This window comes from Vibrio sp. 10N.286.49.C3 (genome assembly GCF_041469545.1).
GTDB classification, from domain to species: Bacteria; Pseudomonadota; Gammaproteobacteria; order Enterobacterales; family Vibrionaceae; genus Vibrio; species Vibrio tasmaniensis_A.
The window spans coordinates 1-57,671 of record NZ_JBFRKT010000008.1 but is presented as its reverse complement, the minus strand read 5'-3'; the positions used below and the strand labels follow the sequence as shown (position 1 = coordinate 57,671).

Sequence of the window (57,671 nt, the reverse complement as noted above, 5' to 3'; positions counted from 1 at the left end):
GCGCTAAACGACATGTTCAATGAGCTCGGTGCTAACCCGCAGCAGCTTCCAGTATCTGAACTTTATACTGCACTTGAAACAGGCGTTGTTGACTCTCAAGACCACCCAATTTCTGTAACGCTGTCTTTCAAGTTTGATGAAGTACAAAAATACCTAAGCCTTACACAACATGCTTACTCACCATTAGTTCTAACAATGAACCTACGTAAGTTCGACAAGCTAACTGAAGATGAGCAAAAGATTATCGAAGAAGTTTCTGCTGAAGCCGTAGCAATGCAACGTGAGCTAAGCATCCAGAAAGAAGACAAGATGATTGCTCAACTAGAAGCAAACGGCATGCAAGTAAACCGTGACGTTGATGGTGCTGCTTTCCAACAAGCTATCCAACCAGTTTGGAGCGCTTACATCGAGAAAAATGGCGATGTGATGATCAACAAGATCAAACTAGCAGCTAAGTAACGTAATTGAGTGCGATTGCCTAGTCCTCTTTTTTAGCTAGGAAGTTTAGCTAGGCAATCCGCTCGTCATTCACTCAATCCAACATGGGCAAACACAATGTCTCAACAACAAAAAACATACCAAGAATTAAAAGAACGCGTGTTCGCAGCAAACTTGCAGCTTCCTAAATATGGCTTAGTGACTTTCACTTGGGGCAATGTCTCTGAGATCGACCGCGAACGTGGCGTGATTGCAATAAAACCGTCAGGTGTTGAATACGATGTAATGACGGCAGATGACATCGTTGTTCTCGATTTAGAAGGCAACCGCATTGAAGGCAAGCTGAACCCTTCAAGCGACACGGCTACGCACATTGAGCTTTACAAAGCCTTCCCAACCATTGGCGGCATCGTTCACACGCACTCTCGTAACGCAACAATTTGGGCACAAGCCGGCCGAGACATTCCAGCGCTGGGCACAACACACGCCGATTACTTCTACGGTGATGTACCTTGTACTCGCCTGCTAACAAAAGCTGAGATCGAATCTGATTACGAGAAAAACACAGGCTTGGTGATCATCGAAGAATTCAACCAACGTGATATCGACCCGCAAGCAATGCCAGGTGTCATCATCGCAGGCCACGCACCATTTACATGGGGCAAGGATGGTTCAGATGCAGTGCACAATGCAGTGGTAATGGAAGAGATTGCTGCCATGGCAACAGCCACTCGCGCTATCAGTCCAGAAGTAGCGATTCAACCTGAGCTGCTAGATAAACACTACAACCGTAAACACGGCAAGAACTCATACTACGGACAGAAGTAAGGCCTCGCACATGCATAAGTCATCACCGCATAAGTCCTATAAACATAAATTGTATAAGCACAAGCTATTGGCGTTAGATCTCGATGGGACGGTGCTCAACTCGCAGCACACGATTAGCCAAGAGTTAGTCGAAGCCATCAAGCAAGTCGCTCAACACACTCATGTGGTTATCGTTACGGGCCGCCATCATGTCGCGGCAAAACCTTATTACGATCAGCTTGGTTTATCGACTCCAATAATTTGTTGTAATGGCACTTACATCTTTGATTACCAAAACGATACGGTCATTCAAGAAAACGCAATCGACAAAGAAATTGCGGCTGAGTTTATCACCCTATCTCAAGCTCATGATCTGAAGATGGTGATGTATGTGCGTGATGCAATGCTCTACTCAAGAGATCGCCCAATTGAATACATGGAAGCGCTATTGACGTGGTCTCAAACCTTTCCAGAAAGCCAGCGACCAAACATTCAAAAAGTCGACGACTTCCAACATGAAGCACAAGTTTCAGAGTATGTGTGGAAGTTTGTCGTTGAAGGTGAAGTAAACACATTCGCAGAGATTCCTTTTGTGAAAGAGAACTTCAACGGCGAACGATCTTGGATTGATCGTGTCGATTTCGCAGCAACAGGTAATAGCAAAGGTAATGCCTTGACTCGCTACATTGAGCCGCTCGGTATCAGCCTAGAACAGTGTGTCGCGATTGGTGATAACCACAATGACATTTCGATGCTTAAAGCAGCGGGACTTGGCATCGCAATGCAAAACGCAGATGACACCGTAAAAAGCTCAGCCAACCTTATCACGCCTAAAAATAATGACGATAAGACAGGGTTAGCGACGCTTTTACAAGACCTATTTAGTGCCCATTAATTTAAAGCATCGGCTTTATTAAGCTGTTTATATTTAAAGAGAATTTTTATGTTAGTCGGAAATACTCAACCTACGCAGATCAGTAAGTCGTACCCTGTCGTTATTCAAAACGTGCTTGAGTACTTGAACAGTCTCGACCAAGAAAAACTCGCATTAGGTCGCCATGAACTCCCTGGTTTTGATTCAAAACAAGCATGGTTTGTTGTATTGGAATATGACAAAGAGCCTCTAGGAAACTTCCAACCTGAAGTCCATAAATACCATTCTGACTTGCAGATCATTCTCGAAGGTTCTGAAGTGATGGCATGGGCGATCGACACTGGCGAACACAGCAACGCACAACCTTATAACCAAGAACGTGACCTTCAGTTTTACGAATACCCAGGAATTGAACTCAGCTTCATTCATGCAAAACGCAATCAATTTTATTTATTCACACCAAATATCGTGCATATCACCAATATTGAAAATGATGACAGCCAACCCGTTAGAAAACTGGTGGTGAAAATTCACAACGATTTACTGGAAGCCAAATAATGAATTACTACATTGGAATTGATTCTGGCGGCACTTTTATGAAAGCCGCGTTGTTTAACGCAAAGGGTGAACAACAAGGCCTTGCCCGCGTATCGGCGAGCGTCATCAACGAAAAACAAGGTTGGGTAGAACGCGACCTAAACGCACTATGGGGTAACGCTGTCGATGTCATTAAGCAGCTTTTAGAGACCACAAAAGTAGAACCGACCTCTATCAAAGGCTTGAGCATTTCAGCCCAAGGCAAAGGTGTTTACCTTCTTGATAAAGAGGGACAAAACCTCGGCCACGGCATTATGTCTTCTGACTCGCGTTCACTGCCTATCGTTAAAGAGTGGCTAGAACAGGGTAAAGCAAAAGAGATCTATCCAACCACACTGCAAACACTGTGGACAGGTCACCCTGTATCGATTATTCGCTGGATCAAAGAAAACGATGCCGAACGATACAACAACATTGGCGCAGTGATGATGTCTCACGACTACCTTCGATATCGCTTAACGGGCGAAGTCGCAGCAGAACTGACCAATATTTCAGAAAGTAATTTTTTCAACTCCATCACTGGTGAGTATGACAAAGCCCTTCTGGAAACCTTTGGCATTGAAGAAGTTTGGGATGCGCTACCACCAGTAGTCAAACCTCAACAGCAAGCAGGGAAAATCACTGCGGCCGTTGCCAATGAAACCGGACTAGCAATAGGTACGCCGGTGTTCGGCGGTTTGTTTGATGTTGTGTCTACCGCGATCTGTTCTGGAATCAACTCTTCAGAAGATACCCTGAATTACGTGATGGGCACATGGGCGGTCACGTCTGGTATCTCAAAACAAGTGACTCAAGAATCACACAATTTTGTTTACGGCCATTACGCCGTCGATAACGAATACATCATTCACGAAGCGAGCCCGACTTCTGCGGGTAACTATGAATGGTTCGCCGACTACCTTGGTGAAAATGGCGAGCTTAACCACCAGCAAAATCAAGCGTTAGTCGAAGCATTAGATCCGGCATCAAGCAGTATCTACTTTGTGCCATTCCTTTACGGTTCAAACCAAGGGCTTGGCCTAAAGTCAGGCTTCTATGGTCTGCAATCGCACCATACTAAAGGGCACCTAATTCAAGCCATTTGGGAAGGCATTTTATTCTGTCACAACATTCACCTAGAACGTATGCGTCAGCGTTTTCCAAAAGCCAACATACTAAAAGTGACAGGCGGACCAGCATCTAGCCCTGTATGGATGCAAATGCTGGCTGACCTTACCGGCATGACCGTTGAAATATCAGACGTAGATGAAACCGGCTCATTAGGTGCCGCAATGATGGCAATGGTCGGCGCAGGTGAGTTCGCTTCATTAGAAGAATGTACTCAAGCCATCACTAATTCTACGTCACGTGTCGAGCCGAATCCTGAACACTACGACACTTACCAAAAGAAATATAAGCACTATCAAAGACTGGTGCAGTTGTTTAAACAATTTGAGGATGAAATAGATGCCTAAGCCCTTGTTACAAATGGCTCTTGATGCCACAGATATCGACACGGCATTAGCCTCAATAGAGCATGTTGCAGATAAGTTAGATGTGATTGAAATCGGGACGATTTTAGCCTTCGCCCACGGCGTAGATAGCGTAAGAATCCTACGAGAAAAATACCCAAATCACGTCATTGTCTGTGACATGAAAATCACCGATGCCAGCGCCATTTTAACGCGTCTAGCGATGGGTGCCGGCGCTAACTGGGTAACAGTAAGTGCAGCAGCACACATCGAAACTATTCGTTCAGCGAAGAAAGTAACGGATGAATTCGACGGCGAAGTGCAAATTGAGCTGTATGGACACTGGACAATGGAAGATGCGCAAGCTTGGGTCGACATGGGCATTAAACAAGCAATTTATCACCGTTCTCGTGATGCGGAACTTGCTGGTGTGAGCTGGACCGAAGAAGATTTGATAAAAATGCAGAAATTATCGGATATTGGAATTGAACTATCCATTACTGGTGGTATTGTTCCTGACGATCTGCATTTGTTTAAGAATCTGTCTGCGAAATCGTTTATTGCTGGCCGAGCGTTAGCTGGTAGCAATGGACGTGACATCGCAGAAAACTTCCATACTGAAATAGGTAAACACTGGTAGCACATATATGAGTGAGCAAATTAAATCGTTGTCTAAAGCACTGACCGTATTGGAATTCCTTGGGAATTATCCTAATGGCGTTTCGTTACAAAAAGTGTCTGAAGGGACTGGCTTCAACAAGTCATCAGTCCACCGTATTTTAGCAACATTTGAAGACTCTGGTTATGTTGCTCAAATGTGTTCAGGTAAAGAATATCGCTTAACAATGAAGTTGGTTCAGCTTGGACACGCTGCTATCAACTCTGATGTCACTGGCACCGTTAAGCCATACCTATCTGAGCTACTCGACGATGTGAATGAAACGGTTAACTTCCTCTCTTTTGATGCTGACAACATCATTTTTAAAGACAAGTTTGAACCCGTTAATTCTTCCTTTAGAACTCGAACCTACGTAGGGCTGCATTCTCCAATGTATTGCTCAGCGGCAGGAAAATGTTACTTAGCATTTAGCTCTGACAGCGTTCGAGAAACCTATTGGAAACGCAATGTCAGCACAATGAAGCCGTTAACTGAAAACACGATTCTCGACAAGTCTCAGTTTTTTGGTGTTCTCGATAAAATTAAGAGCCGTGGTTATGCGCTCGATGATGAAGAGAACGAAGCGGGTATTTCTTGTGTTGCTGTCCCTATTTTTGACAAGAACAATTCTCCTGTATACGCGGTTAGCGTCTCTTCGCTTACGCCAAAAATGAAAGCTCTCGGCTACGAAGAGATCGCTAGCAGAATTCAAGACATAACAACGCGTATAGAACAACAACTCTTTTAAGGAAAAAGAATGTTTGATTCTAAAAACAAATTCAGATTAGGTATTTACGAAAAAGCGATGCCAACCACCCTTACATGGGAAGAGCGTTTGATTCACGCTAAAGAAGCTGGCTTCGACTTTGTAGAAATTTCAGTGGATGAAACCGATGAGCGACGTGCTCGTTTAGATTGGTCAGACGAAGAAATTTATGAGCTTCGCCGTCTATGTGAAAAGCACCAAATGCCTTTCCAATCAATGTGCCTAAGCGCACACCGTAAGTTTCCGTTTGGCTCAATGGATGATGCTATTCGCACTGAATCGCTGATCATCATGGAAAAAGCGATTTCATTGGCTTACAAGCTTGGTATTCGCTGTATTCAAATGGCGGGCTACGATGTGTACTACGAGCCGCAATCGGCTGAAACTCACGCTCGCTTCATTGAAGGCATGCAGCAAGCCACCAAAATGGCAGAACGCGCAGGTATCATGCTAGGTGTTGAGATTATGGATACTCCGTACCTCAACTCATTGAGTAAATTTGAAGTGCTTAAGCGTGAGATCCCATCACCTTACTTCATGGCTTACCCAGATGTCGGTAATATTTCGGGTTGGAACTACGACGTGTGTACCGAACTAAAACTAAGCCGTGATCACCTAGTACAAGTGCACCTAAAAGATACACTGCGAGTTTCAGAAATCTGCAAAGGCCAGTTCCGAGATCTTGTTATAGGTGAAGGCCAAGTCGACTTCCCAGCTATTTTCAAAACACTCGCTGAAATTGATTACAGCGCGCCATTAGTGATTGAAATGTGGGCTCAAAATGACAACTGGTTCGAAGATATCAAACAAGCGAAAGCAACATTGAAATCTATCGCAAACCAATCTGGCTTTGAACTGTAAGGAAACGACCATGACAATTTTTCGCACCGCTTTTTTTGAAGCCGATTTAACTGAAGAACAAAAGCAAGACTTCTACCAATACATGGAAAACGAAGTCGCGCCTATTATCCGCACATTTCCGAATAACCAAAGGCTAACGCTGAACAAGCCTGAAGCGATTGAAGCTGAGAGCCATAAAAACCTACTGCTGATGATGCAGCACAGCTACGAGAACGAGTCAGCAATGACTGCTGCTTTAGATTCTGAACAACGAATCAAAAGTATGCATGCGACCAAAGTGATTATTGAGAAATACAACATTCATGTTCATCACATCAATTTCGTTCGTGATTAACAACTTAATAGGCAATACACCGTAAAGTCTCAATCGAAAAGCAGAAGATCATCTTCTGCTTTTTTTATCGCTATCAATAAGGAATCACTATGAGAGTATTCCCGTTAAAAGATGCCCCACTGGTCTTACTGTCTCTGATATTTTTTATCTGGGGTTTAATTACAGTTTCAAGTAACTCGCTAATTCCACATTACAAAGAAGCTTTCTCTCTCGATTATAAAATGGCGATGCTATTTCCCATGGCCTTTTTTATCACCCGAATTACGGTGTCGCTTCCAACATCATTTGTCATGGCAAAAATTGGCTATAGAACTACGCTGAAGTTCTGCTTGATATGGTGCCTTCTGGGCTGTCTAGCCATGGCATATTTAGTACGAGGAGAAGAGCTTATTCCAACACTCATTGGGATCTTATTGATGGCCTCAGGTGTGTCAGCAATTCAAGTAGTGAGTTCACCTTACGTATCACTTCTCTCGACACCCGATAAGAGTGTTATACGTCAAAGTGTGGCAACAGCATCTAACTCCGTTGGCACTGTGCTTGGTCCGCTAGTGCTTACCGCTGTCATTCTCGTGGCTACAAGTTTTAACGTCGACAACACCGCCCATCAAGTTTCGTATCTGTTCTTATTCATCGCCCTGTTCTTTTTCGGCTTACTGGTATTTTTTAGCAAAATGAAGCTTCCAGATATCAAACCAAAACAGATGACTGGCTTTTGGCGAGGGTTAAGGCTTCTAATTAAAAATCAGCAGTTTATGAAGTTAGCGTTGGTACTGTTGCTGTACATCGGTGTCGAGGTCAGTTTTGGTACTTTTACTATTGCGTATCTTGCCGACCAGCAATATGGCGACCTTGGTTTGGTCTTCGCAACACAGATCATCGCTCTTTATTGGGTATTAATGTTTGTTGGAAGAGTGTTATTCGCCAAGTTTGGAAACACTGTAAACAAGCACTATCTCTTCTCACTGTCTTGCGTTATTGCCGCTTTGATTAGTGCCGTTGCGGTCTATCAAAATTATGTTTGGATTGGCTATTTGATGCTTGTCGTAGGGCTATGTAATTCTGCGCTCTACCCTATCATTTACGCACAAGCGCTACATGCATCAGGTAAGCAAAACTCACAAGGAGCAGCAATTCTCATTATGTGTTCAATTGGAGGGGTTGTTTTACCATTCGTACAGGCGAGTTTGATTGATGAGCTTTCGCTGAGTACGAGTTATATTGCGCCCGCATTAGCGTATGTATTAATGATAGTTTTGTACTGGTCTAGTTTAAAACACCGTGTTTAAACTGTTGGTTTAGATAGGTAACTTGGTTTAGTCAATCACTTGATTCAGTAACTAAGTCGATGACTAAAAAGTCAGCCTGATTGGCCTAGAAGATAGAGAAAGTGAACTGGAGAAAGATAAGGAAATGAATTTGGTGCTTCTGACGTTAGTTTGAATCAGTGAGTGGCTAATCACCACCACTGATCACACTTAACGCGGGTTATTTTAGAAATTAAACCCAAGCAGAAGCAACAAGTAGGATAATTGCACCCATGATAACGGTAGACTTAGCAAAAAATAGAACTTCATTCATTACTGAAGGTTTTGCTAGTGATACGTTGTTTTCATTCGTGATTACTGTAGCGTTCATACTGTGTTCTCATCGTTATGTGATCTGAGGTCAATTTTGCGCCGTTATGTGACCAAAGTCAATATTAACTGTAGTTTTATTACACAAAATTCAAGCCTTAACTCAAGTGCAGACCAACGAGAGTACACGATAGAGCCCTACTTTCCTTCTATACATATTTCCATTAAATCAACGGCTATTAGATACAAAAAAGCTCGAAGCCTGATCTACAGAATACTTCGAGCCTTTATACAGCAGTCGATACTCGACTTAATTCAATTGAGCTAACTCCGCTCGCATTGAATCGATAGCTTGTTGATAATCTTCACTATCAAAAATAGCAGAGCCCGCAACGAACATATCGGCACCCGCTTCAGCAATCTCTTTTATGTTGTTAACTTTCACACCACCGTCGACTTCTAAACGAATATTTCGGCCTGATTCATTAATGCGCGATCTGATTGAACGCAGCTTAGTTTCAGAGCTCAGGTCCGCTACCCACTTCCAAACCATTCGCTGGAACAAATTTAGTTATCTGCCCGTTTTCAACCATGTAGCAATCCATGCCTGCCGATGTCGCTGCGTGCTGGCCTATAATCGTATCTTCAAACACCACACAATCGCTCGGTTCAAGCTCTAACTGGCTAGCGACTTTCAGAAAAGTATCCGGGTTAGGTTTGTGATTTTCTACGTCATCTGAAGTCACAATCGTACGTATCATTGATGGGATATCGGTCGTCTTTAAAATCGCCCTTGCATGCTTGGCTTGAGCACCAGTGCCGATGCCTATCTTTTTCAACTGATACTGTTGCTGTAAGAGTGCGTATGTCTCTGGAATAACATCCCCTTTGTGCTCAATGGCTTCAAAGTTGGCAATTTTGTCCGAAGTAATTTGTTGAGCATCAAGAGTTAGATCGTAACGCTTAAGGATCTCTTGAGTCACTTTTCGCGATGGCATCCCACCAAGTTGATCGAGCCACTCTTTGTCGTAGGGAATACCAAACTTCTGACAAGTGTGTTCCCATGCATGAGCGTGTGCCACCATAGAATTGACCAGAGTCCCATCGAGATCAAAAATAATTCCTTTATATTTATCTAACTTTGGCATCGTCAATCTCTCATATTGTTTTGAGACTCATACTACTAATCACCATACATAAAACCTATTCATGATCGTCTTAATATGATCTTATTCAACAATCCGACAATTAAACGAATTGATGCAATAAAAGCCGTTGTTTTACTATTGAAATCATATTTTGAGCACATCTCACCCATTTTTACTTAAACCAAGTAGAGTTGCATAAATTGAAGATGATATAGTCCACGAAAATCAAATACCTTGGACACGACCATGCATTCTAGCGACATCATCAAATTGGCAAATTTAGGCGTTAATATCGAAATTTCAAAAGACTCTTCATTGCATCCTTCTGATGCGTTGGAAGTGGTAAAGATTGTTGCTGAAATCGGTAGCCAAATCGTCATCAAGAAAAAATACCATACGGACTACCTGATTCAGATGGCTGAAGTGGGCCGTGATCATGTGACGATCGCTGTTTAAGAACCGCCACTATTTCGAAATTGACATAACCTCAGCTTCAACAGTTTAGAGCGACATGTTGATATAAAAATGCAGCATATTGGGGGCAATATGCTGCATTTTCTCTTTTCGTTAGGAGCATCGAGAACGCAAAGAGAAACTGGTTAATCATTCTAAGTAGAGTTAGTGGTCAAACAATCTCGGAACACCCGTTTGCACACAAACATCATTCAGTCGTTTTTGTGCCGTGAGAATATTCTCTTTCCAACGTTCATCTTGAGCCCACATCTCGATCACGAGTGGCACAACGCACTCAGTCTCTTTCAACGTTTCAAAAATAGCATTGAAGTCAACTTCGCCATCACCAATCACTAAGTCTCGAAACTGCCCTTTGTACTCGTCAGTCACTTTATAAGTGTCTTTGAGGTGGATCTGAGTGATATGAGGCTTACTCAGTTTTAGCTCAGTCACTATGTCGTAATTCCAACCAGAAATATTACCCACATCCGGATACGCCGTGAAATACGGTGAATTGACTTCGCGACTCAGCACTTCGAACTTACTCAAAGAGTTCAAGTAATCGGTGTCCATAATTTCCACAGCAAGCATTACGCCTGATCTTTCCGCCAACTGCGCCGAAAGCTTCATGCCTTCAATGAACCTCTGGTGAGTCACTTTATCGGCTGGCTCGTAGTAAACGTCATACCCAGCCAATTGGATGGTACGAATACCCAATTTGTAAGCGAGTGAGATCGCTTTTTCCATATGAATAACTGCTTGTTCACGAATCGCCGGATCTGCTGAACCAAATGGGAACCTACGATGCGCGCTTAAACACATGGATTGCAGCGGTACACCATGCTTTTCACACAGGTGACGCAAGGCATACACTTCTTCGTCATTCCAATCTAATCGACTGCGACGCTCGTCTGATTCATCGACCGATATCTCAAGAAAATCAAAGCCGAGTTCTTTGGTTTGCTTAAGTTTATCTTCCCAGCTGAGTTCGTTAGGTAGAGCCTTTTCATAAAGCCCAACACGGTGGCGTAACAAGTTTTGATACATAACGCCTCCTAGTTCCAGTAGCGATCGATCTGAGCTTTTAGCGCTTCTGCTGTCTCTTTACCTTTGTCGCCTGCAAGTGCACGGCCTGCGATAAAGGTTTTCGCCTTAATGCCTTCAAATAGGTATAGGTCTTCAGGCACGATACCGCCCGTGATAGAAAGCTCGATACCCATTTCAGACAATGCACGCATCTTCACGAGATCTTCTTCAGTCCAGCCCACACCAGCTAATTCAGCGTCACGAGAACGGTGATAGATAGCTTGAGAGATACCTAGGTCGACCCAAGATTGAGCATCGTCCATTGTCCAGTTACCATAAATTTCGATTTGGATTTCACCGTTAAATTCATCAGCGACTTTCTTACATGCACCAATGGTTGCGATGTGTGCAGCAGCAGAAACGGTAATCCAATCAGCGCCCGCTTCGAATGCCATACGAGCCAAAATAGCACCGCCATCGGTGGTTTTCATATCGCATACAAGGATATGGTCTGGGTGGTTTTTACGAAGCGTAGAAACCGCCGTCATGCCTTCTGCGAAAGCCAAAATAGTGCCCACTTCAATCACATCAACGAAGCTTTCAACGTTGTTTGCCACTTCAATTGCTGCAGGAAGATTTGTTTGGTCTAGGGCGATCTGAATCATTGGTTTAGTCATGTTGTTATCCTTTAATTTGTTCACGTATTAGACGGGCTAAGCCATCATGGTTGTTATCTGTTGAGCACACGCATTGAACGTGTGACTTGACGATGTCATCAGCATTGAGCATCGCTACGCCTAACCCGGCGTACTTGAGCATGGAAATGTCATTGTGGTTATCACCGACGGCAATGACGTCATCGGCTTGATAACCGAGTTCTGCGATGTATTCAGCAAGGCGTAGGCCCTTACTGTTACCTTTCGCAGCAAAGTCGATTCGGTTTGACCAAGAGCGCTCACCGTTGAAGTTCTCTTCTATCCATGGGTGTTGCATTAAACGGTCTACTGAGTCTTGGCTACCTTCCACCACAAACTTCCAAACGTGTTCGGCTTGCTGAGCCGTTTCAATGAATGATTCCACTTGGTAAATTTGAGGGCGATGTTGCTCTGGTGCCGTTTCCGCCCAACTTTCCAATGCCAACATGTAGGCAAATGGGTTGTAGTGTGAGTACGTCATGGCATGCGTGATGTACATGACCATTTTGAGCTGAAACTCGTCTGCCATATCGATGAAGGTCAGCGCTTTGTCTTTATCTATCGCGTTTTGAGTCAGTACCGTTTCAGTCTGATAGTCGTAAACATAAGTGCCGTTACAGCAAATGATTGGCGTATCTAACCCCAATTCGTAGTAATAAGGTCGTGCTGCTGTGTGGTGTCGACCAGTCACAATCACGACATGACAACTTTGTTTGGCTTCTTGGATCGCCTTTTTCAGTTCTGGATGAATCGTGTGATCATCCTTTAACACGGTTCCATCGAGATCTAACGCCAGCACTTTATACATAGAGTCCTCTCACTTATTCCCTGAAGTCGGGCCTAATCAATATTGAAACTACTTAGAGCCGAAGCTCGTTAAACGGCTTACTTAAACAGCCTACTTAAACGAACAACCGATTTACTGTTGGCCGTAATAAGCATTTTCACCGTGCTTACGTAAGTAGTGTTTGTCGGATAGTTCTGGCTGAATTTTGATGCCGCTATTCAAGGTGCGCGTTGCCAACGCCATTGCAGACACTTCTTCTAATACCACCGCGTTGTGAACCGCATCGTTGGCGTCTTTGCCCCAAGAGAAAGGTGCATGTCCTGCAACAATCACGCTGGGAACGGCCATTGGATCGATTCGACGCTGCTTGAACTCTTCAATGATCACCAAGCCAGTATTTTTCTCGTACTCTTCAGCAATTTCAGAGTGAGACAATCGACGTGTACATGGGATGTCACCGTAGAAATAGTCAGCATGAGTGGTGCCCAAGGCTGGAATATCGATACCGGCTTGTGCCCAAATTGTGGCACTGCGTGAATGCGTGTGAACAATGCCACTGACCTCAGGGAAAGCTTTGTAAAGCTCTAAATGAGTTGCGGTATCACTTGAAGGATTAAGTTTCCCTTCAACAATGTTGCCTTCTAGATCGACGACCACCATATCTTCAGCTGTCATATCGCAGTATTCGACACCCGATGGCTTAATCGCTATCACGCCATTAGTACGGTCAAACTCAGAGACATTGCCCCAAGTGAATGTCACCAAACCATACTTCGGAAGCTGCAAATTGGCTTCTAAGACGCGTTGTTTCAGTTGGCTATATATAGACATAGTTGTCTCCTTACGCTGCTTCCGCTTGCAGTAACGCAGCATCAATTAAACGCGCCACTTCTTCTGGGCTTTTGCATGCGCGAAGTTTTGAGAAATCTTCATCGAACTCAATCAAGTTCGCCACTTGCATGGTACCGTCGATGTGTTCTTCTGAATCTTTACCCGCTAGCGTGATCAGTACATCAACTGGCTCATCAACACCTTCAAACGTAATGGGCGTTTCAAGCACGGTTAACGCAAACCCGGTACGAATCACACCATCTTCAGGGCGGCAATGAGGCAGAGCGAACGCATCGTGAATACAGATATAAGGGCCTTCTTCACCAATCGCTTTGGTAATCGCGTCGTAGTAACGCTCTTCAGCAACACCGGCTTTAACCAATGCGTCAGTACCTAGCTTGATCGCCGCTTTCCAGTCAGTTGCTTTTGCGTTCAGTAGGATAGAGTTATTCTTGATAAGAGATTCTTTTAAGTTCATGTTATTGCTCACTTATATAATTGTTTTTATTGGCTCAGCAGTGCGATACCACTGAGCCGTTTTTAATTATTTATGAAAGTTGTTCTCGATGATGGAAACAAGCTCGTCGCCGAAAGTTTTCACCATAATCATGTTCTTAACCGCTAACTGTTGCTTACCTTCAGGCAGACCCGTGATCTTCGCTGCCAGAGCAACCGAAGTAACGATGATGTCGAATGAACCAAGGTGCGATTTGTAATCAGTGATAGCGCTGTTAAAGGTCGAACTAGGAATGCCTTTCTTGTCCAAGTACTCTTTGATTTTCTTAGAGCACATCATTGAAGAACCTTGCCCTGAACCACAGCACACTAAGACACGAACCGGTTTCTGTTCAGCTGCTGGTGAGACGCGAATTTCTGACGTTGTAGGAGCTGATAGAGATTGATCAGTTGCTGTTGATTGTTGTGGTACTGCGACTTCAACCTCAATGCCCTCAGGTGTTACTGCGGTCATTGTTTCAGCGGCAGCTTCTGCGTCTTCTTCAGCTCGTAGTTGTTTAGAAGCGAAGTACATGTAGACACCAGCTAAAGCCAAAATCCCGAAGAAGAACATGTTAGAGCTCGAAATACCTTGCATGATAGGTGGGAATACCAGAGCCCAGTCAGCCATACCCATCCAGCCATTAAACTCTGCTCCCGATTGAGCAAAGATATGAATTGCCCAAGCAGAACCAACCACTTCGATGATGCCCATCACGAAACAGATCTTCATTACCGCTTTCCAACCACCGAAGTGGTTCGCAAACACACCAATCGTCGCGTTCGAGAAGAACATTGGGATAAAGCCAGGAATGATCATAATAGGAGAATCAAAGGCTAACATTGCAAGAACGGCTGTGAATTGACCAACAGCGCCCCACATGAAACCGAACACCATTGCATTTGGAGAGTATGCGTAGATAGCCGCACAATCGATTGCTAACACAGCGTTAGGAATAAGGCGTTGAGAAATACCATTAAATGCCTCAGACAATTCCGCTACGAACATACGGACGCCGGTGACGATAACTTGAATAGCCACTGCGAATTTCAACCCAGTTTCGAAAATATAGATAAACCAGTGTGTTTTTCCTGCCATGTCTTGAAGGTTATCAAGACCAAATGAAAGAAGAATAATGCCGAAGAAAGCAGTCATGACTAGCGTTGTCGCTGCGATACTGTCGTGGAAAATGTGTAACCATTTAGGCAGTTTGATGTGGTCAACGCTGTCATTTTTGTCGCCAAGCTTAGGAGCAACCTTTGTCGCTACCCATGACGCAAACTGTTGTTGGTGACCAATAGAGAAACCCGCCCCGCCAGTAACCTCTTGGGTAGGCTTGAACATGATGTTAGACGAGATACCCCAGTACAACGCCATCAATATTGCTGAATAGATGATGGTTTCCCACATACCTGCACCAAGCACGAAGTAGAAAACAGCAATGAGGCCAGCTTGTTGGAACATGATATGTCCCGTAAGCATGATGGTTCTGATGCCCGTGATGCGGCGGAAGGCAACAAGAAGAATATTGAGACCAAGTGCCAGTAATACGGCATATCCAACCCAAGAATAATTGTCTCCCATGGTCTCCATGGTAGACATCATGGTTGTGTACGGATCTATCACTGACCCCGTCAATCCATGAATCTCACTCATTTTCAGAATCACTGGTTTGAAACCCGCTACCAATGTTCCTGCACCTACCTGCACTATCATGAAACCAACGATGGTTTTGATAGAGCCGGAGATAATAGTTGTTGCGTCACGCTTGAGTAGAATGTAACCCAGACAAGTAACAAGACCGAGTAGCAAAGGTGCTTTGGTCATTACCTGACTGTAAAAAATATAGAAAATATCGTATAAGAATTCCATATCTTTACCCCTGATTAATTTTAATTTTAATGGTATGTAGGATGTGATGATGTCTATTTTTGCTCACGAATTAGACTTTACCAATCAAAAGTAATCATTCAATGCTCACTTGTGATTACTTTGATTTATATCAATTAACCACACCCAGAATGTGCCTAATTGAGCTTCGGATCACACCAAAAAACAACAAATCAAATAAAATCAATAACTTATAAATCATTGTGATTAAGATCTAGTTTTTATAGCAATGTAGTTTGACAATCATGATGGTGATTATTAGAATCAAAACAAATCAAAAGTAATCATCAAATTGTCACAACGACATAAAGAGTGATAAATATGAATGAAGTACAAAGACATAACGGCATCGTGTCGCTATTAGAAGATATGCAGACAATAAACGTCTCACATATTATTGATAAATTTAGTGTTTCACCTGCTACTGCAAGACGTGACATCGCTAAATTAGATGAAGTTGGCCGACTTAGAAAAGTTCGAAATGGCGCTGAGCGAGTAGAGAATCAGAAGAGAAAGTGGTCACCACTCAATATCAACAGCACTGAGTTCTATGAAGAGAAAGCAGAGATTGCGCAAGCAGCAGCAGGACTTTGCGAGGCTGGAGATACAGTTGTGATCAACTGTGGTTCTACTGCGTTCCTACTTGGACAACAGTTATGTGGGGAAGATGTACAGATCGTAACGAACTACTTCCCACTCGCAAGCTACTTGATCAACGAAGATCATGACGATGTCATCATCATTGGCGGTCAATACAACAAAGCGCAGAACATCTTTTTAAATCCCGCGCCCAATTCGCTGGGAGGCTATGCCGGAAACTGGATGTTTACCTCTGGTAAAGGCTTAACCGATGCTGGCCTCTACAAGGCCGACATGTTAACTGCTGTAGCAGAGCAGCAAATGCTTGAACAGATCGATAAACTCGTTGTTGTTGTCGACAGTTCAAAGGTTGGACAACGTACCGGAATGCTCTTTTGCAGCACCAAGCAAATAGACATCGTCATCACTGGTAAAGATGCCAACCCCGAAGTCGTCAAGCGGATTGAAGCTCAAGGGACGCAAGTCATCCTAGTTTAAATCGAAGGCTAACTAGCCCACCAATAATAATAAATTTAGCTCAGTGCCTTAATCAAAATTAAGGCGCTCGGCTCCCTACATCCAAAATTAATCAAATTATTGAAATAAAAGGTATTATCATGAGCAACGTAAACGAAATCACTCGCGAGTCTTGGATCCTAAATACATTCCCTGAGTGGGGCACATGGTTAAATGAAGAGATCGAGCAAACCGTCGTGCAACCAAATACATTTTCTATGTGGTGGCTTGGCTGTACAGGTATTTGGCTAAAATCAGAAGGTGGTGCAAACCTATCAATGGACTTCTGGTGTGGTACTGGTAAAAAAACACAAGCTGTTCAAAAAATGAAAAACCAGCACCAAATGATGCGTATGGGCGGTGTTGAAGCACTTCAGCCAAACCTACGTACTGCAATCTTCCCATTGGACCCTTTCGCTATTAAAGAGATCGATGCGGTTATGGCATCTCATGATCACGGCGACCACATTGACATCAACGTTGCTGCAGCCGTTCTACAAAACTGTGGCGAGCACGTTAAATTCATTGGTCCTAAAGCGTGTGTTGATTTATGGATGAAATGGGGTGTGCCAGAAGATCGTTGTGTTATCGCGAAAGTTGGCGACGAGATTAAGATCAAAGACGTCAATATTAAGGTTCTTGATGCATTCGACCGTACTGCTCTAGTGACACTTCCTGAAGGCACTTCTTCTTTAGACACTGATATCTTAGGTGGCATGGACGATCGTGCAGTGAACTACCTAGTAGAAACGACAGGCGGTTCAGTTTACCACTCTGGTGATTCTCACTACTCAAACTACTACGCTAAGCACGGTAATGACCACAAGATCGACGTTGCACTGCTTTCTTACGGTGAAAATCCACGTGGCGTAACTGACAAAATGACGTCTTCAGACATTTTACGTGCCGCTGAATCTTTGGATTGTGAAGTCGTTGTTCCTTTCCACCACGATATCTGGGCTAACTTCCAAAATGACCCACGTGAAATTGAAATGCTGTGGAACATGAAGAAAGAACGTCTGCAATACGGCTTCGCACCTTTCTTCTGGCAAGTCGGTGGCCGATACACTTACCCTACAGATAAAGGTCGCATGCACTACCAACACTTCCGTGGTTTTGCAGATATCTTTAAAAATGACCCAGAACTGCCATACCGCGCATTCTTGTAATCATTAGTACCAACATTAATTAGGGAGCGATTCGCTCCCTTTTTTAATCATCGAATAAGGATATTGATATGGTATTACGCGAATTTAAGGAGCATTTCAAACGTGGCGATTTAGAATCAGCAATTGCCGTAAACTCTCCAAACAATGATGGCTATTACTTGATGGTTCTAAGCAGCAAATGGGGAATAAATAGTTTCTTAGAGTCCGACCGAAAGCTGAAACCAAGGGTATTCAAGACCCAACAAGCTCTACTAAATGCGGCAAAATCAATTGGCTTCAGTCATCAATCAGTCGATATGCAAAATTTCTAGAGCCTTCTGCCTCCTGCTCTATCAAATGATCCCCTTCGTCTATCTAAATAATTCTAATAAAGCAAGAACAGCCCTTCATAACCGCCAATATGAATTTCAGTCACATACTCTCCGATGTTGCCGTTTTCATCGACAGGCTTCATCGGCACGTCCAATACAATCATCAGCTTCTCTGCCTCATAAAAGCTCGAATTCTTACCGTGGAAATCCGTGCGGTACAACACACGACCATTGCTGAACTCTCTCGCTAACACCATATCTTCAGGGCCACCAGCGGCCACCAGATTTTTAGATTGATACATAAAGTACGTGAACGTCGGTAGAACATGAGTCATACCATTGGGCAGATCAGCATGCATCACTTCACTCATCGATGAATCACCAACGATGGTGTAATCAGCGAGCTGAGGTGTCGTTGTCGACAGCATCAAAGGAATTGGCTCAAATCCCTGTAGGACCTGATGACTCGGCTCTCCCAAATCAACGGCTAATAACGAACTTGGTTGATAAGCGATATTTTTAGGGACACCACTTTGCCAGAAAATGTCTGCAGTCGTGTTATCACTCCCATAGACGTAACTATTGTTCCACTGATTAAAATAGCTGTATTGAGCATGTCGATTGAGGTGGTAAATCGCTAGGGTCGAGTATTGGTCTTTCTTCCAATTCTCTTCACTATTTCCTAGATACTGGACTCGCCCGTAACGCGTTGTCGCCTGAAAAATCACTCCTTTTCCATTGTAGGCGAGCGCAGAATTATCCCAGAATTTAGAGATCCCCGAGTAACCACTAAATCCAGTAGACGGAAAAATGTAATGCTCTCTCAGATACAAAGACCCGGCTTCGCTAAGATGAGACTGCCCATTTCGACCCAGCAAGTTCGCCGTACCAATGTTCAGCCCAATAGACGCATCACTTTCTAAAGCAGATAGATTTTTGAGAAACGCTGAAAATTGTTGCGTGTAGAGAGCATCCGCTTGATTTGAACCCGCAACAGCTCCTAACTCTTGAACATGTCCGCCAGAATGGACATAGAACTGGTTCGAGCCAATGAGTTTATTTGTATCGTCGTTGTATGCACCATTCAAACCTTGGATTGCCCAACTTTGCTTGTAGTAGCGATGAATGGCCGATAAATAATCCGCGTTTGCGACGTTCGTTAACGACCAAGATGAATTCGTGCTCCACATTCGACCAAATGGCACCACTCTTGATTCCCAACGAAAACGCGCTGTCGCATTCTTATTGGTTCGATTTCGATACTCGCTTGGCGACAAGTAGTTATCGCCATTCAGGTCTGCAGACACGTCAAAGCCACGAATTTTTCGCCATTGGCTGATAGCATTGCCATCCGGAGTTGTGGTCGGAGCGTCGGTTAACTTAACGGTTGGAAAGCTGCTTTTGAGTTTTACTTCTTTTAACCGCGGCCTGTCGTCTGCGTTCTCACTTTGCCAACGAACTCTCACAACGTATAAACGGCCACCCTCTCTCAAAAAGGTTGAACCAAAATACTGGCCGCCACCATAACTCACCCCACTGCCATCATGATTTGTGGCTCTTACCCAGTTACCCGGAAGGTTCCAAATCACCGATTGGTTTCTGGTCATATTGAGCGTTTTGTCTTTCTTTACATCGAGCCTTTCCCACTGTGAAACCCTTCCGTGAGAGTCAATAGCTGTTGGGTATTCAATCCAGAATTCGCCGCTGACAGCAAACTGTGAGAACTTAAAGGTCAGACGTTCGAACTGTTCAGCATGATAGACATACAAAGCCCCGCCCAGTTCGAAATTCTCAAACACATCAGCATCCCACGGAGGCTCTTGATACAGCCAAAAGCCAGCATGGTCTTCACTGGCTGTATAGCCCAAGATCATAGGCTTTCCACTTAAGAGAGTATTTTCACCGTGGGTGTTATCAACTTCTGCGAGCACTGTATCTTCAGAAAAATGGAGAAAGAAGTCTTCAAAATTAACGCCATGTGATTCTGCGTTATTACGAAGGTCGTTCTCCAACCAACCAGAATTGAGCTCCATTTTTTGGTTATACATATACCCAATTGTCGTAGCTCGCTTATTGTCGGTTTTATCTGCATAAGAGCCAAATACGAGGTCACTGTTCGCAATTTCCCAATCAATGACAGCATTCGCAGACATTGGGGAGCCCGAAAGATCAGCGCCGGATTCATGTTGCCCTGGCAGTACAATCGCTGTACCAACAGCAAAAGAATAGCCGGTGATTAAATATGAAGGAATGAGTGTGAGCAGCCCAGAAATGTAAATTTTCATGATTCAAACTTCCTAATCGACACCATTGCCATTCAAAATACTTCCTTTAAAATCAACATATTAAACATCAACTTTTTTTTGGGGGGGCAATGTACGAAAAAAGTATCGTCTAGAAAAGTTCATAGTTCAAGCGTTAAGCCACCCGGTTCAACGAGCATTTAAGTGTGCCATCAAATACCCGAACGAAGACAATCTGAAACTACCGCCAGCTTAAGGGGGAAATGACGGCTTCAATACAAACACGACCTAATTTTGAGGTTAAATAATCGCGTTAGTAGATAGAGAAACATAACGAGATGATTGGATTAACGCATCTAATCTCAGTTTCAAGGCTCCTCTATTGAAACTCAACTTAGATAAGCTAGTCTCGGTGATCTAAACAAGAACGATGACAACAGAGAGTGGTAAATAAAGTAATGTACGTTGACTATCATAAGCGGCTGATTCCCGTTGTCCGCTATTTAGAGAAACACTTTAACGAGCCACTCAACCTAATCGAAGTCGCGGCGTTAGCCAACTTTCCACCCTACCATTTTCATCGCACTTTTAAAGCCGTTCAAGGCGAGACGCTTGCTGATTTCATCAGGCGACTGAGGCTTGAATCCGCAGCTGATGATCTTTTCAAATCCAAGCAATCTGTCCTGAATATCGCTCTGGAATATGGTTTCTCGTCCTCGCAAAGCTTGGCCAAAGCATTCAAACAGCACTTTGGAGTAACTCCTACGGCATTTCGTGATTGTGAAGATTACCAAGCGTTTTCTGAGTTGACGCGAAATAGCAAGATTGGACACACGTTGCGCAAGAATGGAAACGCAGCAACCGCAGGCAATTCATATACTGACTCCGAACCAACAACATGGAGTAGGACAATGAAAACGCAACAATTCGAACCGTCAAAACTAGCGTATGTACGAGTGACAGGCCCCTATGGACAGGGTTATGAAGAACCAAGCGGTCGTCTTTATCAGTGGGCTGAAATGAAAGGATTAGCAGGTAACAGCTGCATCTTTATCTATCATGACAATCCAGAAATCACGCCGAACGATAAATGCCGTACCGACATCTGCTTGATGGTTTCAGACGACACTGAAGTGCCAAATGGAATAGAATTAAAAGATTTTCCCGGCGGACAATATGCAGTGATGCGCCAAACCATCACCGAGCTAAGCCAATACGCTAAAGCGTGGGACGACCTGATGAGTAAGGTCATAGAGTCCGGCATAGAAACCGAAGACCGCCCTTGCTTTGAGCTTTACCACAGCTACGATCCACAAACTCAGCATTCAAACGTTAGCTTCTGCACCGCAATTAAATAACAAATAAAATTCAGTAACAAAGCCTACCTCGCGTAGGCTTTCGTTCTTTCGTTAACGAACCAATAAAGACTCTTACGAAAGCTTCTTAAAGTCTATTGAACCACTTCCCTTGATGGTCGCGGTCGCAATTTTCTTGTGTATCGTAGCTAACATGCTTATCGATATTCTTCAGTTGAATCCCAACTTGATTGAACGCTTGTTGGATAGCCCGAGAGGCACTCTGCTGACCCCCCCCCCCCTCTAAAAAGTTCGTTCTATCCTGATTGGTATCGAATACGCAGACGATTTTCAAACTTTGCGGGAATGAAGAGAAATTGACCGTATGAGTCACCCACAGAAAACCATCGAAGCCTTTTAACGTGTCTTCACAAACGTCCGTTAACACGTCTCTGATTTGATTTTCGATCTTCTTATCTGATTTACGCATGAAGTAAGCATCCTATTTAACACCTTAAAAAATAAGGTTTTTCGGTCAATGTTGTCTTAACCGACATTGGACACTGTGGCTGTTTCAAATGCAAAGTATTTATTGGGAAGAATCGACTCGAAGATATAGAGGAAACGCCTCATGCTTGATCACTGACGAGGCAATCAAACATGAGCCGAATATAGAATTTACGAAGATCTTAGCTCGCCACTTGTTCCCAATCAGTCAGTAACTTCATGATTACGCGAGAGTCTTGGTGAGTCACCATTGGTGCAGTAAGTTGTGTTTCACCTCGCTCAACCGCTTGGCGAATATTACGCACTTGATAATGGAAGCCATCGCCTTGCGCTTCGACTTTCACTTCACGTGTCGATGTTTCATAGATCTCAACCGTGAATGTATTGTCTTCGGTCGGTAGCCATGGGTTGGTGTCGAGTGTAATACAACCTTTGCTGCCTAGAATCGTGAAGCCATGCTTTAAGCCATGGTCTTCTGCAGTATGAATTTGCGCGGTGAAGCGGTCGTTGAAGCGCATCATCGCCGACGATTCACAGATATTACCATCTTGGCCTCGTCGACCGATTGCTGAGATCTGCACGTCATCAAACACACTTTCACCAAACTGTTGTTGCGCAACAGAATGAATCAGCGACATTGGGTAACAACCTAAGTTGTATAGCGCGCCTTTGCTCGCAGGATTCACGAACTGGTCAATTGCAGCAACGTAGGAACCTTGAATTGAGCGCACTTCACCAATCTCACCAATAGCTAATTCTTGATGAAGCTTGGCAATCAATGGATGGTTTAAGTACATCAAACCTTCAGCGAAGAATACGCCCGCTTCTTTTACCGCTTGCAGAGCTTGTTCGGTTTTTTCCATATCAACCGATAACGATTTTTCACACAGAATCGCTTTGCCTTTTTGAGCCGCTTTAATCACGTATTCGTGGTGAACGTGATTTGGTAGAGCAATATAGATAATGTCGACTGACTCATCTTCAATCAGGGCTTCATAGCAGTTGAAGGTTCGTGTTGGTTGATATTGGGCTGCAAACTCGTTAAGTGTTTTTTCAGTACGACCAACGACGGCATACAGCTCGCTTTGAGCATCGCCTTTGATCGCATCCGCCATTACGCCTGAGATAAAGCTGGTTCCTAGGATTCCCCATTTCATGACTTAGATCTCCTGCTCTTGTGTTTTGATAGGTCCACGTTACGTTTCAAATGCTTGTACTAATTCCGTTATATCACGCTCAATAAACGCTTGGGTATGAGGCATCACAAAGTGCTGATTGATCGCTTCACGGTTAGCGTATTGCTCAAGCAAAATCACACGATCGCTTTGGTTTTGATCATAGCTTGCTATCGCTTGTAAGCAGCCCGGCTCGCTTTGCATGTCTAAACAAAACTGTTCGATGGCTTCGACCGCAACAGCTCGCTCGATGTTAGTTTTGATCTTAAGTTCTGCAGTAACAAAGATGGTTTCATTCGTCTGAGGCATTTCACGCTCTTATTTTAGTTAATTATCGGTTTGCCATTAATATAATTAACCCCTAATAATTGATAAACTCACCTTTTGTTTATTGTTTATCAATCAAGAGTGTTTAATGGACAAGTTAACCAGTATGAAGGTCTTCGTTTACGTGGTCGAGCAAGGCAGCTTTCGTAGCGCCGCCAACCACTTCAACTTGTCCACCACCTTGAATCGAGCCTCAACTCTCAACTGATCCACCGCACCACGCGTAAGCAATCGTTAACCGATTCAGGGCAGCTTTATTATCGAGAATGTAAACGAATTCTCGAAGACATCAGCAATGCAGAGAACCTGATTCAAACCTTGGAAAACCAACCACAAGGCACGGTAAAAATTAACTGCCCAGTTACCTATGGAAACAAGGTGCTCGCCCCTATCGTGGCCAAATTTCTCGCACATCACCCAACCATCAACGTTGAGCTGATGTTGAATAATGACCTTGTCGACCCTTATTCATCCGACATTGACCTGATTGTGCGAATTGGCGACCTGTCCGATTCAAGCTTGGTCGCAAGGTATTTAGGGGATTATGAGATGTGTTATTGCGCCGCGCCCGCTTACCTAAACCAACATGCTGAAATCAGAGTACTAGAAGACTTGGCGCAGCACCCATCGCTTGGATTCAGTTACAGCAGCCAAGCCCCTCACACCACACCGAATAAAGAGCGTGTGCGCTTGATGTCGAATAATGGTGATGTGTTGCGATATGCAGCCCTTCAAGGCGTAGGCGTGTTGTTACAGCCGACTATCTTAGTCGCAGAAGAAATTGAGCGTGGAATGCTATTGGAGATCTTGCCCGGCATGGCACCTTTCCCTAAGCCGATTCACTTGCTCTACAAAACCAAGCAACTGTCGTTGAAGAACCGAACCTTTGTCGAATTCTTGTTAGCCACTCTTTCTGAGTAACTAAGCGCTGACGAATTAGCAAAGAGGCTTCTAAGTAACGAAGAGTTTTTTTAACAACAAAACCGCTAGACTGTTTGCCAATGGCTCATCAAGCACTTGCCAAGATCAGAGGGCGTGGTGTTATGGACGATCATCTCATCACATTGGTTGAACACCATGAAGTGTTTTAGTTCATCGCATAAAGCATGAACCAACGACTCATGGTTTTTGATCCTGTCTTCCACAACCAAGTTACGAATATTGAGCAAACCACTCTTTCTATCAACTTTGCAATCCATTCGTGCCACCAGCCCACCTTGCCACAAAATCGGTAAGCTAAAATAGCCAAACTGACGCTTAGCTTCAGGTACATAACACTCAAGAAGATAATCAAAGTTGAACAGTGATTGCATTCGCTTACGTTGAATCAACAGGTTATCAAACGGAGACAGTATCTTTAATTTAGTTCGAGAAAGAGGCTGATTCAGCAGTTCAAACGCATTAGGCAACACATAATAATCCGATCCTTGAATATCTACTTTCATCAACTGCTTATCTTCAAGCATCCGCTGGAGTGTTTTCTGAATCAGAGGTTTTGTGTTCTTGAGCAGATAACTCATTTCCGATGCGATTCCCACACCATTGGCTTCTAAATAACGCGTAATTAGATGCTCGATGTACTCTTGTTCCGTTGGTTCTGAGGTATCAATACCACTCGGCAAAACTCGCTCGGTTAGGTCATACACCTTATGGAAGTTCATTCGGCTCGGCACCATTAAGTCACCTTGCATAAACAAAGTCTCTAGTGCCTGTTTGGCAGGTTTACCGCCCCATCCGCCGGGGTTTGGCCTATCCCCTTCAAAATCTTTCGCCATCAATGGCCCTTCATTCTCAATACGTTTGAGAACATGAGCCATCAGTGCATCATCCTTTTTATACCAATGCTTAAGCTTACCGCTCGCAAACCCGTTCTTTCGATGCAAGCTGAAACGGTAGTCACGCATGGGTAAATACGCGGCGGCGTGCGACCAATACTCAAACACTTCTCGACGCTCTAACAGCTTATCCAGATGATCAAGCTTGTAGTCTTGATTACGATTCCACAGCGTATGATGGTGAGCTCGCTGAATCACAGAGATGGTATCAATTTGCACATATCCAAGGTTTTCAATCGCAGACAGCGTGTTCGCCAAAGTGCCTCCATTGCGTTGCTTTTTGGGCGGCAATTTTTGCGAAAGCAGTACAATTTTTTGCGCTTGAGCGAGTGACAGTGATTCCATGAAATTCAGACTCTAATTGATACCAATAATCGGCTTATGATTCAGCAATAAGCTCTTGAAGAATTTGCTTGTATGTTTCTACCGTCTGCGCACCAGTGACTGCACTCTTGCGATTGAATACCACGGTAGGAACCGCAGATATCCCCATGCGTTGCCATTCAAACTCTTGCGCTTCAATTTGCTTCAAGTTATCGATGTTCTTTAGGCGTTTCAATGCCTTCGTTGAATCTAGCCCAACTGCTTCAAGTTCTTGCGCGATAACCTCAAGATCAGATAGATCTTTCTGCTCTGAAAAATGAGCAGTAAAGAAGCGTAGCTTTAACTCAGTCTGTTTGCCATGCGCCAACGCGAAATCGAGCAGCACATGCAGGTGACGTGAATTGACCATTCTCATGCTGTCATAGAAATTGAAATCGAAACCAACCGCTTTGCCACGCGCCGCAAGCTGTTCGCGTGAACTTTGACTCTCTTCTGCGCTAGAGCCGTATTTTCTCATGATATGGTCACGCAGGTTTTCACCCTCTTGCGGCATATCGGGATTCAGCTCAAACGGCTGCCATTCAAGTTCAATTTGCTCTGCTAAGCCAAGTTCTGAAACGGCTTGCTCTAGATTTTTGTAGCCGACTACGCACCAAGGGCACATTACGTCAGAAATAATATCAAGTTGAAGTTTCTTGCTCATCGTCATTCCAAATGATCATTGATAAGGCATGTCCGCTGTATAAGCAGGCATCCAATTTATCTTCAGACTACAACAAGCTGAACAATCGTTCAAATTTAACTAAGTTCAACATTAACGAACAAAAAAGCCAACTCATGTTCACGAGTTGGCTTTGATAAAAATCTGTTGGAGCTTAAGAGCGTTACGCTAGCAACTTCTCAAGCACTTGGAACACACCCGCATCAACGTTACTTGGCGCGCCAAAACGCGCAATCTCTTTTAACTTTGGATGTGCGTTTTCCATCGCGTAAGAGTGGTAGCTCTCTTTAAGCATTTCCAAGTCATTGAGGTAGTCACCAAAGCTCATGGTCTGCTCGTAAGTGAAACCTAAAGTGTTCTGTAGATGTTTAATCGCCGCACCTTTTGACGCTTCAGCGTTCATCACATCCAACCAAATTTTTGCACTGACAACCACTTGGTAGTTCTCACCGAATTTGGCATCAATAGTTGGGTTCACTTTCTCTTGTGAACCGTCGAAGTGACAGATAGCCACCTTGATGAAATCGTCTTCTACCGCCAGTAAGTCTTCTACTTGCTCACGGCGATGGTAGTACTTAGAGATCTCCGCTAAAGCACGTTCATCTTTGGTTTCAATGTATGCAGACTTTTTACCACAAAGTACAACGTGTGCACCTTCAATCGCACGCGCTTCTTTGATGATGTCTTTGATGGCATCAGTATCAAGTAAGCAGCTGTAGAGCTCTTGCCCTTTGTGCATCACTAATGTGCCGTTTTCAGCAACGAACATCATGCGATCTTTTAGCGGAGAAAATGTTTCCATCAGGCTGTAATACTGACGACCCGATGCCGCAGCAAAAATGATGTCTTGAGCTTCTAGTCGCTCATAAAGATTAAAGAATTCTGGGTCTAACTTTCCGTGTTCATTAAGAAGAGTGCCGTCCATATCAGCAGCGATAAATTTGATGTTCTGTTGTGGCATTTCAGGGCTTACCTATAAGTAAAGATTAAAGTGTAAATTATGATTTTTCGTTATCTTGTGTAACGGTTCTGCCTTCGATTATATCGCTAGAGTAGCCAGTGAATGCAATGCTTTTCGGTCGATTTCTTTGTTTAAATCTAAGATCTTGTTTATGCGCAATAAGAAGGTAAAAACAGATAAAAATCGAATATCAAGCTTAACTAAAACCATTGTTCTGAGATGCCAATTTAAGCCGACTTATAAATTTCGCATTGACCAATAAAAGAAATAGGCCTACCATTAATCGTCTTTTAACGATTATGGAAAGCGAAACATCAATATGAACGAAACTTGCCCTACAACTGGTGGCTGTGCTCTACCAATCGGACATGGTGATACCGAAGCTGAAACGCAAATGGCAGCTCTGGCCAAAGCGCTCGCTCACCCGGCAAGAGTTCGTATATTGAGTATCCTTTCAACGCTAGAAAAATCGGGCGGCTGTTTGAACAGTGACTTGGTTAGTGAATTAGGTTTGGCGCAATCGACAGTATCAGAGCACCTAAGAATCTTGAAAACCTCTGGTTTCATCACTGCTGAATCGATACCACCGAAGATGTGCTACCGCATTAATCGAGATAATATTCAGCAATTTGAGACGCTAATCGACACTATTTTGAAATAGATTTATCGCGCTTAGTTTGTCGAATACGGAATAAATTAAGCGTATTTTTTTGCTTCCCAATATCGTTTTTCGACGATTAACGATATCAACCAAAGAGAAAATATCATGAAGCCAAAATTAGGTTTTCTAGATCGCTACTTAACGCTGTGGATCTTTATTGCCATGGGTCTTGGTGTACTGCTTGGCATCCTATTCCCACAGATCGAGCAGTGGAACGAATCTATGTCGGTTGGTACCACCAACATTCCACTGGCAATTGGCCTTATCTTAATGATGTACCCACCTCTGGCTAAGGTTAACTACAACCTATTAGGCACTGTGGTCAAAGATAAGAAAGCCATCAAACTATCTTTGATCATGAACTGGCTTGTTGGCCCAATTCTGATGTTTGTGTTGGCGCTAACATTCTTAGGTGACCACCCAGGTTACATGGTCGGCGTGATTCTGATTGGTCTTGCTCGTTGTGTGGCGATGGTTCTGGTTTGGAACGACATCGGCGGCGGTAACAAAGAGTATGGCGCGGCATTGGTTGCTCTAAACAGTGCATTCCAAGTGGTGAGCTACAGCTTTATGGCGTGGCTATTCATCAGCGTTCTTCCACCAGTATTTGGTTACGAAGGCATGATGGTTGATATCTCGATGATCGATATTGCACACAGTGTTCTTATCTACCTAGGAATCCCATTCCTAGCGGGCTTCCTAAGCCGTAAGATCCTGGTGTCGATGAAAGGCGAGCAGTGGTACAACGATGTGTTCATTCCACGCATCTCGCCAATCACACTGATTGCGCTATTGGCGACTATCGTTCTGATGTTCAGCCTAAAAGGCGAGATGATTGTAGAGCTGCCAATGGACGTATTGTTGATTGCGGTTCCACTGACTATCTACTTCACAGCGATGTTCTTCATCAGCTTCTTCATTGGTAAGAAGATGGGTATTGAATACGACAAGAACGCTTCAATTGCATTCACAGCGACAGGTAACAACTTCGAGCTAGCGATTGCCGTTGCTATCTCAGTATTCGGTATCAACTCAGACCAAGCGTTTGCCGGTGTTATCGGTCCACTGATTGAAGTACCTGTGTTGATTTACCTAGTGAACGTGGCGCTTAAGATGAAAGACAAGTACTACAACGGTCAGACGGTTAAACCTAGCGTCTAGGATCTACATCTAGCACTCACAAAAAGCAGTATCACTTGAAACAGAAAGGCTCACACGTTAAACGGTGAGCCTTTTCTTTATTCAGTTTCGTCTAATAAGCCTTTCAATGCTTGTTCAAGCCAAAGTAATGCAGGACCTTTAGAGCGTGTTTTAGACAGAACAAGATCAACGGGCGGCGACCACGTTTTGTGATCGAATGAGACATTAATCTCCACTAAACGCTGCTTATTCAGCTCCTCTTCGACAAGGTGCTTGGGTAAGTATGCCCAGCCAATATCGCTGCCAAGTACCATCTCTTTGATCACAATAAAGCTGTTTGACCACCATACCTTTCCGGCAATCAGCGGAAACTGATCCATCACCTTGCCTTTGTCTCCCCTCAACATTAACTGACGATGCGGGAGTAAGTCAGTGAGTTTCGCCACACCTGTTTTTGCGAGCGCATGCCTTGGATGACACACAGCAATAAACGGTAAGTGACCGATAAAGCATGGCTCAGAACCGACATCAAAAGCCAAGTTGGTAAACATCAATCCAATGTCGGCTCTCTCTTCGATAATTAACGGATTGACCTCTGTTGTGGTACACGCAACCAGTTCAACTTCAGTAGCAGGGAATTGTTGACTGAACTGACTAAGGATCTTAGATAAGTTCGGAACCAGTAATGAATCATCTAATGCAATTTTGATGAGCCCCTCTTCACCGCTACCCATCGCGTTAACCGTCACATTCAGATCTTCAACCTGAAGCACGATCGCTTTCACCTGTTTAAATAACTGCTCGCCCGCTTTGGTTAGTGAAGGCTTTCGAGTCGAACGATCAAAAAGCTCAACATTAAAATCTATTTCAAGATTACTGATGCCTTGGCTCACCGCCGACTGCACCTTACCTAACTCGCGAGCACTGGCAGAAAATGACCCTAATTCAACGGCATACACAAACATTTTCAGCTGTTCAATGTTGTACATTTGGTTTCTCCCAAAACTTACTATCACTATATATGATGCTAACTATCTTTATATTATCACTTAACTAGATATTATCTAACCAAGTCATTAGCCCATCGGCGGCTATTTAATCGTAAAGAGAGTTAGAAAAATGTCACATAAAGAACGCATGTTGCACATGGTGCTATTTGAATTAGCAGCTTTGATTTTGATGGCCGTGGCGGCAACTTACATTGTTGGGGGCGGAGCAGTAAAAATGGCAGGCTTGGCGCTGTCTTTGTCGCTGATTGCGATGACGTGGAACTACGTCTACAACTACGGTTACGACAAGATTTACGGTGCTGACCGCAACAAACGAACCAAAAAAACACGTATTCTGCACGGCTTAGGTTTCGAACTGGGTTTGATGCTGGTGACGTTCCCGCTACTAATGTGGGTACTTCAACTCGATTTCTGGACTGTACTAGTAATGGATATCGGAATTGTTATCTTCTTCGTGCTTTACGCGATTGCGTTCAACTGGGTGTATGACTCGATCCGAGCTCAGTTGGTTGCGAGAGGAAAGGTTACTGCTCTGGTTTAGAGCGGTAAGTTCATCTCGTATAACAAGAACATACACCCAAATGAAAACTGCCAAACTACAACATAGTTGGCAGTTTATTCATTTATGCATATAAGCTCATTTATTAACGCCCTTGTTACATAGCAAAAACATCACACAGTCCTCCCTAATTAAGTCTAATAATCCGCCACTCACGAAGTAGCATCACAAATCCAAACATAAACTCCTCGTACCAGTTGCGCATTCATTTACATATAGGTAGTTTGAGCGACTTCGCAACCTATCAATTCGAGCAATGACGTTCATGCGAGCATCTTTTTCGAGCAAAAGTGTTCGGATTAACATTTCAAGTGACTTTAATTAACAATTTTATGCTCAAACGCTCACTTTTGATGTTCGTTTATTTTCGAGTTCGCAAATATATGCACAATACACGTGCTAGATAAGCAAAACTAAAAAGGACTCGAACATGACAACAAACAAACACCTTTCTTTATTTGGGCAATGCTTGGCTGAATTTATCGGTACAGGATTACTCATATTCTTTGGCGTTGGCTGTGTGGCAGCATTGGTACTAACCGGTGCGACATTCGGACAATGGGAAATCAGCATCATCTGGGGCTTCGGTGTTGCGATTGCAATTTACTGTACTGCCGGCGTTTCAGGCGCACACATCAACCCAGCGGTGACGATTGCACTGGCCATGTTCCATGGCTTTGACAAAGCGAAAGTAGTGCCTTACATCATTTCGCAACTGCTTGGAGCTTTCTGCTCTGCAGCATTGGTTTACAGCCTGTACAGCAACCTATTTACTGACTACGAAATCGCACATAACTTCGTTCGTAGCAGCCAAGACGCACTATCAACTGCTGGTATCTTCTCGACTTACCCACATGCTTCACTTTCTTTCTTCGGCGCTTTTGCTGTGGAATTCGTGATTACTGCAGTGTTGATGTTTGCCATTTTAGCGTTAGGTGATGAGAACAACGGCGCATCTCGCGGTGCAATGAACCCTCTACTGATCGGTATTCTTATCGCAGTAATTGGTGGTTCTTTAGGTCCACTGACTGGCTTTGCAATGAACCCTGCTCGTGACTTCGGGCCAAAACTTTTTGCTTACTTTGCAGGTTGGGATTTCGCACTAAGCGGTGCTCGTGATATTCCTTACTTCATCGTTCCAATTCTTGCTCCAATTGCTGGTGCGTGTTTTGGTGGTTGGTTGTACCCACGTGTTATCGGTGCTTACCTGCCAGTAGAAGGCCAAGGCTGCACAATTCCAAACCAATGTGAAACAGAAGAAGAAGCTGAACAAGCTCAAGCTTAATCCCTAAGCGACCTTACATTTACTAAAATATAAATAACGAAAGAAAAAGGATTCTTACCATGACCGAGCAAAAATACATTGTTGCCCTAGACCAAGGCACCACAAGTTCTCGCGCTGTAATCCTCGATCACGATGCAAACATCGTTAGTTCTTCTCAACGAGAATTCACTCAGATTTACCCGAAAGCGGGTTGGGTTGAGCATGATCCAATGGAGATCTGGGCGACTCAAAGCTCTACATTGGTTGAAGCTCTTGCTAAAGCAGGTATTCGCAGCGATGAGCTAGCGGGCATTGGTATCACGAACCAACGTGAAACCACCATTGTTTGGAACAAAGAGACAGGCAAGCCTGTTTATAACGCAATCGTATGGCAGTGTCGCCGTACTGCAGACATCTGTGAAGACCTAAAAGCGCGTGGCCTAGAAGACTACGTACGTGACAATACTGGCTTAGTCCTTGACCCGTATTTCTCAGGTACCAAAGTAAAATGGATTCTAGACAACGTTGAAGGCGCTCGCGAAGACGCTGAAGCTGGCAAATTACTGTTCGGTACAGTTGATACTTGGTTGGTTTGGAAAATGACTCAAGGACGTGTACACGTTACGGATTACACCAACGCGTCACGTACTATGTTGTTCAACATCAACGACCTATGCTGGGACCAGAAGCTACTTGATGAAATGGGCATTCCAGCAGTCATGATGCCTGAAGTGAAACGCTCTTCAGAGGTTTACGGTCAAACGAACCTTGGTGGTAAAGGCGGTACGCGTATCCCAATCGCGGGTATTGCGGGTGACCAACAAGCTGCACTTTACGGTCAAATGTGTGTAGAAGCAGGCCAAGCTAAGAATACTTACGGCACGGGTTGTTTCCTTCTAATGAACACAGGCCAAGAGAAAGTAACATCGAAGAATGGTCTACTAACAACGCTAGCATGTGGCCCTAAAGGCGAGCCTGCATACGCGCTTGAAGGTGCGGTATTCATGGGTGGCGCATCTATCCAATGGCTACGTGATGAAATGAAGCTACTGGCTGGTGCAGAAGACTCTGAGTACTTCGCAACCAAAGTAGACTCTTCAAACGGCGTTTACGTGGTTCCTGCATTTACTGGCCTAGGCGCACCCTACTGGGATGCTTATGCTCGCGGTACGATTGTCGGCCTAACTCGTGGTGTTAACTCTAACCACATCATCCGTGCAACGCTGGAAGGCATTGCTTACCAAACGCGTGACGTACTAGACGCGATGCAAGCGGATTCAGGCATCAAGCTAGCGAAACTACGTGTTGATGGCGGCGCAGTAGCGAACAACTTCCTAATGCAATTCCAATCAGACGTGCTGGATACTGAAGTTCACCGCCCGGAAGTAACAGAAGTAACGGCTCTTGGTGCCGCTTACCTTGCTGGCCTAGCGGTTGGTTTCTGGGACAGCATTGACGAGCTTCAAGACAAAGCCGTTCTTAACCGTACCTTCATGCCACACCACGACGAAGAGAAGCGTAACCGCCGTTACAAAGGTTGGAAGCGTGCTATCAAGTGTGCACAGGTTTGGTCTGAACTGCACGATGACGACGAAGAGTAATCTAAGCGTGAGTTAACAGAGGAGCACGAATAATCCCTTATTAATCGATTCGATTGTTCGAACCTCAGCAAACGAAACTAAAAAGAGCACTATTTTGTGCTCTTTTTTGCGTTTCAGGCTCAAATTCCATGTTTTGAGCAGCGTTTTTGCGGTTTAGACATGATTCCTTACCATCATTACTTCTCTCTTTTCATCAATTCGAGCACAATAGTGTGAGTTTATATTTTCGATTTTGACGCGCTAGAGCCCTTTGCGCGCAGGGAGTGGTAAGTTAAGTGAAGCAGATACCAAGACACCAGCAGATTGTAGATCTGGTAAAAACACAAGGATATGTGAGTACCGATGAGCTCGTTGAAAAGTTCGATGTTAGCCCACAAACCATCAGACGAGACCTCAATGAACTTGCCGATAGCAACAAAATCCGTCGCTATCACGGTGGTGCAACCATTCCTTTAAGCTCAGAAAACACCTCTTATAACACGCGTAAAGCGCTTAACTTCAACGAAAAAGACGTGATCGCCGACGAGCTGGTTAAACATATCCCAGATGGCGCAACCTTGTTCGTTGATATCGGCACCACACCTGAATCGGTTGCTCGCGCACTCAACAAAAACCACAAACAGCTACGAGTTGTGACCAACAACATTAACGTTGCAAGCATCCTTCTACCGAACCCTGAGATCAAGGTTATCTTGGCGGGCGGTGAAGTACGTAACCGCGATGGTGGCATCGTCGGTGAAGCGACACTCGATTTCGTGAAGCAGTTCCGCCTCGATTTCGGTATCTTGGGCATCAGTGGCATCGACTTTGACGGCTCGTTACTCGATTTTGACTACCACGAAGTTCGAGTGAAACAAGCCATCATCGAAAACAGTCGCAGCATCTTCTTAGCCGTCGACCACACTAAGTTTGGCCGTAACGCGATGGTTAAGCTCGGTAATATCTCTCAAGCCCACATGGTGTTTACTAATAAGCAGCCACCAGAAGAGATTCTCAACATCCTTAAAGATTCCGCAATACCATTAGAAGTGATCGATACCGCTCGTCCTATGAGCGAATAACTAAACATAAGAGCTCAGTGACGCCACTTTCTTAAATGATTCACGATTCTTTATAGAAAAGTTAATAAAGTAAAACTTGCTCGCTGTCACTGTCGCTTCTATGCTCGAATTAGACTTATTTGAACCTCTGCCTTCATAAGCAGAGGTTTTTTTATGCCCAAATCACATAAAACGCGCATAAACGAAAATAATAAATGACCGCAAACGAAAGTTCATATAGGATTCAATTATGTTCTAAAATGCTCGTTCGCTCAGAAAGAGGTCAAAACCATGAGTGCTCAACAAAATAATTCAAACAACAGTACACCTTCCACTTTAGACTTGATCGTGATTGGCGGCGGCATCAACGGTGCAGGCATCGCGGCAGACGCATCAGGTCGTGGTCTAAACGTTGGCTTATACGAAGCAAATGATTTCGCATCTGCAACGTCTTCTGCCAGCTCAAAGCTTATCCACGGTGGCCTACGCTACCTTGAACATTACGAGTTTCGTTTGGTTTCGGAAGCACTCGCGGAACGTGAAGTCTTGTTAAGAAAAGCACCTCATGTTGCTCAACCAATGCGTTTCCGTTTACCACATCGACCATTTTTACGCCCGGCTTGGATGATTCGCTGTGGCCTATTCCTTTACGATAACTTGGGTAAGCGCACCACTCTTCCTGGAAGTAAGACCGTCAACTTAGCGAAATCAGGCCAACTGAAACCAGAAATGAAGACAGGCTTCGAATACTCAGATTGCTGGGTTGATGATGCGCGTATGGTGTTGCTCAACGTATTAGCAGCAAAAGAAAACAACGCAGAAGTTCGTAACTACTGCCGAGTTGAAAAAGCGCACCGTGAAGGCGGCATCTGGCATGTGACGATCCTTGATGTGATGACAAACCAGCGTTTTGAACGTAAAGCGAAAGCACTGGTCAACGCAGCTGGCCCTTGGGTTAAGCAGTTCTTTGATGATGGATTAGAGCAAGCTTCGCCTCGTAATATTCGTCTGATCAAAGGCTCTCACATTGTTGTGCCACGTATTCACGACGAACCACAAGCGTACATCCTGCAAAACAAAGACAATCGTATTGTGTTCATGATCCCTTACCTAGATAAGTTCTCGATCATCGGCACTACCGACCTTGAATACAAAGGCGACCCACGTAACGTCGCAATTGATGATGTCGAAGTGGATTACTTGATTGATATTGTTAACCAACACTTTGTTAAACAGCTTGGCCGTGAAGATGTGGTTTGGACATACAGTGGCGTAAGACCGCTTTGTGACGACGAATCGGATTCACCACAAGCGATCACTCGTGACTACACGTTGGAATTGGACGCAGAGCTCGATCAAGCACCACTGCTTTCGATCTTCGGTGGCAAGTTGACCACTTATCGTAAGCTCGGCGAAGCGGCACTTAAGAAGCTTGAGCCACACCTAACCAACATGGGTGCACCATGGACAGCGAACGACACGCTTCCAGGCGGTAACTTTAGTTGCAGCAGAGAGCAGCTTGCGAAGATGATCCACACTAAATCCCCTTGGGCACCTGAAGCGCTATTGCTTCGTTACGTGACTCAATTCGGTACTTACACGTGGAAACTACTGGAAGGCGCAAATAGCGAAGCTGACCTTGGCATTCAATTCTCAAGCGAGGCACATGGCGTTTATCAAGTTGAAATCGATTACTTGATCAATGAAGAGATGGCGATGACAGACGAAGACATCTTGTGGCGCAGAACCAAGCTTGGCCTGTACATGAGTGAATCAGAGCAGCAAGCAGTAACGGATTACCTGAAAGAGAAACTACAAAGCAAGGTAGTGAGCTTTTCTCAAGTAGGCTAACCCCACCAACCTAAGCATGGTTCAAGAACATACTTAACAACGAAGCTTAGCGTCCCCCGCGCTAAGCTTTTTTATATCCACCCTATTTACAAAACCTTAGTGCTAACTGAGTTTGTCTATATCTACGGTTTCTTGTATCCAAATATTCTTATGCGTTCAGATAGAGACTGGAATGCAGAAACGAAAAAAAACTCCCGAAGGAGTTTTTATTGTCTAAACCTGCAGTAACCGTTTAGCGATCTAACGATTTAACTTAGCTAGTCAGCAAAATTACCAACTCACTAGCCAGTTAAACGAGCATGCAGTGAATCTTTAAGCTCAGAACGATCATGTTTCAATTGGTGCATCGAGCCGTCATCAATGGGTGAATCTTTCAGCTCTAGTTTACGAATTTCTTTATCAAGGTTGTCGTATGTCTTCATATCTGCTGCAAAGCCATCGTCAGTTTTAGCAAGCTCAGCAATTTTGTCTTTCATTTCAGGAAATTCGTGAACAAGAGAGTGATTTTCACCTAGCATAGAAACCTCTTAAGTTGAGTAAAGTGATTGGTAGTACACATTCATTATTTACCTTAGCAAGGGACTCAAATAACAAATGAGATCCAGTACACAGCCTAGAATATAGACAGTTCAGATTCACAAATTTACAACATAAATCGGCAGGGATGCGTTGTTTTACATAGAAGAAAGCCTCACGTAATCGCAAGGCTTTGTAGAAGTGAGTTCTTTATAAGAACAGTGACAGAAATGATAATAACAGCAGCTAAAAAGTATTTTCAAAAAAGGATTAGCTGCTACAACCACCAGAATGAACTCGATTCATTTGATCATGTGAAGACGTGTCAGAGCCTGTCGATTGGCATCCTGCCACGAACAATAGCGTTACAGATAAGATAAGCCATTTCATAATTAATCCTCTTTTAGTCATGACTAAAGCATAGTGCTTTAAAGCGCGGATACCTCAGTCATTAACTAAAGCCTTACCTGCCGATAAAGCCTTAGTTAATGAACAAAGCATCGCTTCATTAATTAACGACCAGTCTCCATGCAAAAAACTTTCACCAAACGAACAAAAAACAGTCACGACTCTCTCTAAGCTTCACAAAAACCAGCGTATCAATTCCTTTAGGTTATTATCTAAATAACATCAATTCATTTTTAGAATCACAACCAAAGCGATACATTAGTGTCATCTCCTAATGACGACCTCAAGGTAAACGACATGAAAAAGACCATTTTAGCAACACTGATTACCATCACATCAATGCAAACAATGGCAGCAGTTGAAGTAACCGACGAAAACTTCGCTCGTGCAGAAAGCGACCTTTACTTCACTCAACAGTTAGAGCATCAACCGGTTAATGTTTTTGAGCATAATCGTGAGAACGTAACGGTAGAGAACCAAATGATTATCCGCTCTAACACCGACCTGCTCTATTCAACCGCGGTTGTCGATGTCTCAGAAGGCGCAACATTCAAACTGGCGGAAGGCGATGCGTACCAGATCATGCATATCTTCAATAACAATCATGATAACCACATGGCCATTTATGGTGGCGAAGAAATTTACATCGACTCAGAAATCGCAGGTTCAGACTACATCTACATACTGATGCGAACTGCAACAAGTGCTGGCGCAGATGAAGCGCATCGACTGCAAGATGCGGCGGTCATTAATGCGAAATCAGCTAAGCCTTTTGAACCTGCTTCAGATTGGGATGATGCATCTCGAGATAACGTCCGAGCAAAATGGGAGAAGCTAGTTAATGACATCAAGACAGAAGAAGCCTTCACACCAAACATCACAGCAACATCAGATAACAAGCAGTTTATGATTGGTACTGCGGTGGGTTGGGCTGGTATGCCGGCAGAGCATGCTGTGTATACATCACGAGCGGGCACAGGTAAAACAGAATGTGCAAACATCACGTTTGAAGCACCCTCATTACGTTATGACGAAGGCGGTTATTGGTCAATTACGGCCTATTCAAGCCAAGGCTGGTTGATGACGAACAACAACAGTGCTGATTCAACGACATCAACACCCAATAAAGACGGTTCTTACACGATCCACTTTGCGCCAAAAGGGCAAACCTGTGACGCTGCAAATAACGTAATTGAAGTAAACGATGATGGCTGGAACTTTGCGGTTCGTGCATACCGTCCTAGTGATGAAGCGGTAGCATCAGGTGAGATGCACAACTTCCCACAGGTCACTGCTCAATAGCGGGGAATAACGACTGAGTTGCGAGTGATTAGTGTTAATTAACTGGCAATAACAGCTGCTAACAATAACAACTACTAACAATAACCTAGCCTCTCATTTGAGAGGCTTATTGCTTTTCTTTTATGATGGTTTGGGAGGTAGTGATAATTTTTCGCTTAAGCCATTGATTCATCGGGTGCATTCTCTTGTTATGAGATTCCACCAGCACGATTTTTTTGAGCTCTTCCGGTGCATAATCAGGAAAAGAGAGATAATCGAACTCTTCATTAAGATAAAGAGCAAGCTGCTTGGAACACGGTAGAATCATGTCACTTTGTTTAATGACCTCTAATAGCGTGTGCAAATACGAGCTTCTTGCTTTCACTTTAAGCTGCTCTGTCGACAAATGCTTGGCGATATAAGGCTGAATATCATTCCACCCCGGTATCACCAAACTCGCGTATTCCGCTTCATCTATCTCTTGCTGTGAAATCACTTTGCCAGCTAATGGATGGCCGGTTTTAACCAACCCGACAAAGTCATCCTCACCGATAATCTGATGGGTAAACTGCTTATTCGTGTCGATTGGAGAAAAGTTGATAGCTGCTTGTATCTCGCCATCCAACAATTTTTTCAGCGTTTGAGAGCCCCAATTAACGATATTGACTTGAGCATTGGGCGCTTCTTGAATGAGACCAAGGCATAAACGCGCCCCAAGCCAGTTCGAGATAAAACCGTTAATCGCAATCGTGATGTTGCCTTGATACTCGGCAGGGTCAAAGCTTGGAGTTTCAAGAATCACGTCGTCCAAGCTTTCCATGATCATTGGCAGTCGTTCACCAAGCTCTAACGCACGTGGAGTTGGCTTCAAACCGGAATGGACACGAGTAAACAATTCGTCATCAAAGTACTCTCTCAATCGCCCTAGTGCTTTACTCACTGCGGGCTGACTCAGCGCCAATTTATTGCCAGCAATGCGAGTATTTTGGGTTTCTAGCAAAACCAGAAAAACGCGGATTAAATTGAGATCCAATTGTTTCATAGTTACCTGTCATTAAAATTTGGTCAGGGAGATATTTAGCCGTCTGGCGATAAACGCTAACTTAGCGAAGATCTCTCTCATTATGGCTCATTTGACGATTGATTCGCTTAACGATCTTTAGCTCTTTCTTACTATCTAGACAAACTAAACAATAAATCATCATAGAAAAAGCAGAACTTCAATTCCTCAAAGTTCTGCTTTAACAATCCATGACTGCTTACGCTCTGCGCTTTTTGAAAGCGTGCCAGCCGGCGCTGAAAATTGTTTTTAACACCACACCGAGTGCGCTTAGTTTTGGGTCGGCGTTCTTGCCAGAGGCAATGCGCCACATCTGATGTTCATACCAAACCAGCCCGACCATCGCCATCTTGTCTAAAGCGGGCTTTCCTGTGGTTGGCACGGTTAGTGGCATGCCGTGGCTAGGGTCTTCAATTAACTTGTTAGGGAAATCAGGATCAACCGCCATTGTGCGCGCAATACCAATAAAATCGGTCGCCGAGGTGTTTAATGCTTCATTCATTGCTTGCGCGGTTCGAAAACCACCCGTGACCACCAGCGGAGTGCTGACGAGTTTTCTCGCCTTCACCATGTAATCCATAAAATACGCTTCACGTTTTACCGTGCTGGCCTTGATTGGTTCAGCTTTGCTCTTTGAACCCATCATTGATGGACTTTCATAGGTGCCGCCAGAGATCTCAATCAGGTCGATACCGTTATCACTCAGTGTTTGCACAACCTGCATCGACTCTTCTTCAGTGAAGCCACCTTTCATGAAGTCAGCGCTGTTAAGCTTAATTCCGACTGGGAAATCGTCACCGACCTCTTTTCGAATCGCACGATAAACCTCAAGCACGAAACGAAGTCTGTTTTCGAGTGAGCCACCCCATTTGTCTTGGCGTTGATTATGTCTCGAAGACAAAAACTGACTGACAAGATAACCATGAGCACCGTGGATCTGCACACCAGTAAAACCCGCTTGTTTTGAAAGCTTTGCACTCAGCGCGAATTTATCAATGATTGCGATTATTTCCGTCTCAGTCAGAGCTTGGGGCGTATTAAAGCCTTTCTCTAATCCGCGCTCTAAAGAGATAGCTGAAGGGGCAACCGGGCTATCACATAAGAATTTAGGAATTTGCTTACCTGGGTGATTCAGTTGCATCCATATCTGCGAACCATTCTGTGTTCCGGCACTCGCCCACTCACGAAATACGGTTAAGTCACTGTGCTCATCTAACACAACGTTTTTAGGTTCACCAAGCGCACCCCTATCGACCATCACATTACCCGTCATGGATAGACCAATTCCTCCTTGAGCCCAACGCTGATAGAGCGTGACTAAACCTTGCTTAGGGTTATGGTGTTTATCACCTAGCTGTTCACTCATTGCCGATTTGAACAGGCGATTTTTAATCACTTGACCATTAGGAAGAGAAAAAGGGTCGTTGAGGCAGATTGGATTCATGCGCGTGGTTACTTTCTTTGGTTTATATATTCAGTCCAGTATGCCCTATTTTATTCTACAGTTCTGAGCATTTAACGCCTATTTCGAAGCAAGTTTCGCTCAATAAAAAATGCCAGCGGCATAGCAGCTGGCATTAATCGATTATAAACAAAACCTTAAACAAGCGATTTAAGTCATCACTTTATCGCGGTTTTTTTGACCTTGGTGAACGGTGTCGATTTCCATTTATCTGTTCTTACCTCTTCACCGGGCGTGTACATGCGTAACACTGAATACCATTGGTGATCGGGGATAGGTAAGAAGTTAGGATCATCTTCATGCCCTTTTACATCGCTACTCATATAAATGGTGTAGCTACCATCAGCATTAGGCGTTAGCGTTCTGTCTCCACGGGAATGACGGTTTAAGTCATTTTTCTCCATCAATCGGGTTTCACCACTGTAGGCCGTGTATGACCAAAAACCACCCTCTTCTAGCGGTGGCGCATCGAAGGTCACCGTGTAATCATACTTACTACCGTCGAGGGCATCACCTTCACTATCGAAGAAGTCACCGCTGTACATAGTGTGTTTTGCAGGCAGCCCCCATTGGCCCATTAAGGTGCCGTAGGCGTGCTGAAAGCTTGGAACCTTGGTCATTTCATCGCGAGTGCCTAACACGTCACGTGAATCATCAAAGCCCGCATTAATGATTCGTTCCAGTCCGTCTTTTTGACCAGACTCGATCATACGAAGCTGCTCTGCCGTAAATGGATGACTGGCTTTGCCTAATTCAACATCTCCTAAGCCAATGTACTCAAACAGTTCAAGCAGCTTTTGGTCATGTGCCTTCATAGTTCCTTCAGACAGAATGAAATTGGTTCGCTCGACCCAATTAGAGTCTTCAGGATCTGGATACTCGCGCTCAATAGGAACTGGCCCTTTCTGACCTAAGTATTCCGACAACGTCCTAACATTCCATTGATCCATTAACTTTTGAGCGGTTGCAGAATCGTCACCGCCAAGGTCCATGATTCGACCCATCATTTTGACCAGCGGGTGCTCGACATAGATGACTTGATCGACACTCGCAGGCACTTCACCTTCCCACCCTTCAACTGCATACATGAAACTGCCGCCTTTTGTGCCTCGTTGTGGAGAGCCAAAAGCCGAGTCAGTAAAGTGCTGCATATTCATGGTATGGAACAACCAGTATCGATTGTCGTCATGGTCTGGAATCGTAACGATGACAGGCTCTGCTGCTAGGTCCATCCAACCCATCAAATGTAATGTGTCATTGTTAATCGTCGGGTGCGCAGTGTAAGTGTCGTCAGCAAGTATTCGAATATTTTGGAATCGATTCAAAGGGTAGTCTTGCTCAACGACGGTTTTGTAAAAGTATTTGTAGGCTTCATCTATCGAGTACGCGTACTCATAGGCAAGTTGTGCCAATAGCTGATTATCCTTTTTGAGCGACGCTAAACTCGCCATTTCAATGGGTAGAGTTTCCGTCTTGATCCCAATAGATCCGCTCGTCGCGTCCACGGATTGGCTCGCGAGTACCGGAGACGGAAGTGCAACCATGAAAGCACAAGTCAGTGCTGCCGCAAGTATGTTTTTTTTCATCATTTAATGTCCTAACTAAAAACGAGTACGGAAGGTGATCCAAGTGTTGTTGTCAGTATCACCACTAAAAATGATGATGTTGTCACTATCGACCTTGTAGCCCAGCTGCATTTCAGCAGAGAAATCTCGAGTGTTCTCACCATCCAATCCGTAGGTGTATTGGGGGGCGAGTAGAAGATAAAATTGGTCAGCAAAATCGTACTTTAAATAGTTGATACTGCTGATGATTTGCGTGTCCTCAAATTTATTACTCTCCTCCCACATTTGTCCGTACGTTATGGCGCTATAGAGTTTAAATTTGTCGCTTAACTTGAATGCTTGCATCACACCAATAGAGGCGTAGTTCGATGTTAGATCGTCGTTGGAGAAGTCGTGTCCAGCATCAACAAATAAGCCGGTACCCGTTTTCTTATTGGGTGTGAAGAATCGTGCTCGATAGTTTTCAAAGTTGTTTTTGCCTTCCAGCTTACCCAACACACCCCAATCGCCACGATTCACGCCAAACTGGAAGGTAGCGCCAAGCCCTTTATTGCCCGCAATAATTTCACCTCCCGTATAAACAGCCATTGGATCAGCCATGTCACTGGCAGGTTCTTCTTGAGCGGAAACACAAAATGCAAAGGGGATAAGCGCAAAGATAGAGAGTGTAAAAGTGGAAAAGGTGCCCGTGAGCAGACGTAACGGTTTCTTCATATTATTGTCCGATAGTAAGGTGCGCTTGTTACAGCACACCTTGTATTAGTCGTATTTGGCGCTAGTCAGCAACCACTGATTTGTCTGCCATACCAATACCACCGGCTTTCTGTCTTGGTGGAAACGCTTTGAGTGACTTCTGATATTCCGCCGCTGATTTTTGCAGCTTTGGTAATACCCAAGACTTCTCTTTCATCCATAAGAACCAACCACGAGTATCAGGGCTACGCTCGTAAGGATCAGCCTTGATGTTGATGAGCATCCCTAGTGGCCACTCTTCAGGAGGCGCAATCCACTCCGTTTTGGTTTTTAGGTGCACTTTCCAATCATCCACTCGGAACGCATTCAAATCTTGCTCGTTGTAGAAGAAGAACTCATGACGTTGACTCGGCTCGCCTTTGGTCAACATATCCAGCTGGTTATAACCATCCAAGTGGACTTGGTAACGCTCGCCGTTTAACTCTTTTCCATCTAGCAGCTCTTGCTTAATGTCGCCTTCACCCACTGCAGCCATAATGGTTGGCACCCAGTCTTCAGAAGTCATGAAACCATCGGTGTATTCACCTTGAGGGATTTTATCTGGCCAGCTGACCAGCATTGGTACACGGAAACCGCCATCCCATGTCGTGCCTTTTTGACCACGGAAAGAGGCAGAACCACCATCAGGCCAATGATCTAGGTTTACGCCGTTGTCTGAGGTAAACAAGATTATCGTGTTATCAATTTCACCAAGATCTTCTAACTTATCGAGTAATACACCGATCTGGTCATCAAGTTCGATCAATCCATCGTAATACGTGTTGATTTGGCTCGCGCCTTGATACTCAGGACGCACGTGTGTTTTTTGATGCATACGAGTCGGGTTGTACCACATGAAGTAAGGTTGTTCGTCTTTCTCTGCTTCATGTCTATCAAGCCAATTCGTAGCAAACTCCAAAAATTCGCCATCAACGGTTTGCATGCGTTTAGCGCCTAAAGGACCTTTATCTTCAATCGTTTGCTTTCCAACCACACCAAACCTTGGGTCTTCTTGCATGTCCACACTCTCGGTAGCGATGGTGTGAAGAACATTACGAGGGCGACCTCTGAAGTTAGGGTCTGTTGGGAATTCCGGCTGTTCAGGCATCTCCATAACGTTGAGGTGGTAAAGGAAACCGAAGAATTCATCAAAGCCGTGCACCGTTGGTAAGTGACTGCTGTTATCGCCTAGGTGACTTTTACCGACATGCACGGTCGCATAGCCTTTGTCTTTCAGCATTTCGGCTAGGGTTGGATCTTCTTTTTGAAGGCCAAGTGAAGAGCCCGGCTGACCGACAGACGTTAAGCCTGTTCGGAAAGGATATTGACCCGTGATAAAGGCAGAGCGCCCCGCGGTAGAGCTGCCTTGTGCGTAGTAATCGCTGACCATCATGCCGCGTTCGGCAATTCGATCAATGTTCGGCGTATCCACCGCGCCTAAACCACGGTGGTAAGCAGACAGATCCGTTGGGCTCACATCATCGAGCATGATGGCAACCACATTGGGTTGGCTCGCTGCGTGTACATTGACGCTCGCCAGTACCGAAAGCGCCAGAGCGGATTTAACAAAAGACTTATACATTTATAACCCTCATTCACTATGAGTAAATCGCTGAAGTCACAACGAAAATTGTGCATGTCTCAGCGAACCATTGTTGAGGTAAATGGTATAAGAAAGAGGTCCAAAATGGCTTGATAGCCACTATTACGATTCTTAATAGTGGCCGTTAGAAAGGGGGAGTCATTTAGAAGGAATAGTAGCGTGACACTAGGATTGAATAATCGACGTAATTTCTTTTTGAAGCCAATCCGTAAACGGGTTATTGCGGTTTGCTTGATGAGTAAACAGTGCCAATTCTCGACGATAGGTGTCTTTCAACAGTTCCGGCGGTAAATCGATACAGCGATAAGAGTGATCAAGCAAATAGCGGCATTTCGACGATGTCACATAGATGAAGTCGCTGTCCTTAACGACTTCTAGCATCAAATTCATATTGTTGCTTCTGAGCCCGATGTGTTTATCTAAGTCGTATTTTTTGATCAACATTTCCGTCTTGGACGGCTGAATGTAACCAGGGATCATATTGATACAGAGTGGGTATTTCAGAATGTCCTCAAGGGAATTGCCTTGAATTGGGTGGTCAGCTCTTAGCACCAACATGAACTTATCAAAGCCAACTGGGCGTTCAGTCAGGGTTTTATTGACGTCCATAGGAAGATAGCTCACTCCCCAACACATTCGGTTGGTCTCTAGGGACTGGACGCCGTTATCTAACCAAGGTGAACATTGAAACGTCACTTGCGGCGCTTCTTTGGTCAGCTTTTTGATTAATGGCACACCCACTGGGATCAACAGCGGGGAAGGCAACATGATTTGAACCTCCCCTCTTAAATCTTCCAAGCCCCACTCATCATTGGGTATGTAAAGGTTGTCCAGTTGCTCTAATAGCAGAGGTAAGGTTTCGATAAGCTTTAAGCATTTTGGGGTGGGTTCAAGCCTTGCTTTATCTCGAACAAACAATTCATCATCAAATTGTTCTCTGAGTTTACGAAGCATGACACTGATCGTCGGCTGACTTACGTTCAAGGCTTTGGCTGCACTCACCGTTTGACGAGTTTCATTAAGCACCAAAATGAGCCGCAGTAAGTTTAGGTCTTTGGTCATGCCCTACTCCAAGTGATTTAGAAAAGTGGAAAGTACGCAGGCGAATACCCTTTTTTCATCGCTTCTACCATTGGCAATAATTTGGGTAATGCGTGACGAAAAAACATCTCATACCCTTGGCATAAATGATTCATCGGACTGCCATCTTCGGTTGTTGCTATTCTGTTTTTAGGACAACCACCTTGGCAGAGTTCAACAAAGTCGCAACGTCGACAAGTACTGTTTAACTCTTCATATTTGTTGGTGCCAAACGCGATTTGTTCTGGTGAGCTCGCCATAGTTGCAAGCTTATCACTGTTCATGGTGCCCAATTGATGATCTTGATACCCATAATGGTCACAACTGTAAACATTGCCGTCATGCTCAACCATTAATTGCTGTCCACAAGTCGCGCTGTGATGGCACATTTGGCTTTGGTAGCCCATCAACACCATTAAACAGTTTTCAAAAAACTGGATATACACTTTACCGACATCATTGGCGCTCCATGCATCAAACAAGTCACAAAGAAATTGCCCCCACTGCTCACCGGTTAACGACCAATCATGCCCTGTTCGCCTGTCTAACTCATGATCGATACAAGGTTGAAACTGCATGTAACCACTGCCATTTTCAACCAAAAACTGATAGATCGTTTTACCGTGTTTGTAGGTTTTATTGTTCACGACCGTTAACGTATTAAAATCAACATTGTGCTTCTTTAGGTAAGACATGCCACGCATTGTGCGTTCAAAAGACGACTCGCCATTTTTGTCGATCCGAGCGATGTCATTCAGAATATTGGGGCCATCGATACTGATGCCCATCATGAAATTGTGTTTAGCAAAGAAACTCGCCCAGCGATCGTTAATCATGGTTCCGTTGGTCTGCATCGTATTCACGACGTGCTTTTTCGTCGCTTTGCTTGCCTGTGCTTTTATCGCCGTTTCATAGAAATCGAGCCCTCTTAACATAGGCTCGCCACCGTGCCAGATAAAATCCACTTGTTGATCTTTCATTGGCTGCGCGTCGATATGAGCACCGACAATTTGCTCCATCATGTCCAGAGACATTGACGATCTTTTATCGCCATCTTGTCTATTGAGATAATAGCAGTAGCTACAATCCAGATTGCACTGAGCCCCTTCTGCTTTAATGAATAAGCTAAAAGGATAAGTAGATGTGTTCATATCGATTCCCGTACTTTTTTGCCAACATATCAACCGAAAATCAATCAAACAATAGCGCCTCAAGCACCCTACTCGCACACGTCGTAGGGGCACTTCACCACCCTAAATCAATGTTAATTAAAACAACAACTTGAAAGGTAAAAAGAGACTATTAACATCCTTAATATCGGCTATTACACTCCTTAATCTCACTTGCTCATATGATAAATGCCTAATTCTGTTCCTACGATCTAAGGTGTTCTATGAGAAAGCTCCTCTATAAGAAAAGTGTACTGACCAGTTTAGTGTGTTCTTTATCCAGTATTATCGCGATGCCATCCCTTGCCCAACAATCTATTAATCCTGAAGAAGAGCTCGCTTACAATCTAGGTGTTCAAGCATTTATCTATGGTACGGGTCCATTAACCGTGGCTGCGGTTAGGCAAACGACCACATCTGTTGATGCGCCGATGGACAACGCTATGGCACCATTGAATGAGATGGGTAAAACACGCGTTCTATCCGGACCTCAGGATAGGATTGTACCGACCGTCAACAACGATACGCTCTACTCACAAGCTCACTACGATCTGGATTTATCAGGTCCAATGGTGATTGATATTCCTCGCACCGATAACCGTTACTACATTGTTCAGCTATTGGATGCTTACTCAGATTCGATTGAAGATCTGCACGTGAAGAATGTAGGCGACCAAGGTTCCAAAGTGCTGTTGGTTAACAAAGGATGGGCTGGTGAAGTACCAGAGGGAATTGATCGTGTCGTAGAATCTCGCACTCCTATGGTTTGGTTGATTCAACGAACGGGCGTGTTTGGCGAGCAAGACCTCAATGACGCACTGGTTATTCACGATAAATTCCTCAGCTACCCACTCGATCAACTCGGCGCAGAGCATGACATCGTAGAGCTCAAAGCTTCGACAGGTCGTATCCCACCCATGGCGAGGCCTGAAGGGTTAGAGTGGTATTCGCTAATTGACCGTGAACTACGTAAAAACCCGATTCCAGAAGATGCTGCCATCGTTGATCAATTCCAGCAAATTGGTATTGGAGGATCGACCCCCTTTAACCCTGAAGCACTAACTTCAGCACAGAAAAAAGGGCTAATGCGCGCGATTGAGTCTTCACAACAGATCATTCAATACGCAGGTCGAAGCATCGGTGATGTCAATAATGGCTGGTCGATGATGTACGAGGGTGGCCGTTACGGAAATGATTACCTGAGCCGAGCGAGCATCAATATGCGTGCGGCTGGTTTGAATGTGCCAGAGCGAGCACTCTATCCAAACCGATACACGGACTCGAATGGTGAGCAGCTGTCGGGAGACAATCAATATCGAATGACCATGCCAGCTGATGCACCCGCTGACGCCTTTTGGTCTTTGACCATGTACGACGCTAAAAACCTGTTCATGGTTGAGAACTTCATTCAACGCTACTCCATCTCAACCAATCGTAAGGATGAACTGAAATACGCAGAAGACGGCACATTGCCAATATGCATTCAATACGCAAAACCAACCGATCCTACGTGTAACTGGCTGCCTGCACCTCAAGATGACTTCTATCTTCACATGCGTCTGTATGAGCCGACTCAAGCCGTTCTAGACAATGAATATCCACTGCCACAAGTTGAAAAGCTCTAGCCCCAACTTGGTCAAGTCGATTGCCACGGCGTTCTTAATGTTCGCTCGTGGCAATTCGTTCTCTCCCCAAATACATGACTCAAACTGCTAGCAACATAACTCATACACTGAAAATGAGGTTCTATTCTTGAAAACACCTTTCATCACACTGTCTCTGTTAGTAACAGGGATAGTCAGCTCTCTCGCTCACGCGGGAGGGTTAAATCTATCTCAGATTGCGACAACCAAAAGCGTTGGCACAGCAGGCGCAGGAAACGTAACCGCGAACGATGCATCCGCCGTGATCACCAATGCTGCGGGGTTATCGGCTATTGAAGAAAGCGCTTGGATTCTCGGCGTTCAATACCTCAATGTTGAAACCACTTTTGTCCGTGACGATAACTCGGCTTCGACCACAGGAAGCAGCGCCGATGTTCTCCCTCATTTGTCTTACGCATCAAGGCTCAATGACCAATGGGTCGTCGGCGCAGCATTGCACGCAGCTGGCGGCACTGGCGTTGAATACTCACACGGCGTTGGCGCACACCCTGCTTTATTGATCAAAGAAAATAGCATTTCGGCACTCAACTTAACGTCGTCATTGTCATATCAGGTCAATGAACAACTGTCTCTTGGTGGTTCTTTGATATTGCAGCACGCAGCGCTTGAAACTCAAGCATTGAATGGTCGAGAGCTTCAAGGAGATAGCCTCGACCTAGGGTTCGGCCTAAGTCTCAATCACCACGTCAGTGACAACACACAATTGGGTGTCAGTTATCAGGGCCAATTTGATCACGACCTTTCCCTTGATAACGCCAACGCTTTTGGAATTAGCTCTGAACTGACATGGGTTCGAAGCTTAAACTTAGGGTTGAAGCATTCATTAGATGAAGACTTAAACCTTCTACTCAGCTCCAACATGGAGACATGGCAAGATCATGATGACAAATACTCAACCACCTACTCTCTTGGGGTTGGTGTGGAATACGCATATGAGGATTGGTTGCTGTACAGCGGGCTGAGCGGTGACACAAGCCCTGTTAGCAGTCAAAACAGAGATGTGTTACTCCCGCTCGATAAACAGTGGCGTATCGGATTCGGCGCTGAGAAGAAGATATCCAATGACTTACATTTAGGGTTGAGCTACCAATACCAAGATTTAGGCCATGGTGAAATTAATGCTGACTCAGGACTATTTCAGCCTTCTGGCAGCTACTCGACCAACAGAGTTCACTTCATCACTTTGTCTCTTCGCCATTAAAGCGAACTCTTGAGCGTGATTCACTTCTAGCTTCTAGCTTCTAGCTTCTAGCTTCTAGCTTCTAGCAAGAAACGGTAAAAAAAGGATTGGCTGTGACAGCAATCCTTTTAAATTCATGAATATCATTCTGCCAACCAGAAAGACTCAAACACCCTTTACGCTCATGATAATAGTCGTTATTGTGATTCTCTACGTCATCATCACAAGGACTGTCTGAGAGTTATGAACAGCACGATTGAAACTATTCTGGGGCACCGCTCCATTCGTCAATATACAAATCAACCGATTGAAAAAGCACAACTTGATGTGATTATTCAGGCTGGTCTCGCGGCTTCATCATCGAGCTTACTGCAGGCTGTTTCTATCGTGAGAGTGACAGACAAAGAGAAGCGAAAACTGCTAGCCGAATACGCAGGTAACCAAGCTTATGTTGAGAACGCGGCTGAGTTTTTGGTGTTCTGTATCGACTATCAACGCCACGCTCAAATCAACCCTGAAGTGAAAACCGACTTTACTGAACTGACCCTGATTGGCGCAGTCGATTCTGGCATCATGGCGCAAAACTGTATGCTGGCTGCGGAGTCTCTTGGTTTAGGTGGCGTGTACATCGGTGGCTTGCGTAACAGCGCGCAACAAGTCGATGAACTACTGGAACTTCCACAACACACGGCCGTGCTATTTGGTATGTGTTTAGGTCACCCTGCGCAGCAGCCTGAAGTCAAACCTCGCCTTCCTGCTCACGTGGTCATGCACGAAAATCAATACCAACCGTTGAGCTTAGATGAAATTGCCAGCTACGATGATTCAATGCAAAGCTACTACGCAAGCCGTTCAAGCAACCAAAAGCAGAGCAGTTGGTCACAGCAGATCACTCAAAAGCTGTCTGGCGAATCTCGCCCGCATATCCTGCCTTACTTGAACAGCAAGCAGCTGACCAAGCGTTAAGCCGTTAAGAGCTTGCAACAAACCACAGCAAACAGCAGCACAAACAAAAATGTCAGCGTACAATACGCTGACATTTTTATTTATCCGAGGCGGCTAGCTTACAGATATTTCTCAATCGGTAACAGCTGTAGGAAGCCTGACTGCATTCGTTCCCACTTACCCGTTTCTGGTTCGCTGTCCCAGCTTTGATCGCCTGAATACCAATACACATCACCGTCTTCCAGTTCCAAACGCCAGCTATTGTCGTCACTCATTGCTTGCTCAATAGTTTTTGCTAACGTTTCAGCAATCTCTTTGTTCTCGATGATCAAAACCGATTCAGTATTGAGATAGGTAGAGCGCAAGTTGAAGTTAAATGAGCCGATGCTCGCGATGCTGCGGTCGAATACGACTGATTTAGCGTGCAAGCCATAGGCCGTCTCAGGTGCACATTTAGACACGTCTTGAGTCGATGCTTCACACAGCTTAGATTCTGGTTTTAGCTCAAACAGGTCGATGCCATGATCCAACATGTCGTAACGTCTGCCCGCATAAGCGGAGTGATTAGTCACCAGATCATTAGAGGCCATAGAGTTCGTTAGCGCTTTTATCTCAACGCCCTTGTTGTTCAATACCTGCCACTCTTCAAGCTGACCATCATCGAATACAAGGTAAGCCGATTCCAACAAGATCTCTTGTTTCGATTCGCTCGCCAGTTTCCCTAGAAGAATCGCGGTCGCTTTCGGTTCATCGGTATTGTCTGAATCGTCAGGGACGGGCTGATCGTAAACAAAACGCGCATTCACCCATGTCATCTCACCAATCACCTCTTTCAGTAAGCTATCCGCAGCCTTACGATCTAATGGTAACTCAGGGTAATTTTGATAATGCGGAACGACAATATTATCTATCTTTGAGAGATCAGGTTGTTCGTCATCACCCAGCATATCGACAGGGTAAGACCAACGGCTATTCCAGTACTCGACAAAGCTGGTTTGGATAGTGGTAACGACTGAGCCCATCACCAATACATCGCGATCTCGGAAATTGATTTCATCAGAAAGGTCGAAGTATTCATCACCAATATTACGCCCACCAACCACAGACAAGGTGCCATCGACAGTAAACGACTTGTTGTGCATACGGCGGTTTAAGCGAGAGAAATCACCAAGGAAGCTCAACCACTTACTAAAGCCACGGCGTGTTGGTGTTGGGTTGAAGATTCGGATCTCGACGTTCGGGTGTGCATCCAGTGCTGATAATAAGCCTTCACGCTCATTGAGATTGATATCATCCAGCATTACGCGAACCTTCACACCGCGCTCAGCCGCGGCTAACAAACGACTCGCTAGGTACCTGCCCGATTCGTCAGAGTTCCAGATGTAATATTGAATATCAATGGTGTGCTCTGCACTTTCAACCAACGCCAATCGCTGTGCCAAAGCATCCCAACCAGACTCTTGCAGACGAACCGCAGTAGTGCCTTGATCTAAAGCTTCAGGCTGAAATTCATTGGTTAGAACCGATAAAGAACTAGGTGCAGGAGAGGTTGGCGGTTCTGTTGGATGATCGATGCCTTCAGGAAGTGAAGAACACCCACCTAAAACGGCGATTAAGATTAACGTTAAACTGATGCGTTGGAGCACAGGCATGTATCTGACTTCCTTTTCACGATGGCGTCTTTAGAAACTTTCCGGACAGCTTTTCAATGAACAAGCTATTCCGATCTATTCATTGATTATTACTGCTAAAGTCTGAAATTTATAGGTAATTATCCAGTATAAATTTAAAGGTCAGTAAATTGCCTAAAGATCACTTAAGTTGAGTGAGCGCCAAACAGTATAAACTCAGCGGCTTTTCGACCATTTCAATAGTGAGCTCTGTTCGGTCTGGGTTGCAGTTCAACGCCAAAGCGTAGCCGTGTAAATAATCCACCAGCAAGTCCAACGCATTTTTGGTTTGCTCTTCGGTTAACGCTAACGGGTTCAACACCGCTTCAAAACGTTCACTAAACACTTCCATCGGCCCGAGGGATTTCATGGTCAATAAGGTCTCTAACAAGCCTCTATATTCGTTGAGCATCGACAAGTAACTCACACTGAGCCGATATAGGTTATCTTGCCAGTCTTGATTCAGCTCTAGCTGTGCCACTTCTTCAATCAAAGAAACTGTGATTGCCTCAAGCAGATCGTTTTTGTTTTTGAAGTAATGGTATATGGCCATCGCATCGACCCCGAGTTCTGTCGCCAACCCTCGAATACTTGGCACTTTGCCACTCTCTCGCATCATGCTTTTGGCAATAGTGAGAATTCTCTCTGCGCTGAGTTGGCTTGATCCACTCTTTGGTCGACCTCGTTTCTGATCCTTGACAGTCATACCGTCACCTCTTAAACTTTATTTCTACACTGTAGAATATTCTAATTTATTACCGTGTAGATGCCAAGTTTCTCATCGATATCGGAGTTAAAAATGTCAAATATTGTATTCATCGCAACCAGCCTTGACGGTTACATTGCAGACAAACAAGGCGGCTTAGATTGGCTGCAAGCGATTCCAAATCCAGACGGTGACGACATGGGTTACAACGCTCATACCGATCGTATCGATGCGCTGGTTATGGGACGTAATACAATGGACATGGTGTTGAGCTTTGGCATTGATTGGCCTTACAGCAAGCCAGTCTATGTACTGAGCAACACTTTAAGTGAAGTACCTCAAGAGCTTGAAGGTAAAGTATTTTTGATGAAGGGCGAGCTTAAACAGATTGTCGCGGATTTGAATAACAAAGGCCTAAAGAACTTGTACATTGATGGCGGCATCACCATTCAAAACTTCATGAAAGAAGACCTGATTGATGAGCTGATCATCTCGACCATTCCTGTCGTGCTTGGTGGCGGGTCCCCGTTATTTGGTGACTTAGTATCTCCGGTCGATTTTACATTGAAAGGCGTCACGACATACCTTGATGAGATAGTGCAAACGCATTACTTACGTAAGCGTTAAAGCTGTTGTTGCTCTAAGGGCATGAAAGGATCAACACCGAAAACATTGTTCACGCGACGTAAGCTTTACCGTCTCTACACAAGCCTCCCCTAAAGTAGTACCCTTTATCGTCTCTCATTCTTGATGGTAGCTGGATATTATGAAGCTTTTGGTCGATCGCACTGGTGAACAGTTTTTAGAAATTCTGCAAGAATCGGGAGACACGCTGACGGTTCAATTCATTACCAATGAAGGCAATCGGAAGGGTAAGCCGTTCCAAGATAACTTGAGTGGATTGTTCCTCACAGGGTGGAAGCCGCGCACTACTTCAACCGCCATCGGATTAGAGCGCTTTAAGCAAGGCAAACTTGAAGATCCCAAGGTGAGTTTCGCATTGCACCAACTCTATCCACTCGGTCGAGACGTAAAATTACCTTCCGGTGATATCGCAACTATCGCAACTATCGCGAGTTACGCCAATACCCATGCCGATGGCTACTATATGTTTGTGCGCCTCAACGATGAATTAACCCGACTCAAGATTACGCCCGATTGGGAACTGCAACCTTCCGTTCAAAGGTTAGCCTTGCCTTATTACCCTGTGCCAAGAAGCCAGCAAGAACTCGACAATATTGACGATTTTGATGCGTGGGCGGGCGGTTTTTAAACACTGAAAGTCAGTAAACGCTATTGAGATCACATCCACTGATCGAATCTCAATACAACAATATGTGCTCTCTAAACATTGATACGAATACCCGTTCTCAAACGATGCAAATAACGGTTTGGCTGTGTGCTGCTAAAGAGTGTTTCATTCTTTCCTACAAGCTCAAACGGGGCTGAATAAAGTCAATAAACGCCGAGATACGTTTAGAGACAGAGGACGACTTGTAATAAACCGCATTCACTCGCTCTCGGTCTGTGTTGGCAAGTTTGTCTTGTTCCAGAATAGGGATTAGACGCCCTGCTGCCATATCTTCCTGCACCATAAACCCCGATAAACAAGCAATCCCATTTCCAGCTAAGACTAGTTGACGCACGGTTTCACCATTACTGGCTGTCACAGTAGGCGCGACATCACTTTGATTTGGTAAAGGCCAATGGTTAAGCACTTTGTTACCCGCAAACCCCACAATTTGATGCGAACTCAAATCTTCAGGTTTGGTGGGTAGCCCACGCTTAGCGAGATAACCAGGTGACGCCACAATATGGAGTAAGCTTTTACCTAACGGTCGAGCGTGCAGTGTTGAATCGGACAGCTTACCGATTCGAATCGCAACATCAGTTCTCTTTTCGAGAAGATCAACGAAGCCTTCGTTGGAAGTGAGTTCCAACTCAATGTCTGGGTAAGCCTCTTTGAATGACTGCACCAACGGCACTAGCTGATGGAATACGAATGGACTGGCGGCATCGACTCTTAAACGACCTTTTGGCAACTCTCCGCGCGACACGATTTCTTCTTCCGCGCTCTGAATCATCTGTAATCCCACCCTGACTGAATCGACAAACTGCCGTCCTTCCTCCGTCAATTCCACGCGTCTCGTTGTTCGGTTGAATATTGAGACGCCGAGTTGCGACTCAACCTTACTCACCGAACGAGACACCTTGGCGACCTGCACATCCAACGCCTCTGCCGCCGCAGAAAAACCACCAGCATCGACAACGGTGAGTACCATTTCTAAATCATCTGAACGGGTTAACATGAGGCTCCTTCACTATTTTCATTTTGTTTAATGTCATCTCGCTTGTGATCATCACAGCTCAAATCATCTATGCCTTTTCGATCTCATCAGCTTAACCCAATGATCGGCTAACTCTTTAATTATTGCAAATTTAACAAAGGTTATTTGTTAATGATGGCATTTTTCACAAATATATTTTGCTAGATAATCCTCGCCATCAAATGAAGCGCACCTATTGCAGTAACAAGCTGCCCCATTTTATCGCGCTCGGTATTTAACAAAGAACAGTAAGAGAGATGATTATGCCACTAGCATTACTTGCATTGACGCTCAGCGCCTTTGCCATCGGAACCACAGAATTTGTCATCGTAGGCTTGATTCCTACCATGACGAGCGACTTGAATGTATCTCTGCCATCGGCAGGCCTATTAGTCAGTTTATACGCGCTTGGCGTTGCTATTGGCGCACCAGTATTAACGGCATTAACCGGGAAATGGAATCGTAAAGCGGTGCTGCTAACCGTAATGGCATTGTTTGTCATTGGTAACTTATTGGCGTGGCAAGCTCCGGGCTATAACACGCTGATCGCCGCACGAATTTTGACCGGTCTTGCCCATGGTGTGTTCTTCTCGATTGGATCGACCATCGCGACAGGTTTGGTTTCAAAAGATAAAGCAGCCAGTGCCATCGCGATCATGTTTACGGGTTTAACGGTTGCATTGGTAACCGGCGTACCACTGGGCACTTACATCGGCCAAACCTTTGGCTGGCAAGCGACTTTCTTGATCGTTGCTCTGCTTGGTCTTATTGCTCTTATCGGTAGCGCTATCTTGGTTCCAAGCAACCTTAAGCAACCACCAGCGGCGAAGATTTCGGCACAACTAAAGGTTCTAACTCAACCACGCTTACTGTTGGTTTACGCTATCACAGCACTAGGTTATGGCGGCACATTCACAGCCTTTACCTTCCTTGCTCCAATACTGGAAAACGTATCAGGGTTTGATTCGAGCTCTATCAGTTTAATCATGTTGGTTTATGGTGTGTCAGTGGCGGTAGGTAACATCTGGGGCGGTAAAATGGCCGACAAGATGGGCCCGATTAAAGCGCTGACCGTTATCTTCTCAGGTTTAGCCGCGGTACTGATGGTATTCAACTTTACCGCAGTAAACCCTTACGCAGGTGTTGCTACCATTTTGGTTTGGGGTGCATTCGCATTCGGCAACGTTCCAGGACTACAAGTGTATGTTGTGAAACTGGCTGAGAAATACACACCAGACGCAGTCGATGTCGCTTCTGGATTGAACATTGCCGCCTTCAACGTCGGTATTGCATTGGGCTCATGGGGCGGTGGTTTGATTGTCGCGAAATCTGGATTAATGAACACCCCTTGGGTAGGTGCGGTGATCGTTTTGATCGCTCTTGTTCTGACTCGATTCAGTGGTGCGTTAGATAAGAAGCAAGCACAACAAGCTGTTCCATCTAGCATCTAGCATCTAGCATCTAGCATCTAGCAAGGATAGAAAAAACAAAGCCCGAACCTAGGTTCTAATGCCGATCGTTTAAG

General features: G+C 44.6%; 56 protein-coding genes and 2 pseudogenes (1 of these 58 running past the window's edge). 30 read left to right on the top strand and 28 right to left on the bottom strand.

The genetic code is table 11. From position 1 onward, the window contains the following. From AB4180_RS03235 to AB4180_RS03190, 10 genes are all read left to right on the top strand, one after another. On the top strand, positions 1–459 hold the final stretch of the coding sequence (locus AB4180_RS03235; RefSeq protein ID WP_012600146.1) for a DctP family TRAP transporter solute-binding subunit. Its footprint begins 516 nt before the window's first position; the window shows 459 of its 975 coding nt (coding positions 517–975); its start codon lies off the left edge, out of view; its stop codon occupies positions 457–459. A 96-nt stretch (positions 460–555) separates the two neighbouring features. Then, a complete protein-coding gene (locus tag AB4180_RS03230) occupies positions 556–1,266 on the top strand; it encodes an L-ribulose-5-phosphate 4-epimerase (RefSeq protein ID WP_102249454.1) in 711 nt (236 codons plus the stop codon). Between the two features lie 10 nt (positions 1,267–1,276). Further along, positions 1,277–2,140 (top strand): Cof-type HAD-IIB family hydrolase, encoded by an 864-nt coding sequence (locus AB4180_RS03225; protein WP_102249455.1) that lies wholly within the window; start codon positions 1,277–1,279, stop codon positions 2,138–2,140. Between the two features lie 48 nt (positions 2,141–2,188). Continuing rightward, entirely contained in the window at positions 2,189–2,677 is a 489-nt protein-coding gene (locus AB4180_RS03220) for a YhcH/YjgK/YiaL family protein (protein WP_009845885.1), read from the top strand. After that, positions 2,677–4,170: an FGGY-family carbohydrate kinase gene (locus AB4180_RS03215; RefSeq protein WP_102249456.1), complete on the top strand. Its 1,494-nt coding sequence runs from the start codon at positions 2,677–2,679 to the stop codon at positions 4,168–4,170. The genes AB4180_RS03220 and AB4180_RS03215 overlap by 1 nt, the downstream gene beginning before the upstream one ends. Then, positions 4,163–4,807, top strand: coding sequence for a 3-keto-L-gulonate-6-phosphate decarboxylase UlaD (locus tag AB4180_RS03210; protein ID WP_102249457.1), 645 nt, complete (start codon positions 4,163–4,165; stop codon positions 4,805–4,807). The genes AB4180_RS03215 and AB4180_RS03210 overlap by 8 nt, the downstream gene beginning before the upstream one ends. A 7-nt stretch (positions 4,808–4,814) precedes the next feature. Further along, entirely contained in the window at positions 4,815–5,573 is a 759-nt protein-coding gene (locus tag AB4180_RS03205; RefSeq protein WP_009845888.1) for an IclR family transcriptional regulator, read from the top strand. Positions 5,574–5,582: 9 nt separating this feature from the next. Beyond that, positions 5,583–6,452 carry an L-ribulose-5-phosphate 3-epimerase gene (locus AB4180_RS03200; RefSeq protein ID WP_102249458.1) on the top strand — a complete coding sequence of 290 codons (870 nt, stop codon included), beginning with the start codon at positions 5,583–5,585 and terminating at the stop codon, positions 6,450–6,452. 10 nt (positions 6,453–6,462) lie between these two features. Beyond that, positions 6,463–6,786 carry a hypothetical protein gene (locus AB4180_RS03195; protein WP_102249459.1) on the top strand — a complete coding sequence of 108 codons (324 nt, stop codon included), beginning with the start codon at positions 6,463–6,465 and terminating at the stop codon, positions 6,784–6,786. Between the two features lie 89 nt (positions 6,787–6,875). After that, positions 6,876–8,075: a sugar MFS transporter gene (locus AB4180_RS03190; RefSeq protein WP_102249460.1), complete on the top strand. Its 1,200-nt coding sequence runs from the start codon at positions 6,876–6,878 to the stop codon at positions 8,073–8,075. A 211-nt stretch (positions 8,076–8,286) separates the two neighbouring features. On the opposite strand, the gene AB4180_RS03185 is transcribed toward AB4180_RS03190, so the two are convergent. From AB4180_RS03185 to AB4180_RS03175, 3 genes and pseudogenes are all read right to left on the bottom strand, one after another. Then, positions 8,287–8,424, bottom strand: a complete 138-nt coding sequence (locus AB4180_RS03185) for a hypothetical protein (RefSeq protein ID WP_012600138.1) — start codon at positions 8,422–8,424, stop codon at positions 8,287–8,289. Between the two features lie 249 nt (positions 8,425–8,673). Then, positions 8,674–8,877 (bottom strand): annotated as a pseudogene (locus AB4180_RS03180) (ribulose phosphate epimerase); the annotation flags it as partial. A 4-nt stretch (positions 8,878–8,881) separates the two neighbouring features. Further along, positions 8,882–9,511 carry an HAD family phosphatase gene (locus AB4180_RS03175; protein WP_102249461.1) on the bottom strand — a complete coding sequence of 210 codons (630 nt, stop codon included), beginning with the start codon at positions 9,509–9,511 and terminating at the stop codon, positions 8,882–8,884. A gap of 246 nt (positions 9,512–9,757) precedes the next feature. Between AB4180_RS03175 and AB4180_RS03170 the strand changes: the two genes are divergently transcribed. Beyond that, on the top strand, positions 9,758–9,967 hold the full coding sequence (locus AB4180_RS03170) for a hypothetical protein (protein ID WP_009845895.1): 210 nt from the start codon (positions 9,758–9,760) through the stop codon (positions 9,965–9,967). A gap of 162 nt (positions 9,968–10,129) precedes the next feature. Here AB4180_RS03170 and AB4180_RS03165 read toward each other — a convergent pair whose 3' ends face one another. The 6 genes from AB4180_RS03165 to AB4180_RS03140 form a co-directional block, all read right to left on the bottom strand. Beyond that, entirely contained in the window at positions 10,130–11,011 is an 882-nt protein-coding gene (locus AB4180_RS03165; protein ID WP_102249462.1) for an L-ribulose-5-phosphate 3-epimerase, read from the bottom strand. 8 nt (positions 11,012–11,019) lie between these two features. Further along, positions 11,020–11,667: a 3-keto-L-gulonate-6-phosphate decarboxylase UlaD gene (locus tag AB4180_RS03160; protein ID WP_009845897.1), complete on the bottom strand. Its 648-nt coding sequence runs from the start codon at positions 11,665–11,667 to the stop codon at positions 11,020–11,022. 4 nt (positions 11,668–11,671) lie between these two features. Continuing rightward, a complete protein-coding gene (locus AB4180_RS03155; protein ID WP_017096287.1) occupies positions 11,672–12,493 on the bottom strand; it encodes a pyridoxal phosphatase in 822 nt (273 codons plus the stop codon). A 111-nt stretch (positions 12,494–12,604) separates the two neighbouring features. Continuing rightward, positions 12,605–13,297 carry an L-ribulose-5-phosphate 4-epimerase gene (locus AB4180_RS03150; RefSeq protein WP_029222802.1) on the bottom strand — a complete coding sequence of 231 codons (693 nt, stop codon included), beginning with the start codon at positions 13,295–13,297 and terminating at the stop codon, positions 12,605–12,607. 16 nt (positions 13,298–13,313) lie between these two features. Further along, a complete protein-coding gene (locus AB4180_RS03145) occupies positions 13,314–13,781 on the bottom strand; it encodes a PTS sugar transporter subunit IIA (RefSeq protein WP_009845900.1) in 468 nt (155 codons plus the stop codon). Between the two features lie 66 nt (positions 13,782–13,847). Continuing rightward, on the bottom strand, positions 13,848–15,671 hold the full coding sequence (locus AB4180_RS03140; RefSeq protein WP_017102301.1) for a PTS ascorbate-specific subunit IIBC: 1,824 nt from the start codon (positions 15,669–15,671) through the stop codon (positions 13,848–13,850). Positions 15,672–16,010: 339 nt separating this feature from the next. On the opposite strand from AB4180_RS03140, the gene ulaR reads away from it, so the two are divergent. The 3 genes from ulaR to AB4180_RS03125 all read left to right on the top strand — a co-directional run bounded on the left by ulaR (position 16,011) and on the right by AB4180_RS03125 (position 18,264). Next, on the top strand, positions 16,011–16,766 hold the full coding sequence (ulaR, locus tag AB4180_RS03135) for an HTH-type transcriptional regulator UlaR (RefSeq protein WP_017096290.1): 756 nt from the start codon (positions 16,011–16,013) through the stop codon (positions 16,764–16,766). A gap of 119 nt (positions 16,767–16,885) precedes the next feature. After that, positions 16,886–17,953: an L-ascorbate 6-phosphate lactonase gene (gene ulaG, locus AB4180_RS03130; RefSeq protein ID WP_017089479.1), complete on the top strand. Its 1,068-nt coding sequence runs from the start codon at positions 16,886–16,888 to the stop codon at positions 17,951–17,953. Positions 17,954–18,021: 68 nt separating this feature from the next. Then, positions 18,022–18,264 carry a hypothetical protein gene (locus AB4180_RS03125; protein ID WP_009845904.1) on the top strand — a complete coding sequence of 81 codons (243 nt, stop codon included), beginning with the start codon at positions 18,022–18,024 and terminating at the stop codon, positions 18,262–18,264. 53 nt (positions 18,265–18,317) lie between these two features. On the opposite strand, the gene AB4180_RS03120 is transcribed toward AB4180_RS03125, so the two are convergent. Next, on the bottom strand, positions 18,318–20,549 hold the full coding sequence (locus AB4180_RS03120; RefSeq protein WP_102249463.1) for a hypothetical protein: 2,232 nt from the start codon (positions 20,547–20,549) through the stop codon (positions 18,318–18,320). A 416-nt stretch (positions 20,550–20,965) separates the two neighbouring features. Here AB4180_RS03120 and AB4180_RS03115 point away from each other — a divergent pair, with 416 nt between their 5' ends. Beyond that, positions 20,966–21,865: a GyrI-like domain-containing protein gene (locus AB4180_RS03115; RefSeq protein WP_017102299.1), complete on the top strand. Its 900-nt coding sequence runs from the start codon at positions 20,966–20,968 to the stop codon at positions 21,863–21,865. An 85-nt stretch (positions 21,866–21,950) separates the two neighbouring features. Here AB4180_RS03115 and AB4180_RS03110 read toward each other — a convergent pair whose 3' ends face one another. The 3 genes from AB4180_RS03110 to AB4180_RS03100 all read right to left on the bottom strand — a co-directional run bounded on the left by AB4180_RS03110 (position 21,951) and on the right by AB4180_RS03100 (position 23,793). Further along, on the bottom strand, positions 21,951–22,292 hold the full coding sequence (locus AB4180_RS03110) for a Fis family transcriptional regulator (RefSeq protein ID WP_372081752.1): 342 nt from the start codon (positions 22,290–22,292) through the stop codon (positions 21,951–21,953). Between the two features lie 199 nt (positions 22,293–22,491). After that, positions 22,492–23,466: a Gfo/Idh/MocA family protein gene (locus AB4180_RS03105; protein WP_102249464.1), complete on the bottom strand. Its 975-nt coding sequence runs from the start codon at positions 23,464–23,466 to the stop codon at positions 22,492–22,494. Positions 23,467–23,505: 39 nt separating this feature from the next. Then, a complete protein-coding gene (locus AB4180_RS03100; protein ID WP_029222801.1) occupies positions 23,506–23,793 on the bottom strand; it encodes a putative quinol monooxygenase in 288 nt (95 codons plus the stop codon). A gap of 106 nt (positions 23,794–23,899) precedes the next feature. On the opposite strand from AB4180_RS03100, the pseudogene AB4180_RS03095 reads away from it, so the two are divergent. Further along, positions 23,900–24,732, top strand: a pseudogene (locus AB4180_RS03095) (LysR substrate-binding domain-containing protein). 65 nt (positions 24,733–24,797) lie between these two features. Here the strand turns inward: AB4180_RS03095 and AB4180_RS03090 are convergent. The 3 genes from AB4180_RS03090 to AB4180_RS03080 form a co-directional block, all read right to left on the bottom strand. Then, positions 24,798–25,991 (bottom strand): winged helix-turn-helix domain-containing protein, encoded by a 1,194-nt coding sequence (locus tag AB4180_RS03090; protein ID WP_017102296.1) that lies wholly within the window; start codon positions 25,989–25,991, stop codon positions 24,798–24,800. A 34-nt stretch (positions 25,992–26,025) separates the two neighbouring features. After that, positions 26,026–26,673: a DsbA family oxidoreductase gene (locus AB4180_RS03085; RefSeq protein WP_017102295.1), complete on the bottom strand. Its 648-nt coding sequence runs from the start codon at positions 26,671–26,673 to the stop codon at positions 26,026–26,028. A 181-nt stretch (positions 26,674–26,854) separates the two neighbouring features. Then, on the bottom strand, positions 26,855–27,652 hold the full coding sequence (locus AB4180_RS03080; RefSeq protein WP_102249465.1) for a Cof-type HAD-IIB family hydrolase: 798 nt from the start codon (positions 27,650–27,652) through the stop codon (positions 26,855–26,857). Positions 27,653–27,971: 319 nt separating this feature from the next. Here AB4180_RS03080 and AB4180_RS03075 point away from each other — a divergent pair, with 319 nt between their 5' ends. Both AB4180_RS03075 and arsB read left to right on the top strand, forming a co-directional pair. Next, positions 27,972–28,313, top strand: a complete 342-nt coding sequence (locus AB4180_RS03075) for a helix-turn-helix transcriptional regulator (protein WP_017102294.1) — start codon at positions 27,972–27,974, stop codon at positions 28,311–28,313. 105 nt (positions 28,314–28,418) lie between these two features. Then, positions 28,419–29,474, top strand: a complete 1,056-nt coding sequence (arsB, locus tag AB4180_RS03070) for an ACR3 family arsenite efflux transporter (protein WP_017102293.1) — start codon at positions 28,419–28,421, stop codon at positions 29,472–29,474. Positions 29,475–29,551: 77 nt separating this feature from the next. On the opposite strand, the gene AB4180_RS03065 is transcribed toward arsB, so the two are convergent. Next, a complete protein-coding gene (locus AB4180_RS03065) occupies positions 29,552–30,442 on the bottom strand; it encodes a LysR family transcriptional regulator (RefSeq protein ID WP_017102292.1) in 891 nt (296 codons plus the stop codon). Between the two features lie 130 nt (positions 30,443–30,572). Between AB4180_RS03065 and AB4180_RS03060 the strand changes: the two genes are divergently transcribed. The 5 genes from AB4180_RS03060 (at position 30,573) to glpD (ending at position 36,778) form a co-directional block, all read left to right on the top strand. Continuing rightward, positions 30,573–31,004, top strand: coding sequence for a PACE efflux transporter (locus AB4180_RS03060; protein WP_102249466.1), 432 nt, complete (start codon positions 30,573–30,575; stop codon positions 31,002–31,004). Positions 31,005–31,452: 448 nt separating this feature from the next. Next, positions 31,453–32,307, top strand: a complete 855-nt coding sequence (locus tag AB4180_RS03055) for an MIP/aquaporin family protein (RefSeq protein ID WP_102249467.1) — start codon at positions 31,453–31,455, stop codon at positions 32,305–32,307. Between the two features lie 59 nt (positions 32,308–32,366). After that, positions 32,367–33,887, top strand: a complete 1,521-nt coding sequence (gene glpK, locus AB4180_RS03050) for a glycerol kinase GlpK (protein WP_017108454.1) — start codon at positions 32,367–32,369, stop codon at positions 33,885–33,887. Between the two features lie 275 nt (positions 33,888–34,162). Further along, complete coding sequence (locus AB4180_RS03045) at positions 34,163–34,948, top strand: DeoR/GlpR family transcriptional regulator (RefSeq protein ID WP_017100307.1); 786 nt, start codon at positions 34,163–34,165, stop codon at positions 34,946–34,948. A 270-nt stretch (positions 34,949–35,218) separates the two neighbouring features. Continuing rightward, complete coding sequence (glpD, locus tag AB4180_RS03040) at positions 35,219–36,778, top strand: glycerol-3-phosphate dehydrogenase (RefSeq protein ID WP_102249468.1); 1,560 nt, start codon at positions 35,219–35,221, stop codon at positions 36,776–36,778. A gap of 281 nt (positions 36,779–37,059) precedes the next feature. Here the strand turns inward: glpD and AB4180_RS03035 are convergent, their stop codons facing one another. Then, positions 37,060–37,296, bottom strand: a complete 237-nt coding sequence (locus AB4180_RS03035) for a YdcH family protein (RefSeq protein ID WP_004732244.1) — start codon at positions 37,294–37,296, stop codon at positions 37,060–37,062. A gap of 667 nt (positions 37,297–37,963) precedes the next feature. On the opposite strand from AB4180_RS03035, the gene AB4180_RS03030 reads away from it, so the two are divergent. Further along, a complete protein-coding gene (locus AB4180_RS03030; protein ID WP_102249469.1) occupies positions 37,964–39,004 on the top strand; it encodes a DUF1214 domain-containing protein in 1,041 nt (346 codons plus the stop codon). A 106-nt stretch (positions 39,005–39,110) separates the two neighbouring features. Here AB4180_RS03030 and AB4180_RS03025 read toward each other — a convergent pair whose 3' ends face one another. The 7 genes from AB4180_RS03025 to AB4180_RS02995 all read right to left on the bottom strand — a co-directional run bounded on the left by AB4180_RS03025 (position 39,111) and on the right by AB4180_RS02995 (position 47,636). After that, the gene (locus AB4180_RS03025) at positions 39,111–40,025 is read right to left on the bottom strand and encodes a LysR family transcriptional regulator (protein ID WP_012600117.1); all 915 of its coding nucleotides are present in this window, start codon (positions 40,023–40,025) and stop codon (positions 39,111–39,113) included. Between the two features lie 217 nt (positions 40,026–40,242). Then, positions 40,243–41,487: an NADH:flavin oxidoreductase/NADH oxidase family protein gene (locus AB4180_RS03020; protein WP_102249470.1), complete on the bottom strand. Its 1,245-nt coding sequence runs from the start codon at positions 41,485–41,487 to the stop codon at positions 40,243–40,245. Positions 41,488–41,663: 176 nt separating this feature from the next. Continuing rightward, on the bottom strand, positions 41,664–43,094 hold the full coding sequence (locus AB4180_RS03015) for a DUF1254 domain-containing protein (protein ID WP_102249471.1): 1,431 nt from the start codon (positions 43,092–43,094) through the stop codon (positions 41,664–41,666). Positions 43,095–43,106: 12 nt separating this feature from the next. Continuing rightward, positions 43,107–43,784: a hypothetical protein gene (locus AB4180_RS03010; protein WP_048669077.1), complete on the bottom strand. Its 678-nt coding sequence runs from the start codon at positions 43,782–43,784 to the stop codon at positions 43,107–43,109. 61 nt (positions 43,785–43,845) lie between these two features. Continuing rightward, entirely contained in the window at positions 43,846–45,384 is a 1,539-nt protein-coding gene (locus tag AB4180_RS03005) for a sulfatase-like hydrolase/transferase (RefSeq protein WP_102249472.1), read from the bottom strand. Positions 45,385–45,570: 186 nt separating this feature from the next. Then, entirely contained in the window at positions 45,571–46,467 is an 897-nt protein-coding gene (locus AB4180_RS03000) for a LysR family transcriptional regulator (protein ID WP_048614421.1), read from the bottom strand. 17 nt (positions 46,468–46,484) lie between these two features. After that, positions 46,485–47,636, bottom strand: coding sequence for an anaerobic sulfatase maturase (locus tag AB4180_RS02995; protein ID WP_102249473.1), 1,152 nt, complete (start codon positions 47,634–47,636; stop codon positions 46,485–46,487). 242 nt (positions 47,637–47,878) lie between these two features. On the opposite strand from AB4180_RS02995, the gene AB4180_RS02990 reads away from it, so the two are divergent. The 3 genes from AB4180_RS02990 (at position 47,879) to nfsA (ending at position 51,464) form a co-directional block, all read left to right on the top strand. Next, positions 47,879–49,279 carry a DUF1254 domain-containing protein gene (locus AB4180_RS02990; RefSeq protein ID WP_102249474.1) on the top strand — a complete coding sequence of 467 codons (1,401 nt, stop codon included), beginning with the start codon at positions 47,879–47,881 and terminating at the stop codon, positions 49,277–49,279. Between the two features lie 127 nt (positions 49,280–49,406). Beyond that, on the top strand, positions 49,407–50,519 hold the full coding sequence (locus AB4180_RS02985) for an OmpP1/FadL family transporter (RefSeq protein ID WP_102249475.1): 1,113 nt from the start codon (positions 49,407–49,409) through the stop codon (positions 50,517–50,519). Positions 50,520–50,741: 222 nt separating this feature from the next. Then, positions 50,742–51,464: an oxygen-insensitive NADPH nitroreductase gene (gene nfsA, locus AB4180_RS02980; RefSeq protein WP_012600115.1), complete on the top strand. Its 723-nt coding sequence runs from the start codon at positions 50,742–50,744 to the stop codon at positions 51,462–51,464. 98 nt (positions 51,465–51,562) lie between these two features. On the opposite strand, the gene AB4180_RS02975 is transcribed toward nfsA, so the two are convergent. Together AB4180_RS02975 and AB4180_RS02970 are read right to left on the bottom strand one after the other, a co-directional pair. After that, positions 51,563–53,095 carry a phospholipase D family protein gene (locus AB4180_RS02975; RefSeq protein ID WP_102249476.1) on the bottom strand — a complete coding sequence of 511 codons (1,533 nt, stop codon included), beginning with the start codon at positions 53,093–53,095 and terminating at the stop codon, positions 51,563–51,565. 160 nt (positions 53,096–53,255) lie between these two features. Next, positions 53,256–53,819, bottom strand: a complete 564-nt coding sequence (locus AB4180_RS02970) for a TetR/AcrR family transcriptional regulator (protein WP_102249477.1) — start codon at positions 53,817–53,819, stop codon at positions 53,256–53,258. Positions 53,820–53,879: 60 nt separating this feature from the next. Between AB4180_RS02970 and AB4180_RS02965 the strand changes: the two genes are divergently transcribed. Further along, entirely contained in the window at positions 53,880–54,446 is a 567-nt protein-coding gene (locus AB4180_RS02965; protein WP_102249478.1) for a dihydrofolate reductase family protein, read from the top strand. Between the two features lie 139 nt (positions 54,447–54,585). After that, a complete protein-coding gene (locus AB4180_RS02960; protein WP_102249479.1) occupies positions 54,586–55,092 on the top strand; it encodes a hypothetical protein in 507 nt (168 codons plus the stop codon). 154 nt (positions 55,093–55,246) lie between these two features. Here the strand turns inward: AB4180_RS02960 and AB4180_RS02955 are convergent, their stop codons facing one another. Further along, complete coding sequence (locus AB4180_RS02955) at positions 55,247–56,128, bottom strand: LysR family transcriptional regulator (RefSeq protein ID WP_017067576.1); 882 nt, start codon at positions 56,126–56,128, stop codon at positions 55,247–55,249. A gap of 281 nt (positions 56,129–56,409) precedes the next feature. On the opposite strand from AB4180_RS02955, the gene AB4180_RS02950 reads away from it, so the two are divergent. Next, positions 56,410–57,597, top strand: a complete 1,188-nt coding sequence (locus AB4180_RS02950; protein ID WP_102249480.1) for an MFS transporter — start codon at positions 56,410–56,412, stop codon at positions 57,595–57,597. The last annotated feature ends 74 nt before the right edge of the window (positions 57,598–57,671 follow it).

Coding starts and splice junctions, on each gene's coding strand:
- AB4180_RS03220 (WP_009845885.1), top strand. CDS start 2,189: ATGTTAGTCGGAAATACTCAACCTACGCAGATCAGTAAGTCGTACCCT.
- AB4180_RS03195 (WP_102249459.1), top strand. CDS start 6,463: ATGACAATTTTTCGCACCGCTTTTTTTGAAGCCGATTTAACTGAAGAA.
- AB4180_RS03015 (WP_102249471.1), bottom strand. CDS start 43,094: ATGATGAAAAAAAACATACTTGCGGCAGCACTGACTTGTGCTTTCATG.
- AB4180_RS03065 (WP_017102292.1), bottom strand. CDS start 30,442: ATGTACAACATTGAACAGCTGAAAATGTTTGTGTATGCCGTTGAATTA.
- AB4180_RS03160 (WP_009845897.1), bottom strand. CDS start 11,667: ATGACTAAACCAATGATTCAGATCGCCCTAGACCAAACAAATCTTCCT.
- AB4180_RS03165 (WP_102249462.1), bottom strand. CDS start 11,011: ATGTATCAAAACTTGTTACGCCACCGTGTTGGGCTTTATGAAAAGGCT.
- AB4180_RS03215 (WP_102249456.1), top strand. CDS start 2,677: ATGAATTACTACATTGGAATTGATTCTGGCGGCACTTTTATGAAAGCC.
- AB4180_RS03205 (WP_009845888.1), top strand. CDS start 4,815: ATGAGTGAGCAAATTAAATCGTTGTCTAAAGCACTGACCGTATTGGAA.
- AB4180_RS02975 (WP_102249476.1), bottom strand. CDS start 53,095: ATGCCTGTGCTCCAACGCATCAGTTTAACGTTAATCTTAATCGCCGTT.
- AB4180_RS03115 (WP_017102299.1), top strand. CDS start 20,966: ATGTACGTTGACTATCATAAGCGGCTGATTCCCGTTGTCCGCTATTTA.
- glpK (WP_017108454.1), top strand. CDS start 32,367: ATGACCGAGCAAAAATACATTGTTGCCCTAGACCAAGGCACCACAAGT.
- AB4180_RS03025 (WP_012600117.1), bottom strand. CDS start 40,025: ATGAAACAATTGGATCTCAATTTAATCCGCGTTTTTCTGGTTTTGCTA.
- AB4180_RS03210 (WP_102249457.1), top strand. CDS start 4,163: ATGCCTAAGCCCTTGTTACAAATGGCTCTTGATGCCACAGATATCGAC.
- arsB (WP_017102293.1), top strand. CDS start 28,419: ATGAAGCCAAAATTAGGTTTTCTAGATCGCTACTTAACGCTGTGGATC.
- AB4180_RS03105 (WP_102249464.1), bottom strand. CDS start 23,466: ATGAAATGGGGAATCCTAGGAACCAGCTTTATCTCAGGCGTAATGGCG.
- AB4180_RS03125 (WP_009845904.1), top strand. CDS start 18,022: ATGGTATTACGCGAATTTAAGGAGCATTTCAAACGTGGCGATTTAGAA.
- AB4180_RS03155 (WP_017096287.1), bottom strand. CDS start 12,493: ATGTATAAAGTGCTGGCGTTAGATCTCGATGGAACCGTGTTAAAGGAT.
- AB4180_RS03035 (WP_004732244.1), bottom strand. CDS start 37,296: ATGCTAGGTGAAAATCACTCTCTTGTTCACGAATTTCCTGAAATGAAA.
- AB4180_RS03120 (WP_102249463.1), bottom strand. CDS start 20,549: ATGAAAATTTACATTTCTGGGCTGCTCACACTCATTCCTTCATATTTA.
- AB4180_RS02955 (WP_017067576.1), bottom strand. CDS start 56,128: ATGTTAACCCGTTCAGATGATTTAGAAATGGTACTCACCGTTGTCGAT.
- AB4180_RS02965 (WP_102249478.1), top strand. CDS start 53,880: ATGCCAAGTTTCTCATCGATATCGGAGTTAAAAATGTCAAATATTGTA.
- AB4180_RS02990 (WP_102249474.1), top strand. CDS start 47,879: ATGAGAAAGCTCCTCTATAAGAAAAGTGTACTGACCAGTTTAGTGTGT.
- AB4180_RS03090 (WP_017102296.1), bottom strand. CDS start 25,991: ATGGAATCACTGTCACTCGCTCAAGCGCAAAAAATTGTACTGCTTTCG.
- AB4180_RS03170 (WP_009845895.1), top strand. CDS start 9,758: ATGCATTCTAGCGACATCATCAAATTGGCAAATTTAGGCGTTAATATC.
- AB4180_RS03200 (WP_102249458.1), top strand. CDS start 5,583: ATGTTTGATTCTAAAAACAAATTCAGATTAGGTATTTACGAAAAAGCG.
- AB4180_RS03110 (WP_372081752.1), bottom strand. CDS start 22,292: ATGCGTAAATCAGATAAGAAGATCGAAAATCAAATCAGAGACGTGTTA.
- AB4180_RS03075 (WP_017102294.1), top strand. CDS start 27,972: ATGAACGAAACTTGCCCTACAACTGGTGGCTGTGCTCTACCAATCGGA.
- AB4180_RS03055 (WP_102249467.1), top strand. CDS start 31,453: ATGACAACAAACAAACACCTTTCTTTATTTGGGCAATGCTTGGCTGAA.
- AB4180_RS03230 (WP_102249454.1), top strand. CDS start 556: ATGTCTCAACAACAAAAAACATACCAAGAATTAAAAGAACGCGTGTTC.
- AB4180_RS03060 (WP_102249466.1), top strand. CDS start 30,573: ATGTCACATAAAGAACGCATGTTGCACATGGTGCTATTTGAATTAGCA.
- AB4180_RS03185 (WP_012600138.1), bottom strand. CDS start 8,424: ATGAACGCTACAGTAATCACGAATGAAAACAACGTATCACTAGCAAAA.
- AB4180_RS03005 (WP_102249472.1), bottom strand. CDS start 45,384: ATGTATAAGTCTTTTGTTAAATCCGCTCTGGCGCTTTCGGTACTGGCG.
- AB4180_RS02960 (WP_102249479.1), top strand. CDS start 54,586: ATGAAGCTTTTGGTCGATCGCACTGGTGAACAGTTTTTAGAAATTCTG.
- AB4180_RS03145 (WP_009845900.1), bottom strand. CDS start 13,781: ATGAACTTAAAAGAATCTCTTATCAAGAATAACTCTATCCTACTGAAC.
- AB4180_RS02950 (WP_102249480.1), top strand. CDS start 56,410: ATGCCACTAGCATTACTTGCATTGACGCTCAGCGCCTTTGCCATCGGA.
- glpD (WP_102249468.1), top strand. CDS start 35,219: ATGAGTGCTCAACAAAATAATTCAAACAACAGTACACCTTCCACTTTA.
- AB4180_RS03010 (WP_048669077.1), bottom strand. CDS start 43,784: ATGAAGAAACCGTTACGTCTGCTCACGGGCACCTTTTCCACTTTTACA.
- AB4180_RS03080 (WP_102249465.1), bottom strand. CDS start 27,652: ATGCCACAACAGAACATCAAATTTATCGCTGCTGATATGGACGGCACT.
- AB4180_RS03175 (WP_102249461.1), bottom strand. CDS start 9,511: ATGCCAAAGTTAGATAAATATAAAGGAATTATTTTTGATCTCGATGGG.
- ulaG (WP_017089479.1), top strand. CDS start 16,886: ATGAGCAACGTAAACGAAATCACTCGCGAGTCTTGGATCCTAAATACA.
- AB4180_RS03225 (WP_102249455.1), top strand. CDS start 1,277: ATGCATAAGTCATCACCGCATAAGTCCTATAAACATAAATTGTATAAG.
- AB4180_RS03085 (WP_017102295.1), bottom strand. CDS start 26,673: ATGAGCAAGAAACTTCAACTTGATATTATTTCTGACGTAATGTGCCCT.
- AB4180_RS02995 (WP_102249473.1), bottom strand. CDS start 47,636: ATGAACACATCTACTTATCCTTTTAGCTTATTCATTAAAGCAGAAGGG.
- AB4180_RS03000 (WP_048614421.1), bottom strand. CDS start 46,467: ATGACCAAAGACCTAAACTTACTGCGGCTCATTTTGGTGCTTAATGAA.
- ulaR (WP_017096290.1), top strand. CDS start 16,011: ATGAATGAAGTACAAAGACATAACGGCATCGTGTCGCTATTAGAAGAT.
- AB4180_RS03190 (WP_102249460.1), top strand. CDS start 6,876: ATGAGAGTATTCCCGTTAAAAGATGCCCCACTGGTCTTACTGTCTCTG.
- AB4180_RS03140 (WP_017102301.1), bottom strand. CDS start 15,671: ATGGAATTCTTATACGATATTTTCTATATTTTTTACAGTCAGGTAATG.
- AB4180_RS02970 (WP_102249477.1), bottom strand. CDS start 53,819: ATGACTGTCAAGGATCAGAAACGAGGTCGACCAAAGAGTGGATCAAGC.
- AB4180_RS03100 (WP_029222801.1), bottom strand. CDS start 23,793: ATGCCTCAGACGAATGAAACCATCTTTGTTACTGCAGAACTTAAGATC.
- nfsA (WP_012600115.1), top strand. CDS start 50,742: ATGAACAGCACGATTGAAACTATTCTGGGGCACCGCTCCATTCGTCAA.
- AB4180_RS03020 (WP_102249470.1), bottom strand. CDS start 41,487: ATGAATCCAATCTGCCTCAACGACCCTTTTTCTCTTCCTAATGGTCAA.